Below are 43,470 nucleotides of genomic sequence, written 5' to 3'. Positions count from 1 at the left end.
GCGATCTTCAGTCTTGAGGAAGAGACATGTCCACTGTACAGCAACGCGTTGATGAGACCCGGCCTCTTTCAATTCAGCACCAGGTGTGGCGCTGGAAAATCCTGATCTCGACGTACTTCGGGTACGTCGGGTTTTATTTGGTGCGGAAAGTATTCACCATCTGCAAATCGACATTGGCGGAGGGCGAGTACGGGATGGGCTACGAGGCGGTCGCCAACATCTGGACGGCCTACTTGGTGGCCTATATGCTGGGGATGTTCGTCAACAGCTTTGTCGGGCGGAAATGGGGTCCGCGCATTCTGCTCTTGGGCGGGCTTGGCCTGTCGATGGTCTTCAATGTCATATTCGGTTTCACCAATTCCTATCGCACGTTCCTGGTGTTCATGTTCTTCAACGGAATTGTGCAGGCCGCGGGGTGGCCGGGGACCGTTGGCGCCGTGGCGGAATGGCTGCGCAAGAAAGAGCGCGGCACCATCATGGGCCTCTGGTCGACCAACTACCTGGTCGGAAACATTCTGGTGAAATCGGCCGGCGGGGCGTTGCTGGCTCATTTCAGCAAGACCTACAGCGGCGTGATGGGCGTGCGCTACTCGTTTCTGGGTTGCACGCTGCTGGCGTTCGGGATCTGGTGGCTGCTCTTCTTCTGGCAGCGCACCAAACCGCAGGACGTCGGGCTGGAACCGATCGTGGACGTCGAATATGCGGCGGACAGGACGGTGGACGCCAGCGCCACCGAGCATGTGACGTTCATGCAGTACATGAAACTGATCTTGAATCCGATCATCCCGATGATGGGGGCGTGCTATTTCTGCATCAAGTTTCTGCGGTACGCCCTCGATTCCTGGCTGCCGGCGTTCCTGAACCTTCAAGGCATGGATGTCGGGCGCGCGGCCTACTATTCCACCATATTCGACTTTGCCGGGTTCTTCGGGGTGCTTGTCGCCGGTTTCGCGCTGGACAGGGTGTTCAAGGGCCGCTGGGACCGCGTGTGCATGGTGATGAGCGTGGGCATGACCCTCGGCTACGCCGCCGTGGTGACGTTCGGCGCCAACCCCTATGCGCTCGCGTTTTCGTTCGGGCTGGTTGGGTTCATGCTGTACGGCCCCGACACGTTGTTTTGCGGCGCGGGCGCGGTGGTGGTTGCCGGCGAGCGCAACGCCGTGGCCGTGGCGGGTCTGGTCAATGGCATTGGCAGTATCGGCCCCGTGATACAGGAACAGGTCATAGGACGGCTCCTGGAAGGACGCGCGCCGGAAGTTGCCGTCCGCAACTCGAACCTGCTCGGGCTGTTCATGAGCATCCTGCTGGTTGTGTTCATGGTGATCATTCACTGGCGGGTGAGCGCGGTGAAGAGGAGACAATTGGTAGAGGCGGGTGCGGCGGCGCAGGCAGAGTGAGAGAGGCCGCAGGCCACTGCAACTGCGTGGAGCCAGGCAGGCCCGGCGCCAATCGTTCCCGTCTGAAGCCTTTCTCCTGCTAGAATGAAATGCGAATCGCACCCGTGACCGCATCAACACAGCGCAGGACCTCGTGGTGGGAACCATTCTCAACATAATCGCGGCAGTCCATGAAGCCGGAAACTGGCTTATTCGCATCATCATGTTGCTGGTCATCATCCGCCGCCACCGGCCGCAGTCCGCTCTGGTCTGGCTTCTCGTGGTGTTCATCACCCCGTGGCTCGGGCTCTTGCTCTACGCCCTGCTCGGTTCGAACCGGCTGCCCAACAAGCGCGTCGAACAACACAAGCGGCTCACAAAGCGGCTGGACGCCGCACGCACGCGGTTTAGCGGCAATCCCGGCATTACCCGGCCACAACTCGACCCGGCGTTCGCGTCAACGGTCCGCCTTGCCCAGCGCCTCGGCCATATGGCCGTTCTCGGCGGCAACAATGCCGAGATCATCTGCGGCAACGAGGACTTTCTCGACCGCATCATTGACGATATCGACAGTGCCCGCCACCACGTGCACGCGCTCTATTACATCTTCGGAGAAGACGCTACGGGCAGGCGCTTTGCCGACGCACTCATCCGGGCCGAACGGCGCGGTGTCCAGTGCCGGCTCCTCGTCGACGCCGTAGGCTCCTGGGGGATGCTCAAACGAACGGCCCCGGAACTCGCCCGCGGAGGCGTCGAGGTCTATGAGGCCCTCCCCGTCGGGCTGTTCCGGAAGGGTATGGCGCGCTGGGACCTTCGTAATCACCGAAAACTGCTCGTAGTGGACGGCCGTGTCGCCTACACAGGCTCCCACGACATGGTTGACGCTGATTACGGCACCAAGACCCTGCAATGGCACGACCTTTCCGTGAGGCTGACCGGCCCTGTCGTGTCGCAGCTCCAGGCCGTCTTCGTGTCGGATTGGTACTTCGAGACGGACGACCTGGTCGAAAACCCGGATTTCTTCCCGGAGCCCAGGCCGCAGGGCAACATCGCAGCCCAGGTCATCCCCAGCGGACCCAATTTTGCCACCGAAAACTATCAGCGGCTGGTCGTGGCGGCCCTCCACGGCGCTCAGGAACAGGTGACCATTACCACGCCGTACTTCATCCCGGACGATAGCCTTTTGAATGCCTTGGAAAGCGCATCGCTCCGGGGCGTCATGGTCAACCTGATCGTGCCCAGGGAAGCCGACCAGCGCCTCGTGGGCGCGGCCGCGCAGGCGCATTACGAAGAGCTGCTCGACTGGGGCATCAACCTCTATCTCTACGAACCGGCCCTCATCCACGCTAAAACAATGAGCATTGACAACGCTGTCGCTTTCGTGGGGACCAGTAATTTCGATATCCGCTCCTTTTCCCTCAATTTCGAAATCAATATGGCCTTCTATTCGCCCCCATTCGTGGAAGAACTCCGGCAGAAGCAAGAGCGCTATATCGAGGCATCCACGCGCCTCAGCACGGACAGTTGGGAAACCCGCTCCGCCCCACGGCGCATCTATCAGAACCTCGCCAAGCTTTTCAGCCCGCTGCTGTAACGAGCGCGCCCCCCGCCGCCCGCGGCCCGGTGATTTCCCCCCGGAAACTCAATACCGTACCCAGGCGGGATTCGAAATAACCAGCTCGGCGGACGCGTTGCGCTCCGAGTTGATGCCTACCATGACCGCCGTGATCCGCTCCGGCTCGAGGCGGCCGTCGGGATCGTGCTGCGAATACGCCGCCCATCCCGCATCATCAAACAGCGCGGCCATGCGTTGCGGCCCTTCGGTCCCGGGAAGGGTCTCGAGGATGGCAGTGTAAATCGCACCCGTGTCTTCGACGAACTGCACACGGAGCACGCCTTGCCCTTCCGCAAGATGCACGGTCAGGACAATCCCGTCATCCTCCGCAGCGGGCTGTTCGGCGGCCTCCAGGCGCAGGAGAGGATAAGACCACGGGTCTCCTTCGCCGAATTGCATAGAGAACGCGATTGCGCCGTTTTCCATGGCACGATGAGACATGCTCGCGCCTCCAACAATGTTGTCTTCCCACCGGGCGGGGTCCGCGGCCCCCGCGATGGGCGTCACGCTCTCCGGCGTGACACTGTCCCGCGCCGCGACCAGGCGAAGCGCCAGAACGGGCCGGCCCGCGGCTCCGAAGTCCCCTTCAACGCGCACCCAGCCACCCTGCAATACGTCTGAACCGCTCGGCGGCAGCACAACGCGCAGCATGATCTGACTGCGCTCGAAAGGCTCTACTTGAACGGCCCCGCCCGGGACTTCCGCCTGCCACTCTGCAGGCACATCGCCCGCTGCGAAACGGCCCTCGACCGGCTCGCCGCTGAAGTTGTACACCCACACGGGAATCTCAGCCAGGGCGCCGGCCGTAACTTCATATGCCTGCGGTTCCAGCCGCACCGCCTCAAGGGGAAGCTCGGCCTGCAACACCACCGGCGACGGGTTGCCCTCGCGAAAGCCCGCGACGCCCGGCGGCGATTCCAGAGCCAGGCCCTCGGACCCGCCTTCCGGAACCACCACGAACACCGTCCTGGGACCCAGCTCCAGGGGCGCCTCAAAGGGCCGGGGACGGCCCAGATAGTCGTAGACCGCGACGGGCTCGACTTTGAGACCAGGCTGCCACCGGACCGGCGTGTCCGCCCACGCGGCGAGCACCTCCGCCGGCTGCCCGCCCGGCCGCGCCCGGAAAACATACGCCCAGGCGCCCGCAGCCTCATCGATACTGATGCGTCCCAGGGGTTTCGCGCCCGCAAACATCCGCCCCGCCGCCGCCAACGCGACATACCCCGGCCGCGGGGTCAGATCGTGGCGCAGAAGGCCGAATTGAACCCCCCGCTCGATGTAGTTGCCGAGGATAAAGAAGAAATGGCGGTTCACGCCCGCATACATGCTGCTGGCGTAGGAGTGCGCAACAAATTCGGCCTGGCCCAGCTCGTCCTCGCGCGAAAGCTCTCCCCACGGATGGGCGTCCCTTGTGTGAAGCCCGATCCCGCATTCGGTGAGCCAGATGGGACGCCCGCAGGCGGCTTCGCGCGGCCCGCCGAACTGCTCGAGGTAGGACCCCGGCTGGTTGTAAGTGTGAATGTTGTACGTTTCGAAATAAGGCCACGTCTGGTTCAGCAACAGGCCGTCGGCATGATGCTGCGAACCGCTGCCCGCGTATACATTCCAGCAAACCGTCACATTCGGGTCGCCGGCTTTGAACGCCAGAAAGGCCGCCTTCTGCAACGAACACATCTCGTTGATAAGGTGGCCCCCGAAACCCATGATGTTCGCCTCGTTCCACGGTTCCCACGCCAACACGCGCCCCCGATACCGTTCCGCCATCGTCTTGCAGAAACCGTAGAGGTCGCGCAGGTCCCGCGGAAACCGCTCGCCCGGGTGTTCGCCATCAAGCTCCGCGCTCGCCGCCCACGACGGCGTGCTGTGAAACACCTGCAGGACTTTCAACCCCTGGGCCGCCGCTTCGGACGCCGCGGTGTCATACGATGTGCCCGGTTCGGCGAACGTGCCGGACGCGGTCTCGAGTTCGCCCCACGCCATGCGGTCACGGGCCCAGTTCACGCCCGCCAACGACGCCAGCGACGCAAACGCGCGCTGCTTCTCCGCGTTGTTGCGCGCGAACCACGCCATTGCCGTATCGATGCACACGGGCGAATCCTGCGGCGCCGGCCCGGCCAACGGCGAGAGCACCGCGGCCGTGGTCCACGCCTCGACACCGCCTCCCTCGCCCGCAAACTCGATGCGGTACCATCCAACCGGCAGCTTGCCCAGCGAAACGCTGTTCCCTTCCGCCGGCCGCGCGCCGCCCCCAACCGTCTCCCCGGCATCGTCCAGCACGCGGTAACGGGTCCACGTCCCCTCGGCTGCCACGGGAACAACCACGGATTCCTCCGCCAGAAAGACGTTCCCGGGATGGCCGGGCAACGGCTGCGGCAGGGCGCGTTCAATGTTCTGCAGAGGAGCCCACGGATCGCGTTCGGCGCCCCGGACAGCAAAACCGGGAATCAGCCCCGACGCCAGCAGCATGACCGCGCCAACGCGCCCCGGACTCCATCTTCTATGCATATCATGCATCCTCAGGCTCCCCCGGCGCTGACGCCGCTATTCCAATCCCAGGCCCAGGAGCCGGTTGGCGTTCTTCCAGGTAATCTTCTCGAACGCGTCCTCTGAAATGAGGCGCTCCGCTTTCAGCTTCCCGAAATACGCGACAATGGGCAGTTCCTGCGGCACATTGGCGATGTCGGTGCCCCAGAACAGACGGTCCTGGAATTCTTCCATGAACGCATACCCGAACTCGGGGTCGCGGCTCAACGCGCCATAACCGCTTCCAGCCGAAAGGTCCCCCAGAAGGTTCGGGTATTTCCGAAACAGTTCCACCACGCGGCCCGGCTGTACAGGACCTTTGGGGTAGGGAATGCGCTTGCCCTCTTCGACCACGTTCGTCCCGATTTCCGCCCAAAACGCCTGCGAATGCCCGAGGAAATTCAGCTTGGGAAACGCATTCAGAACCTTTTCCAGGCGCGGAAGACCGGGTTCGTCGAACAGCCCGTAGCAGCCGCCCATCGCCGGACCGATGTGAAACGTCAGCGGCAATCCCGACGCCTCGACCGCTTCAAACAGGTTCATGCACATGGGATCGTCAAATGGGAGGTTGCAGGTATATTCACCCAGGCCTTTGCACCCCATATCCTTATACGCTTCGAGCAGACTGGCGAAATCAGCCCCCGAATCGTTCGTCAGGAAACGAGGATCGAGATTGCCGAAGGGAATCAGACGGTCCGGGTACTTGGAACAGAGACCCACGACGTCATCGACCGTCACCACCGTGTACCGGCATTCGGGACTGATCCCCGCCATCACGCACGCCTTGCCGATCCCCGCCTCATCCATTATCTTGATGAGCGTCTCCCCATCGGGATAGTGCGACCCATTCATGCGCGTGACTTTCGGGTGCCGCGGCGGCGAGGCGTGAACGTGAATATCGACAAGCATTCTCTTTCCCCTAGAGACCCCGGGGAGCCGGAGCTTATTACGGTATCTTTCTACCAATCCGAGATCCTTATGCTATCATGTTTCCTGCAGGCGTATCACACAGGAGACGCCCGGGGGAGAGGATGCGGATTTCGCGGAAACAGCGCACGCGATTCCGCGGAAGGGGGAGAGAAACGCCCGCTGACCGGCCCTGCGTCCGGCCGCGTCGGAGGCCCAACGGGGTAAGGAGAAACCGCCCTGCGTAACAGACTTTCTTCTATGACAAGGCACGCCGCCCTGCTCGTGTTGCTCGCGGCCGCTGGCTGGGCGTGTGCGGGAGCGGACGACGCGCTTCCCGCGAGCGGCTCCCTGTCGCTGCCCGCCGCCCTCGCCGCAACATCCGCGGCGCTGCTGGCCGTGGCAATGGGCACGGGTATCGCCTTCTTGCGCATGCGCCGGCACGAACGGGAGGCCCGCGAGGCCGTGGCCGAACGCGATCACGCCATGCACGCCATGCGCGTCGGCGAGGAGCGCTATCAGGACCTGTTCAACAACATCAACAGCGGAGTCGCGGTCCTCGATGCCAAACAAAACGGCGAGGACTTTGTCCTCGAAGACATGAACGCGGCGGGCGAGCGCCTCGAAGGGCGGTTCCGTGAAGATCTTATCGGACGAAGTGTCGCCGAGATCGACCTCACGGGAATAGGCGAACCCTTGATGGCCGTATGCCGCGAGGTATGGCAGTCCGGCACGTCGGTCCGGCGGCAGTTTTCGTCGAGAAAATCCGGGCACGCCGGCCGTTGGTTCGACTGTTTCGTGTACAAGCTGTCGACAGGAGAGATTGTCTGCGTTTACGAGGATATTACGCCCCGCAAACGCGCTGAAGACGAGAACCGCCTCCTGGCTACCGCGGTCCAGCATGCCGGCGAAAGCATTCTCATCACCGCCCCGGACAGCACCATCGAATATGTGAATCCCGCGTTCGAAAAAATCTCGGGGCTGTCGCGCGAAGAGGCCCTCGGCAATACCCCCCGCATTCTCAAGAGCGGACGCCATGGCGCCCCGTTCTACCGGCAGATGTGGGAAACCCTCCTGCGCGGAGAGACGTGGCGCGGCCGCCTCACCAACAAGCGCAAGGACGGCTCCCTGTACGAGAAAGAAGTCACTATATCGCCCGTATTCAACGCCGCGGGCGAGGTCGAGCACTACGTTTCGATCTCGCGCGATCTCACCCAGGAAATGGAGTTGGCCGCCAAGCTCCGCCACGCCCAGAAGATGGAGGCCATCGGAACGCTGGCGGGCGGGATCGCGCACGATTTCAACAATATTCTGGGCGCCATCATCGGATTCGCCGAACTCGCCCTCGAGGATATGCCCGAACCCACCGTAACGCGAAACTGCATCGAAGAGATCCGCAAGGCCGGACGCCGCGCGGCCGAATTGGTGCACCAGATCCTCACGTTCAGCCGCCAGGCAGAGCAGGAGCGGCGGCCCGTGCTCGTCCAGCCCGTCTTGAAGGAAGCCTTGAAGCTCCTGCGCGGCTCGCTGCCGTCCACGATCGCCATCCAACAGCATATCGATCCCGAGTGCGGCCAAATCGTCGCCGATCCCACCCAGGTGCATCAGGTGCTCATAAACCTGTGCACAAACGCCTACCACGCGATGCGCGACCGGGGCGGAGTGCTTACCGTGACCTACCGCGGCGCCGATTTCGAGGACGGCAGCCCCGAGGCAGCCCCGGGAATGCCTGCCGGCCGCTATGCGCGCCTCTCCGTGGCCGATACCGGCAAAGGCATGAACAAGACGATGCTCGAGCGCATCTTCGAGCCCTATTTCACCACCAAACCGCCGGGCGAGGGAACGGGCATGGGCCTGGCCATCGTCCACGGGATCGTCCGCGCCCACAAAGGCTATCTCACCGTCAAGAGCACTCCCGGCGAAGGTTCCGTGTTCGAGGTTTTCTTCCCCCTGCTTCGCATGGACGAAACCGCGGGCGCGGCGCCAAGCGCCGAAATGGCCCGCTCCTCTCGCGGAGAACGCATTCTTTTCGTTGACGACGAGGAGTCTCTCGCGCTTCTCGCCCGCATATCGCTCGAACGCGTCGGCTACCACGTAACGTCGTGCACCAAAAGCGCCGAGGCCTTGCAGGAATTTGAGGCCGACCCCGCCGCGTTCGATGTGGTCATCACGGACCAGACCATGCCCGACATGACCGGCGAAGTCCTTGCCGCGCGCATGAGGACCGTCCGGCCCGACATTCCCATCATCCTCTGCACCGGATACAGCGAGCGAATGAACGCGAACCGGGCGCGCGCCGCCGGGTTCAACGGCTTCCTCGAGAAACCGTTCGTGGATACCGACCTCCGCGCCGCGATACAACAGGCACTGGCCCCGCCGCCGCCACAAGAGCAGTGGAAATGACGGGAATCCTTCCCGCGGATGACCGCCGCGCCCGCTTCTCGCCGCAGCCCGGGCGAGACGCCTGCGCTGCCATGCCCGGCGAGCACGCCGCGCTCACAAAGGAAGGCGGTTTTCCCAATCTTCCAGCGCCGGACAGGCCGCCCCACAGCCCGCTCGTGATTGTGGTTTGGCCCCGCTGCGGGGGCTATGGCACAATCACCTCCCGGCAAACAAACGCCGGGAACACGAGTTCCCATGAACCGAACCAGGAAACAACCGTTGCGATACGCCGCGCTGGCGCTTACCCTTGCAGCATGCTTCAACACGAGGGCTGCCGAATACGCGTCTCCGGTGTATCAGTTCGCCCAGCGCATCGAAACCACGTCCCGCTCCGGCGATTCTGACCGTACCCGGCACAACCAGGTGCTGATGCTCGAAGACGGCCTCGACGCCCTCCTTCTGCGGGTGCATCTGATACGCAATGCGCAGAGCACCATCGACATACAAACCTCCATCCTGGCCAATGACGAGTGCGGCCGTCTTCTCATGTGCGAACTCTTCGAAGCTGCCCGCCGCGGCGTAGTGGTGCGCCTCATGCTCGACCATTTCATGTCCGCACGCGACGCGCGCTGGATCGCCGCGCTCACGCAGGCCCACCCGAATCTCGAACTCCGGTATTACCGCCCCCCCGTCGCGCGCGCCGCGCCCCCCAAAGCGCTGGAGCTGGCCAACGCGTTCGTCCGCTTCAAAGGCACGAATCAGCGCATGCACAACAAACTCATGCTGTTCGATCAGCGGATTGGCATCGTGGGAGGGAGGAATATCGACAATCATTATTACAACTATTCGACCAGCTACAATTTCCTTGACCGGGACGCGGCCGTGATCGGTCCCGCGGTGGCCGCCATGGCGGACTCGTTCGAAGAGTACTGGTTCTACAAACGGGCACTCCCCAGCGATACGCTGCGCGACGTGCGCGCCGTCAGTGAGACGGGCGCCTACGACGTCCTCCGGCGCCCGGAAGACTTCAATATCGGGGAATTCCAGGCCGCCGTGTCCGCGCTGCTTCAAGACCGGGCGTATCTGCAAGATGCGTTCGTATCGCCGTTCCACGAGGCGCTTCGCCTCGAGTACCTCTCAGATGCTCCCGGAAAGAACCAGGGCAAATGGCTATGGGGCGGCGGACGGGCGGCGCGCCGCATCCGTGAGCTCATACGGACCGCCGATGAAGAGCTGGTGATGCAGAGCCCGTACCTGATTCTCAATTACCACGCGCGGCGGATGTTCAAAACACTGCAGGCACAACAGCCACCCCCAAAAGTCATCGTATCGACGAACAGTTTCGCCTCGACCGACAACACGGTGGCCTATTCCGCCAATTACAAGATGCGCTCGACGTACATCGAGCGGCTCCGTTTTCAGGTCTTCGAACTGAAAGCACACCCGGAGAACCTGTTGGAGTGGCTGCCGAATTTCGACGAGCTGCAGGCGCGCGCGCACCGGGCAGGGGAAACGCGCGACCCCTTTGTCTCCATCCACGGCAAGTCCATCGTTGTTGATTCGCGCGCCGCATACGTCGGCTCGTATAACCTCGACCCGCGTTCCGAAAACCTGAACACGGAGAACGGCATACTCATCGAGGATCCTTCGATTGCGCTCATGGTGCGGGCCTCTATTCTCGAGGTGACCGCCCCATCGTGCAGCTGGGTGATCGCCAAACGGCAAATCCCGCTCTCGGAAGTGAACTACTTGATCGAGGGCCTCTCCGGTCTGTCCCCGATCGACATCTGGCCTCTCCGCAATACTACCAGTTTCGAGTTGCGGCCCGGCATGACGCCCGTCGAACCCGGTCACGAGGGTTTTTACGAGCACTATACCGATGCGGGAAGCTTCCCGGGCGCGGAAGGCATCTCAACAAAACAGATCGTAACGCGCATCTACAAGATGCTGGGCTCTCTCGCCGTGCCTATCCTATAATCTATGATCGTTCCCCGATTGCCAGAATAGCGACAACCGCACCCGAAAGGACCACATGCAAGCCAACTACCATACCCATACCCGCCGGTGTAAACACGCCACAGGCGATATCGAGGACTATTGCCGCGCCGCACAACACGCCGGGTTGTCGGTGCTGGGCTTCTCGGACCATGCCGCCCTTCCTGACAACCGATGGCACTCGGTCCGCATGGAGTTTGACGAACGCGAGGAATACTGCGCCGCCATCGAGCATGCCCAGGAAGTGTTCCATGACATGACGATTCTCAAGAGTATGGAATGCGAATACGAGCCGCGCTATCGCGCCTATTTCGAAGACGAACTGCTCGGGCGGCTCGAGCTGGATTACCTCGTGGGGGCCGCGCACTTCATCCCCCACGAAGACCGCTGCATCGGCGCGTACGGAAACATTACCAGCGCCGCTGCCCTGCGCTCCTATACCCGCGCCTACGTCGGGCTTATCGAGTGGGGACTATTCGCGTTCATCGCACATCCGGACATGTTCGGCAACTGTTATCTCGAATGGGACGCAGAAGCCGACGCGTGTTCGCGCGAGATCCTCGCGGCGGCAGAGGCGCACGGCGTGCCTCTCGAGATCAACGGCTACGGATTCAGGAAAGCCTGGGTCGAAACCCCCCAGGGCAGCCGCCCGATGTACCCCTGGATGCGGTTCTGGGAAACGGCGGCCAAATTCGATATCGAGGTGGTCCTCAGTTCCGATGCGCACCGGCCCGAAGATGTGGCCGCCAACCTCCAGGATGCCGCCGGCATCGCGGCGCAATTCGGATTGCGAATAGCCGACTTGTCCTGTCTCGAACCCGACCGGCAACAGTGACCGCATTGCCCGGACCGGGCGCATGGCAATTCGCCCCCGCGAAAACCGGCCTTGCGCCATCTCGCCACCCCGCGACGACAGGCTGTCCGCGCCAGGCACGCATTGCCCTGCGCCCGTTGCGATTTCAGGCCAGCGGTGTCGACTTTAGTGCAGGCTGATATAGTGGAGAGACCCAGGAAAGGGGCAGGGCCATGAGCACGAACGATACCGCATTGCTGCAACGCTGGACCCGGCACAGGGATGCCGACGCGTTTGCGGAACTTGTCGCCCGCCACGGGGGAATGGTGTACGGCGCGTGCCGGCGTGTGCTGGGAGACGCACATGAAGCGCAGGACGCCGCGCAGGAGAGTTTCATGGACCTCATGCGCGCGCGGCGCGCCATCACCACGTCGCTGCCGGGATGGTTGCACACGGTAGCCGTCCGGCGCAGCCTCGACCGGATTAAAAAGTCCCAGCGCCGCCGGCTGCGCGAGGAATCCTTCGCCGCAAACGCCGAAGCAGCCGTTGAAATCGCGCCGGACGACCTCCTGACTGTTGTTGACGAAGCCATTGCCGCACAACCCGAAACGTACCGCGCGCCCATCGTCCTGCGGTTCCTCGAAGGCCAGACGCACGCCGAAATCGGCGCCCAACTCGGGATTGCCGAGTCGACCGTGCGCCATCGCATCGAGAAAGGCGTCGAACAGGTCCGCGAAACCCTGCGTAAGCGCGGCGTCCTCGTCGGGGCGGGCATCCTGACGGCTGCGCTCGAGCGGCAATCCGCCCAGGCAGCGCCCTCCACCCTCGTAGCGGCTCTGGGCCGGACCGCCGTCTCCGGAGCGGTCCCCGCCGCGGTTGCGGGGGTGTTCGGGGCGGGTTTCTGGGGAGTGTTGACCAAAGTGATGGCCGTAATCCTCGTGGCAGGGGCCGTGGGGGTCGCGATATGGACCGCACAAGGCCCGGGCAACGAGTACGCAAAACAGGCGGCAAGCACGAACGCAGGCAGCGCACAAACCGGCGCCGCGCCGCAAACGCCGCGCGTCTCCCCACCAGCCGAAGACACAGGCGGGTCCGCCGACGGGCCATCCACGGCTTCCGCAAGCGCCAGCAGCGCGTCCGTTCCCGCTGTGGCCGCCGCGGGAGAAGAACAATCGCCCCCGGCCGTGAGCGGACGCGTATATGACATGGACTCCGGAGCGGGCATCCCCGGGGTGCGGGTAATGATATGGAACCCGGCGTCGGGAACGAGTGACAGAGAAAGCGAAACATCCGATGCTGACGGGCATTACACGATTCGTGACCTCACTCCGGGCAGGTACCGGTTCACCCCGCGAGCGGGCAAGCTCTATCCCGGTACCCAATACGGGCTGGGTACCGAGGTAACCATCGAGGCGGGCAAGCCGGTCACCAATCTCGATTTCGCGCTCAAACGCGGCATCCGTGTGGCGGGGCGGGTCGTGGATGCCGCCGGAGAAACCGTCGAAAAGGCCACCGTACTCGCCCGAACCAAGGAGTACCCAAATCCCGGGAGTTCCGAGACCGATGCCAATGGGGCTTTTGACGTGTATCTCGAGGCACCCTCGAATGACTTATACGTGCGCGCCTATACGGACGGCATGCTGGGCGAAACCCTGGAAGGGCTGTCCCTGCCGGCCGCCGGCGTAGACGGCATTACGATCACGCTCAACATACCCCGCACGGCGTCCGTCTCAGGGACAGCTATCGATGCCCAGGGACGGCCCGCGAGGGACCTCGTACTGCATTTGCGCGCGCCGGAATCGCCCTTCTTCCCTCCGGTAAGCGCCGAATACAAGACGGCGGCGAATGGGACGTTCACGGTCGCGGGCCTGGTTCCGGGTTCCTACGAGCTGGGGCTGACGCCGCCCGGGGTTACCGGCTGGTCCACGGGCGATGTTGCGGCAACGTTTGAACTGAGCACGGGCCAGCAACTCCGCGGGTTGCGGCTCGTTTATGGCGAAAAGGGCGGGTTGGCGATCTCGGGCATTGTCGTCGATACGTCGGGAAAACCGATATCCGGCGTGCGGGTATCGGCGTACGGCCCGAAGAATGAGACCGCGCATACCGATAAGAACGGGCGGTTTCTCATAACGGGACTCGAAGAAGGCGCCTATCATCTCAACACGGACCACATGGAATACACCTTCGGCGGAAAGGCAGGCGTGGCGGCCGGAACCGCGGACGTCGAGATCGTGTTGCAGGGCAAAGGCGCCATTCGCGGACGCGTCACCGACGCGAAAAGCGGCAAGCCCATTCCCGCGTTCGAAGTCTGCTTCATCAACGGCGCGCACGACGCGTTCAAGCCCGAACTCCTCCAAAATGCGCGGGCCTTTCAGGACACGTCCGGCGCATTCGAAATCACCGGCGTGTACGCGGGTCCCGTCACTGTGACCGCACGGGCAGACGGGTATGCCGCGTCGTTCCAGGCCGTCACGGTCGTGGAGCACGATGCCGTCGAGGTCGATCTCGCCCTCGAGCAGGCCGTGCCGGTCATCGGCAAAGTTGTGGACCCCGGCGGCAACCCCGTGCGGGACGCGTTTGTCTTTCTTCCCGGCATCGGCGTCTCGATGCTCTTTGTGAAGCAACAGGCGTTATCGCAAACGGATGCGAACGGCGCATTCCGCATCGATTTCCTGCCTTTCGGAATCAATGCCATCGCGGCATACGCTCCCCCCTTCGGGCCCGCCATCGCTCCCCTGACGGACTACTCGCAGCCGGTCATGTTAACGCTTCCCGAGCCGGGGGTCCTCGAAGGACGAATCGTCGCGCCGGGCCAAGACCTTTCCAGGGCCGGAGTTCACGCGCGGTACAAAGACCGGCCCGACTTCGTGTACTTCCATACAAACCTGGACGAAACCGGCGGATTCCGTCTCACGGGCCTGGCCCCCGGCGAGATGGACGTGCAGGCAAGCCTCGGCACGACCGGCAGGTCGGCGCGAAGCACGGCCATCGTCGTATCCGGGCAGACGACCTCGCTCGACCTGGTTTTCGAAGACGGCACGGCCGCCGTGTCAGGACGCGTAACGGTGGGAGAAAACCCGCCCGACGCGTCGAGCGCCTGCCTTGAGGTGGCCGCCGCATCAGGCACTCAAGGGTACCAGGCGCACGCCGATGCCGATGGCTGCTACCGGTTCGAGGGGATCGCCGCAGGCGCGGCCACGCTCAAAGTGTATATCGCACCGAAAGAAAACCCCGTCGCGGCGGAGACCCGCGAGATAGCCTTCGATATCGCCCCCGGAGACGTTATCGCGCAGGATATCTCGTTTTGAGCGACACAGGAACCCGCAAAACCGAGGTTTCGGATGCCGGTCAACCCACGTTCCATTCGTCCTTTTGCACGGGACTGAACAGGCGGCGCCGGTCGGCCTCGGTCATCGAAGGGCGTTTCTGCAGCACGCCTTCCATCTTCGGGAACCGGTCAAACTTGAGCCGGCGCGACGCATGCGCGTGAATGAGGTGAAGGTACAGGAGCAATCGTGCCGTGCGGTACTGCCGCAAGCTCGCGTACATCACCACCATGCCCTTTTCAATAGCGTGGCGATAGGGATCGGCCACCGTGGTGGGTTTCGCGGCGTCTATTTCCGACCAGGCAAACAGGTCGATATCGCTGCCCGCGTGTTCGTGCAGGGCCTTGTTTTCGTATTCACGGCCCAGCCGCTCGTAAAGGGCAACAAGACGGTCCATCCACCAGAATATCGCGCGGTACCCCTCGTCCTCGATATCCACCTTGATTTGGGCTTCCTCGATGCTGGCGCTGGTCTGTTTGTGAAGATAGGCCAAGCGGTCCTCATCTTCCTCGGGCACCATGCGCACCCGCGCTTTCTCGGCAGCCTCGCCGTAATTGAACTTCTCCAGGATCACGGGGATGGTGAACTTGGACCGCGCCAGCAGACGCAGCTCCTGAAGTAACGGCCGCGTGATCGTTTCCCCTTCCAAGGCGCGTTCCAGGGAAGGTTCAGGAGCGAAGATCTCGGCCCCCAGCTCAACCCAAAGATCGCGGAACAACCGCACCAATTCGCGCCCACAGCCTGCAGCGCCCCTCGTGCACGCCAAGGCAACGATCTCGTTGAGCCGGCCCCGCATCATGCTCCCAGGACGACGAAGCACGTTGTGGCCCGTAAGAAAACGAAGCACCAGAATGCGGTCAAGGGCCTGCCCAGCCGTCTCTTCCCGGACATGCCCCTCGGAAACCAGAACGTTCTCCCATCGCCGGCACCACTCGCGCAGTTGCCGCGCAACGTTGCTGCGAGGCGGACGCCGCAGTTCTTCGAGGGAGCCGCGGACGACCTCGGAACAGCTCAGCGTTTCTTCGAACTCGCCCGCGAACTCGGCCGGTGTATCGCTGCAAAGAAGCAGTTCTTCAGTCTGGGTGTCGTAAAGAAAAAACCGGAATAGATCCGATATGAATGCGTACCGGGCTCGGAGGCTCTTGGTCAGCGTGACCAGGTGGCGGGTCGGATCGCAGAAGTCGAGGCCGCGCTCCGCCAGTATGCTGGGCGGCTGCAACGAGCCCGGCTTCTGAAAATGCGCAACCAGGTTCGGCCGCCCTGCCGCGCCCAACAGGTACGAGGCCGAGGTCGAGACGCAGGTTCCCGGCGGATGAATCCGCTCAAAATCGTGCCACCCCAGCAACCGCAGAAAACCCTCCGCATACCGTGGCTGTTCGTCCGGCGCCGATGCAGCGAAATGCTCCCACCACGATTCACAAAGTTGCCGGATTTCGTGTCTGTGTTCCATGCTATGCGACACCTCTCCCCTTGCTTACGTTGTATCCAGCCGATTCAATCCGCCGCCAGATGAGGTCATCCCGCCGGCCAAGAAGATCCACGCCGCCCACAAGATACGGCGCGAGTTTCTCCGGCGAACCGGCCAGCAGGTCCAGAAACTGCTCCGAGGGCATAACGTCAACGCTGTAAGGACCCGGGACGCTGCGGCTCAAGCGCGTCGCACTCTCCGTCACCAACAGCGCGTTCGATTCGGACTCGTCAAGAAACGCCAAAACCACCCCGCGCTCCATCGCCGCAAAAGCCCGGAGACGGTCAAAATCATCACAGACTTTCAGGATCATTCCGTGCAGTTCGGGAAACAACGGGAAATGCACGTCGACCTGGTAATAGGTGCGGTTGCCTTCTACGCGCTTGTACAGCAGACCCATCTCCGAAAGACGCTCCAGTTCCCGCTGCACGCCGCGAATCGCCAGACCCGTCGCCTTTTCAATCTGCCGCTGGTAGTACGCCCGGGAGGGGTCAAGAAGGAATAACCGCAAAACCGTCGTGCGCGCCGACGATGCAAATAACATCGTAAGCGTTTTAGAGGTGATGCTTTGACTAATACTTGAAGTCATCAAATGGCCGATCTTCTAGCTCTCATAAACCATTCTGTGACCATCATGCCCCCAAGCCGTCCCATCAGATTCAGCGATAGTATACGTATCGTAGTCAATAATGTCAACAGGTGAATTTTTTAGGCCGAAATACGCCTATGTCGATTTAATCTCCGGGGCAATATCCCGACCCGGAAGCAATTTGTAGTTCCAGGCACCGGCCCCTTGCCTGGACTTCCTGCCCTCACATCGCTCGAGCTTGCAATTCATACATATTGGTAGTTCGTCGCCACCATAGCATACGCAGCGGAAGGCCGTCCGTACACGAAGGCTCATGCTCGCTCCTCTCTAGGACTCCCACAAAAGCCTTTCATCAGAGCACTTAACGACGATCGCGCTCTTAGTGTGACGAATTGGCACGAGCCTTGCCTGACGCCCACAACAAGGGAGAGGTTCGCTGATACCACTCCTGCCGGGCCCGGCTTCCCCACGCGTACGCGGGCAATGCCCGCCCGGTTTTCGTTCTAAAGAGAAGGTCCCGCCGAGGCAAGGGCAAGCGCTCGGCGCAGCAGAGGCTCGACATAGAACGCCTCGGGAAAGGCATCACGGTGAAAAAGGTAGAAGCGATCGTCAAACCCTTCAAACTGGAGGAAGTCAAGGAGGCTTTGTCAGCCGTGGGCATCCAAGGCATTACGGTCACCGAAGTAAAAGGGTTCGGGCGCCAAAAGGGACACAAAGAGCTGTATCGCGGCGCCGAATACGTGGTCGAGTTCCTCCCCAAGATCAAACTCGAGCTCGTCATTCCCGACGATAAGCTCCAAGGCGTCTTGGACGCCATCGTAAAAGCCGCATCGACCGGGCGTATAGGGGACGGCAAGATCTTTGTGAGCGCAGTTGATGACGCGATCCGCATACGCACCGCGGAATCCGGCGATGTCGCCATCCTCTGATTGCCGCTGCGCAACGGCCGCCGCAAACGAATTCGGAATCTCACATCGCCTCGAAAGGAGTTGCCCTCATGCAAAGAAGTGAATTCGAACAAGTCCGCAGGAGCCTCGCAATCGTTATATGCCCGCTGGCTGCCCTGCTGCTGGCCGCACCGGCCATGGCCGTCGAAAGCGGCGCCGCACTCCAGGCAGACCAGACAAAGGTCCTGCTGGACATACTGTGGGTACTGATCACGGGATTCCTGGTCTTCTTCATGAACGCCGGGTTCGCTCTCGTGGAATCGGGGTTCTGCCGCTCCAAGAATGCCGTGAACATCCTCACCAAAAACTTCATCGTGGTAGCCATAGCCTCGCTCATGTTCTGGGCGACCGGCTTCGCGCTTATGTTTGGCGACGGCTCGGCGCTGCTCGGCTTGAAGGGCTTCTTCCTGGCCGGCCCCGACAACAGCCCCCTCACGGACGCCACAGGCTATCAGGGCATCTTTTCATCCCTCGCATGGACCGGCGTGCCCCTCGAAGCCAAGTTCTTGTTCCAGCTGATGTTCTCCGCGACGGCTGCAACCATCGTGTCCGGCGCCGTCGCCGAACGTATCAAGTTCCAGGCGTACATCGTGTTCGCGGCCCTGCTCGTCGCCTTCATGTATCCCGTAACCGGACATTGGATCTGGGGCGGCGGGTGGCTGGCCGGCATTGGTTTCCACGATTTCGCGGGTTCGGCGGTCGTGCATAGCGTTGGCGGCTGTGCCGCCCTCACTGGCATCCTTTTCCTTGGACCACGGATCGGCAAATACGGCAAAGACGGCAGCATCAACGCCATCCCTGGACACAGCATGGCCCTCGCAACCTTGGGCGCTCTGATACTCTGGCTCGGCTGGTTCGGATTCAACCCCGGAAGCGCCATGGCCGCCAATATGGACGCCGCCCGGATCGCAGCCACCACCGCGATGGCCGCCGCGGCCGCTGTAACGGCCGCGACCGCCTACGCCTGGGTCCGCATCGGCGCCCCTGACCTTAGCATGATCGTCAACGGTTCGCTGGCGGGCCTCGTCGCCGTCACCGCCCCCTGCGCCGTCGTCAGCATCACCGATAGCGTCTTCATCGGGCTAATCGCCGGTGTCCTCGTCGTCGAGTCGGTCATCGCTTTCGACAAACTCCATATCGACGACCCGGTCGGCGCGACCTCGGTCCATCTCGTGAATGGCGCCTGGGGCGTCCTTGCAGTCGGCCTGTTCGCGAATCCCTCGGTCCAGGATAACATGGCAGGCCTCTTCCACGGCGGCGGCCCTAAACAACTGGGTATTCAGGCTGTGGGCATCGTGGCGGTAGCCGTCTTCACAATAGCCGTCTCGGCCGGCTTCTGGATCATTACCAAGGCCCTCGTCGGCCTGCGCGTATCCCTCGACGAAGAGTACCTCGGCCTCGACAAGAGCGAGATGGGACTCGAAGCCTACCCGGCCGATGTCACCACCGGCGAGTATAGGAGAGCGCGAGAAGCATAGAGTCCCCCCTGTGCAACCCCGGCGGCGTCGCGCCTGACGCTGCCGGGGTCTCCGTTTCGCACGGCCGCGCACCAGCCACCCAATCTCCTGCCTCCCTCTTCGGGCAGAGTCCCGGCCCCCCGCCGCGAGCCGCGCCAAGGCCGGTTCTTTGCTCCCGGCCAAGGGCCCCGCCATGTATGCGCGGTCCACATTGGACTTAGTGCCCGCTTCCGCTAAAATGGCACCGATTCGGCCACAAGAGGAGGAGAACCGGTTCATGGTTGACCAGGAATTGCTGGACATATTGGTGTGCCCCGAGAACAAGACCAAGGTGACGCTGGCGGACCAAAGCCTTATCGACAAGGCCAATGCGGCCATCGAGGCGGGCTCGCTCAAGAATCGCGCGGGAGAGAAGGTCGAGGAGAAGATCGACGGCGGGTTGGTGCGCGAGGACAAAGCGTACATGTACCCCATTCGAGACGATATCCCCATCATGCTCATCGATGAAGCGATCCCCATGGTTCAACTGGCCTGAAACCAGGGGCAAAAAGAGAAACGGAAACGGCCCGCGCGGCCGCCAACGGGGGAGCTGAGTCATGAAGGCGTTCGAGCCCTACCTGGACGGGTGCTGTAACGTCCAGCTGCAGCTTTATGAGCATTTGCGTGACCGCAACCTCAACGCGGTCTGGGCTCATATCCGCGCGAAAGAGGCCATCACCACGGCCGACGAGGTCCGCGACCGGGCTCGCAGGGTCCGCCAGACGTTTCTGGATTCTCTGGGCGGCATTCCCCAGACCGAGGAACCCCTGAATCCGAAATCGAGCGGGGTGGTGCGGCGTGACGGCTACGCCATCGAGAAAATCATCTACGAAAGCCAGCCAAAGGTCTATGTGACCTCGCTGCTTTACGTGCCCGGCAAACTGGCCAAAGAAGCCCCCGCCGTGCTGTTCTTGTGTGGACACGCCCGCGAGGCCAAGGCCTATCCTGAATACCAGCGGGTATGCCACGACCTCGCCATCAACGGGTTCGTGGTACTGGCCATCGACCCCACGGGCCAAGGCGAGCGCGTCACCCATTACGACCCCAGCACGGGCGCCATGCCCATACCCTGGGGCACCACCGAACACTCGTATCAGGGCCTGCAATGCGTACTGACAGGCACCAACATCGCCCGCTACTTCCTTTTCGACGCCATGCGCGGCCTCGACTACCTCGCCTCGCGTACCGAAGTGGACCCGTCGCGGCTCGGCGCCACGGGCAATTCGGGAGGAGGCACCCAGACTACCCTCCTGTGCATGGCAGGCGACGAACGAGTCAAGGCGGCGGTCCCCTGCACGTACGTCACTTCGCGCGAGCATTATTACGTCACGGGCCAAGCCCAGGACGCCGAGCAGCTCCAGTTCGCCATGACCCGCGACGGCATCAATTTTGACGACATGTTCTTGCCGTTCGCGCCCCGCCCGCTGCTGATTGGCGCGGTGGCGTCAGACTTTTTCACGCCCGAGGGCACGGTCATCACACACGAACGGCTCCGCGCGTTCTACCGTATCCTGGGCCGCGAAGACCATGTCGACTGCGTATTCGCGCCGGGTACCCACAGCTACTGCCGGGAATTGCGCGAAGCCGCTGTAAACTGGTTTCGCAGCCATCTCATGGGCGCTGAACCCGATTTCAAGACGGCGCCGGACGACAGCATCCCGACGTCGCCCGATTCCGAGCTCTGGTGCACGAGCAAAGGGCATGTGTTGACAGAACTGCCCGGCGCGCTCACCCCCTTCCATCTGAATCTCGCCATCATTCCCGAGCGGCAGGCGCCGCCGGACGCCGCCACCCTGCGCAATTCGGTCATCGATACGCTGGCCATACGCGAACGGATCGAGTCCCCCGAGCGGCTCTATCCGCGAACGATCAAGACACAGACCGTCAGCGGCGTGCTTGCACACTCGGTGTTCTTCATCAGCGAACGCAACGTGATGGTCGCGGGATGCCTGCTGCACCGGCCGGACGTTTCGCCCTCGGAGGCGATCATTTATCTTGCCCCGGGCGGGACCAATGCGCTCGGCCTCCACATCGAATCGGCCCAGGAACTGCTCGATGCCGGCAAGGCGCTGTTCGTGTTTGATGTCCGCGGCACGGGCGCCGTTGCGTCGGTAACCATCAACCCCCATGAACAAGGCCTTCCGGGGCTGCACTACCATACCGAGAACCGGCTGGCCTATGACGCCTACTGCATCGGCGAATCGTTGTTGGGCATGCGGGTGTACGACGTGCTCCGCGCCGCCCAGTACCTGCGCGAAACCCCGCCATTCAAGCGTCTGGGCATACGCGCCTGCGGTCTCCAACCCGCCCTTTGGGCCTACCTGGCCGCCGCGCTGGATACCTCGCTCGAAACCGTTGATATCGAGAATCTGATCCCCTCGTTCGAGGCAATTGCGCGCACGGAGTTGTACAACATGTCGTTCACGCCGGCATCCATGCTCCACGGCGTGCTCGAACGCTTCGACCTCCCTGACCTCATGCTGCTGTTCGCGGGCAGAGAGGTCCACGTCCGCGAAGAACCCGTCGCATGGCGCCCGTAACGGCGCGCACATGGTCAGCCGCCACGTTCCCCCTGCCTTTGGGAAACAATCTCGCGCTCGTTATCGAGAAGCCACAGGACAAGCGGCGCCGACGCGCTCCCCATGGGCATGCTGCCGAGGTTGATGAGCGCCGCAGCCTGGGATAAGGCTTTCAATATGTAAAGACCGCTCCGGGAACCGTTTTGGCTCCGGCCGTTTTCGCTGTTTTCGTTTTTCATTGAACTTCCCTCGAAACGCAGTGCCGGCACGGCAAATGACGCGAGACGCACTGCGGGCGTGGTTGTTGAAACAGGAGGCCCATTGGCCTCAACGATGTGGAGGGGTAGGGGCGTTGCTCAGCCCGAACGCGGGGCCTTCTCGAGCACTCCGGCGTACAACGGGCCGTTATCGTGGACGGTCCCGGCCAGCCGCCATCCCGCGCTCTCGGCCAGCATCGCCATTTCATCGGGCGACACCATCAGGTAGTCAAACCACGGCGTGGCGTACGTGCGGTATCGGATTCGGAGCCGGATCTGGCCCGACATGCGGCCGCGCGCCCGGTTGTGTCTCTGGTACGCCAGGTGCGCCGGGTCATCGGTCTGGTAGATGTCGTTGCTGGCTGCCAGAATCTTCGCATCGTCCGTCGTCATCGTATGAAAACGGCGAAGCAGCCACCGCGCCCGCCGGGCACTGGCGCACAACCCGAAGTTGTTGCCATACATGACAATCGTCCTAAACCGGCCCAATCGCGGCGAGACATCCGTAGCACTCATGACCTTGGCCCGTCTGACGCCCCGCTTACGGCACGTCGCAATGGCCAGCGGCGACACATCAATGCCAATGACCTCGCAACCCCGCTGCTGCAGGTACAAGGCGACGCGTCCCGCGCCGCATCCCACGTCGAGCACCCGGCCCTTGGCGTGCTGAATGGCCCTGCGCTCGAAAGGCGGCCAGTCCTTGTATTCGGCAAAGTACACGCCCGGCGTCGAGCCAACCGCAATGTAGCCGTCGCCCCGTTCGTCAATCTCGAGTCCGCGGCAGCCGTTATAGTAGTCGTGGATCAGGCGCCCGTACGCATCTTGATTGTTCGTGATCCTCGCCATGACCGTCATTCCCCTCTCCGCGACCCGTTCCGCCCCTGAGTTTTGCCAAATGCGCGCCTCCACGGCGTGACTCCATATCGTACTCGCACGTATGCGCACATGTGAACGCCGGTGTTCACGCAAAGAACCGGCCTGAAATCTCACGCGTGCGCGCGGCCTGCGGGAATCAAGTGGCCGGTTGGAAAACCGGCCTTCCATTGCGAGTACAACACAGACGCCTCCGCTGTGGCGCGGTCAACGCTGTGGCGCGGTCTCCTGACCACGCCACTCCTACGACCGAAGGTCTCCACTCCGGAGATCCGTGACTTCTCCAACGATTTGTTCGCGCGGCGTCGGCCTGCGATAATTGGCCGCGATACGGTGGCGCAACACCAATAGGAGCACTATCGATGCGGAACAGCACCCTTTTACTCGTTGGTTCAATGGCTCTGGTGGGCGCGGTGCCCGGGGCCTTCGCGGCAGACCCGCCTGCCCCCTGCCCGCCGTTGCCCACGCCGGAACAGCTCGCGTGGCAGCGCGACGAATTGTCCATGTTCGTTCATTTCACGGTGAACGCGTTCACGGACCGCGAGTGGGGCGAAGGCACTGAAGATCCCAAGATCTTCAATCCCGCCCAATTGGATTGCGAACAATGGGCGCGTGTGGCCAAGGAAGCCGGTTTCAAGCTGGTGATCCTGACCACGAAGCACCACGACGGGTTCTGTCTGTTTCCGAGCGACTACACGGACCACGACATCTCGAACGCCGCATGGAAAGACGGCAAGGGGGACCTCGTGCGCGAGTTTGTCGATGCGTGCCGCAAACACGGCCTCAAGGTCGGTTTCTATTTATCGCCTTGGGACCGCCACGAGCCGAAGTACGCCGACAACGCCGCGTATGACGAACATTTTCGCAATCAGCTCACCGAATTGCTCACCCGCTACGGCGCCATCGCCGAGGTGTGGTTTGACGGCGCGGGCGGGAAAGGCCACGTCTACGACTGGCAGAGTTACTACGGCCTGATCCGCGAACTTCAGCCCAAAGCCCTCATCGCCATATGCGGTCCCGACATCCGCTGGGTAGGCAACGAGGACGGGTTCGCCCGCGAAGACGAATCCAGCGTACAGACCCGCAACGGCAGCGAGGTCTGGTATCCCGCCGAGTGCGACGTCTCGATCCGGCCGGGATGGTTCTGGCACAAGCAACAGGACGACAAGGTCAAGAGCCTCGACCACCTCCTCGACATCTACTACCGTTCGGTGGGCCGCAACAGCGGACTTCTCCTCAACGTCCCGCCCAACGACAAAGGCCTGTTCGGCGACCTGGACATCCAGCGCCTCAAGGAATGGCGGGCCGTGCTCGATGAGACCTTCGCCACCGATTTCGCCGCTGGTAAGACGGCCGCCGCCAGCAACGTCCGCAACGGCGGGCACGCCTTCGCGGCCGCCAATGCTCTCGACGGTGATATCGAAACGTATTGGGCGACTGATGACGGCACGCTCACGGCCTCGCTCGAGGTCGACCTGGGCGCGCCCGCAACATTCAACGTCACGCGCGTCCAGGAATACATCCCTCTCGGCGAACGCGTCCGCGGCTACACCATCGAGGCGTGGCAGGACGGCGCCTGGAAGGAAATCGTGAAAGGCACCACTATCGGCCACAAGAAACTCGAGCGGTTTCCCGAGGTCACCACCCCAAAAGTGCGCCTGACGATTACCGACGCCCGCGCCTGTCCCATGATCGCTGGCTTCGGCCTGCACTACGCCCCACGGCACGGGCTCGGCCAAGGCGAAGAATAGCCGCGCGCGTCAAAACCCGGTCCCGGCGGATGACGAGGTGTTGAAGACCACGGCATTCCCTGTCAAGAATGTGAGAAAACCGACAAGATGGCGTTGCATTAGCGTTTCGTGACACATCCCCTTGCCCTTGCCAGCATCCACCCCCCTACCCGTGGCGTGTGCGCCCCGCTTCTCCCCCCGAAATCACGAAATCCAAGGAGGGAAACATAGTGATGCCCATCAGAATTGAATGTTGTGGCGCGCCATGCGTCCATTTAATCGGCTCGCCGGCACGGGAGCTGCGGTTCTCGCAAGACGGCGGAAAGTGAACGGCCGAAACAGCGCGGGGGTTTTCGCCCCCGGGAATCCGGGACTTCGGAGAAGTGTTATCGCCGAAACAAGGCGAGAGGAGGCAAAGTTGGCGTGAAGCGCATAGCAGAGAGCCGCGGCTGGGGCTCTCCGAAATGATATCCGGGATTCATGGTATACTTGGTGTGCGGAATTGGCGGGCGCGCAGCGAATCCCCGCTTAGAACGGACTTGCAATGATAGATAGATTTCCCGGCGCCGGATTCTCCAAAACGATGAAGGTCGAGGTCCATGCCCACTCGGAGAAGTATTCCGTGTGTTCGCGAATTCCCCCCCGTGAACTGGTCGCGATGGCGGACGCCAGCGGTTATGACGCCCTCTTCATCACCGAGCACGACCGTGTCTGGCCCAAGACGGAATTGGCCGGTCTCCAGGAATTGGCCGAGCGGGTGAAGATATTCCCCGGAATTGAGATCTCGCTCACCGACGAAATCCACATCCTTGTGCTGGGAGCCAACGAGCCCGTGTACGAGCGATTGCAGACTCCCAGCGACGTATTCGGACAGGCGTGCGCGGACGGTCTTCTCACGGTTGTCGCCCACCCTTTTCGCTGGTCACGCACGCTTCCGGACTATTGCCGGCTGGCCGATGCGGTCGAGGTGCTGACCTGCAACCATGGCAGTGAAGAACACGCGGCCGCTGCCCGGGCCTATGCCCAGCAACAGAACATGGCGGAGATTTACGCTTCCGATGCGCACGGCTTGAACTTCATGAACAAATTCTGGCTCGAGACCTGCGAGCCGTTTCAGACCGCCCAGGAGTTCCGGCATCTTGTGCTGGCGGGACGGTATGCCAACCATACCCGCGAGTTCGAGATGCCCCTCCCGCCACCCGAGAAAGTGTCCGCCATGGCAAATCTCGCGGAAGAGGACCAGATGGCCCTGTGGGTTCAGCCGACCTTGTGAGGGCCGGCTTGCTCCTGTCCCGGCGCCTCTGGTGAAGGCGATTCCTCGCGAGCGCCCCGCGAGCGAGACGGGCGCTGCTGCTGCGAAAAAGCAACGGCGGTCTTGTCGGGTTCGCCGCCTTGCCGCAATCCCAGGACCTCGTCAATAATGCGGAACGCGCGAAGTGTCCCGCGCCGGCATGTTTGCAGCGCTTTTCGTTGGTCATTGTTCAGGTCGCCGAGTTCTTCCTGAAGCAGCATCTCGATAAAACCAAGAACGGCCGACAGCGGTGACCTCAGCTTCTGGGAGACGGCCCCCATGAAACCCGTGCGCAACTCATCGACGTGGCGCAATTCCCGGTTGAGCCGCTCAAGGCGCGCGTTGGCCTGACGGGTGGCTTCCTGCAGTTCCTTCTGGGGCGTAATGTCGTGAATCAGGGCAACGTAAAACTCCTTGTTGTCCTGGGCAAACGAGCGCATGATGATATCAACAGCGCGTTCCTCTCCGTCCTTGCTGACCATCAACTGTTCCCCGTGAAAGAGCCCTCTTCTGCGCACTAAAGCGAGTTTCTGGGGAATGGTGCCATCATCAAACAGAAAAGCGCGCATCCGCTGCCCTACGATTTCTTCCCGAGTCGCGTTGAAATAGTCGCAGGCGCCGTCGTTGGCATCGACAACCAACTCGTTGTCATCAAACACAAGGATCGGGTCCGCCGCATGATCGAAGATGGTGCGCAAGGTCGCCTCCGAGGCGGCCAGACGCTGGGACTGGCTGAACGATTGTTCCTCGACCCGCAGGAGACGATGGCTGAGGTTGCCGACAAGCCACCCGGCAACCAGAATCGACAACTGCTTGAAAACCAGTTCACCAAGGGTGTTGGACAGTCCAACAAGGCGCAGTTCAACGAGCAATACAATGGTGAACGCCACGCAACACGCAACCGCCGCCAGCATGATGGCGCGCAGATCCCGCCGGTACGCGCTGAAACCAATCAGAAAAATGATGTAAAGAACAAAGCCCGGGCTCTCATCGGCGCCCGAAAAGGACACAATCACGGAAAACTCAATCAAGTAAACCAAGAAATTAGCGCGCGAGACGAAGAGTTCGCAGCGGCCTTTCCAGAGCGCCCAATGCGCGAAAACACTGTGGAGCAGGGCGACCGAGACTATGATACTGCCGTCAAAGTAATTTCCTTTGACGTACCCCAGGAGAAACAGCACGGCCATGACGCCCACAATGAGATACCTGCCGACGAGGGCGACATGCTCAACGCCGCGGATTAACGCAACATAGGAGTTTCTTTCGTCCGTCATATGGCACGCGAATTCATCCAGGCCCAGTCTCTCCCGTACACACCTTTCCCCCCTCCCCGGCCGGAAGCTCTCTTTTCCCTCTTCATACAGGATTGTTTCACGCGCAGCTTCCTGTTTCAAGCGGCAGCAACGCTGGACGTGTTCACCGCTCTCCCTGCTGTTCCGTCTGAGCGTATTTCAAGCGATGAGGACTGCCCCGTTTCGGACAATTGGACGCCACGCTCCGGGGCTGACGGCGACAAACCTGGGCGATTACGGGATGACGATGTTTGATTCGCCTTCAGCCATCCCCGCTTTCGCCGGCGCGTACCCGGCAAGCGCGGTTCTTTGCTCTGCTACAGGCGGGCTTGTTACCATAACCCGGAGCCGGGGACTGGCGGCTGCGAAATGGTGTGACGCGCGCCGGCATCTCCGTTCTGCATATTCGGGGAAAGGGTGTTCCATGAAGGTCGGAATTATCGGGTTTGCCCGCTCGGGCAAGACCACCGTGTTCAATTCGCTTACGGGCGCGCATGCCGAGGTGGGGGCGTTCGGAAGCCGCGAAGCCAACCTCGCCGTGTTGAAGGTGCCGGATGAGCGGGTCGACAAGCTGGCGGCGCTCCATAAACCCAAGAAGGTCACCTACGCGGAGTTTCAGTTTGTGGACATCGCGCCCGACGAGGCGGCGGGCGAAGAGAAGGCTCTGAGCGCCGCGTCGCTGACGGCGTTGCGGCAGGTGGAAGCCCTCGTGCATGTCGTGCGCGCGTTTGCCAATGAAAACGTGATGCATCCGCTGGGTAGCGTGGACCCCGTGAGGGATTGCCGGACCCTCGAGGAGGAGATGCAGTTCGATGATCTCATCATCCTCGAGCGGCGCTTGGAGCGGATGGAAAAGGAGAACAAGAAAGACCGGCAATACGAGTTGCTGGCCCGGTGCAGGGCCCATATCGAAGCGGGGAAACCCCTCCGCACGCTCGGCCTGAACCCGCAAGAAGAAAAGGAAATCGCTGGGTTCGGTTTCCTGTCGCGGAAACCTCTCATGTTGCTCGGGAACTACGGAGACGAAACGATCGGCTCAGACGACCCTTCGGGCCTCCGCGCCTATGCGCAGGAGGCGGGCCAGACACTTGTCGAGCTGTGCGGCGCCATGGAGATGGAAGTGAGCCAGTTGCCCGAGGACGAGCGGGCCCCGTTCCGGGCCGGGCTGGGGCTGGGCGAGGAGTCGCGGCTCCGGTTTCTCAAGAGCGCCTATGCGATGCTCGGGCTCATCAGCTTCCTGACCGCGGCTGAGCCGGAAGTGCGCGCGTGGACCATTCGGAAGGGTACCCGCGCGCAGGACGCGGCAGGGGTCATCCACAGCGATTTGGCCCGGGGCTTCATTCGCGCCGAGGTGACGCACTACGACGATTTCGTCGCGGCCGGTTCCATGGCGAAGGCGAAGGAAGCGGGACACCTGCGGCTCGAGGGCAAGGATTACATCGTTCAAGACGGCGACATCATGTTGATCCGGTTCAACGTATAGCGGAGGTGCATTTCACGCAATGATAATCGACTGCCATAACCATCCCGACTGGCACGGACACAATCTCGACAAGTTCCTCGCGAACATGGACCGGTACGGCATCACGAAGACGTGGCTGCTGACGTGGGAGGCGCCGGAGAACGAGTACGACCCCAGCTACAACCATGCCTCGGTGCGGACCGGGCCGGACGGTCCCATGCCGTTTACCCGCGTGTTGAGTTATATCGAGCGGGCCCCGGACCGCTTCGTGCCCGGCTATGCGCCCGACCCGCGGCGTCCCGACGCCATCGACCGATTGCACGCCGCCATCGAGATTTACGGGGTGCGGCTATACGGCGAGCTGAAGGTGCGGATGATGTACGACGACCTCGACGCGCTCCGGCTATACCGGTTCTGCGGCGAGAAGAGCCTGCCGGTGACGGTGCATATCGACTATCCTTTTGCCCACGGCCGGAAGTATCCGCGGCCCGACTGGTGGTACGGCGGCGGTTTCGACGCGTTCGAACGGGCGGTCCGGGCATGTCCGGAAACGGTGTTCCTGGGCCATGCCCCGGGATTCTGGGCACACATTTCGGGCGACGACCAATTCGACAAGGTCGCGTACCCTGACGGGAAGGTCGCGCCGGGCGGAAAGCTGCTCGATGCGTTGCGCGCGAATCCAAATCTGTATTGCGACCTGTCGGCGGGTTCCGGCATACGGGCCATGTCGCGCGACCCCGAATTCGCCAGGGAATTCCTCATCGAGTTCCAGGACCGCGTCCTGTATGGCCGCGACTATTTCGATAACCAGCACCAGGAGTTTCTGAACGGGCTGGGGCTGGACCGCGCCGTGCTGGACAAGATCTATTTCAAGAACGCCCTCGCGCTTGTGCCAGAGTGATACGGGCGGCGGCGCGCCCGCCAACGCGCGTGACGGCTCCCGGGCCCCCCTCTCCGTTCAGCCTCGTTCTTGAACGGCCATTGGCGCATCCAGTAGCCTTACGCGGCAGGAATCGGGTCGGCATCTGCTACACCAACAGCATGCCATCAGCGGTTTTTAGGGGGAACGTTCATGCAGTCCTCAAGCGAAGCCGGAGGGGCAGAAGCAAGTGGCGGGGCGGGTGCAACCCCGCGCCTCGTTTATATTGACAATATCCGGATCATCCTGTCGTCGCTGGTAGTGCTGTTTCACCTGTCCGTAACCTACGGGGCAGTGGGGTCTTGGGCCTATATCGAGACGAAAGCGGAGTTTCCTGCGAGTTATTTCCTGACGCTTTTCACAGCCACATGCCAGTCCTTCTTTATGGGCATGTTCTTCCTGATATCGGGCTATTTCACGTATGGCACCCTCGAGCGAAAGGGAACGGGGCGCTTTCTTGAGGAGCGCCTAGTCCGGCTGGGCATTCCGCTGGTCCTGTATATCTTTTTTCTCGAACCGTTGACGTGGTACTTCGCGCAATCCTGGAAACCGGCGCATCTCTCGTTTCTCGATATCTTGCGCAACGGTTATGGGCGCGGCGTCGGCGCGATGTGGTTCTTGGTTGCGTTGGGCTGTTTCAGCGTGCTGTATGCGGCCGCCCGTCAGGCGTTCGACGGGCTGCGAGCAGGCATTGACGAGAGACCGTTTGCGTTGAAAGATGCCCACATCGCGACGTTCATCCTGTGCCTGAGCTTTGTCACGTTTCTGGTGCGCCTCGAGTTCCCTGTCGGCCGCGCCCTGCCCGTAGTGGGATTCAACGTGGCGCATTTCTCCCAGTACATTGCGCTGTTCACGCTCGGGATACTAGCCGCGCGCAACGGGCTGCGTGAGCCCATCGCATTCCAGCAGGCCAAACGCTGGCTTCTGTTCGCCGGGGCAATGGTGCTGGCTGGTTTTCCAGCGCTGTTCCTGGCCGGAGGCGCGGTGTCGGGCGAGGTAGCGCCCTTCTTGGGCGGGCCGCATTGGCAGTCCTTTGCCTATGCCTTCTGGGAACAGGCCACCGGCATCGCCATCATTGCAGCGTTGTTGGGCATCATGCGAGTAAAATGGAACACAGCCGGCAGAATCGAGCGGGAACTGGCCGGCGCCGCCTATGCCTTGTATGTTTTCCATCCGCCTATCGTGGTTGCGGTGAGCATTGTGTTTCGTGACTGGGCGCTGCCGCCCCTCGCGAAATTCGTCGTCTTGTCGCCCATAGCATTGGCCGCGAGTTTTGCCGTCGCCCTTTCCGTTCGGAAAATCCCATACGCCCGCCGGGTGTTCTAGCGCGTTACTTCCCAGGGGACCATAGCAATATCCCCGGAGCCGCCAAAACGGCTCTTTCAACGATACCGGTCTGGCGAGGCCAACGGGCGCGCGAGGTCCTGTCGGTCTCTCTTGTGCTCCCCGCGGCCGGTTGCGCGACAGGCAGTAGACGGCTTCGATCCCGCTGGCCATAGTGCTATGATCGTGTGCGTCTCCGCCATGAGCGTGCATTCAGAAGAAATGAGGACCCGGATGGACAAACACGTTTCTGTCGTTGCCATTGTAGGGTTGGCGGCTTTATCCGGCCTGGTGATATTGTGCGCTGCCGCCGAGGAACACGCATCCGTCCCCGAACGTGTCCAGGAGCCGGCGCCCTTCGAAAAAAGAGTCTTCACGCTTCCGGACGGGAAGCACATGAACTGCCGCCAACGGAAGGGCGACGGACCCGTGCTGGTGCTGATACCCGGGACTTGGGGGACCTTTGACGGGTTTGCGGCACTTATCGCCGAGCTGCCGGGAGACCTTCCCCTCGTGGTGATTGAGCTCTGCTGGCAGGGCGGCAATGTTCCGCCCACGCTGGATCTTTCCATCGAGCAACTCGCCGGCGATGTGTTGTGGGTTGTGGAGGCTTTGGGTCTCGAGCACTTCTACATAGGCGGCCACAGTATCGGCGGCATGATCGCCGTCGAGATTGCGGGGCGCGAGATTCCCGGGCTCGCCGGCGTCATCGCAATGGAGGGGTGGACCCACCATACCGTGGCCAAAACAGCCTTTGCGAATGAGGTCACCGGAGAACTTACTCCATCGCAGAGAAGCGAGTATGAAGCGTACCGTGCCCGGGGGCGCGCGCATCTCTCGGATGCGCAAATGGCTGCTATCGCGGCTATCTGGCGCCGCTGGAACGGCTATGACTGTCTGATGCGCTCGAAAGTCCCAATCCTGGAGGTTTGGGGCGATCGCGGGAAGCCGCGGCCGCCCCGCGAGACGTTGCAGATTCCCGAGCGGCCGAATATCCAGCTCGCGTGGGTCACGGGCGCGTCTCACCTCATGCTGATACAGGCGCCAAAGGCCGTAGCGGAATTCGTGTGTGCTTTCATCGAGCGGAATGCATCCGGCTCTCCGCCGGAATGACCATTCACGTTCCGGCCATTCAACGGCGAACATGAAACGGGCTGCCACACGGCCGCGACTCCCGTTTTGCGCCAGTTCGGCCAGGGGGCTACAATAGGTTGTCTATGGGGATGTAGCCGCCGGAACGATGGAGGGATCCTGCCGCGATCGCTCCAGAAACGGGGGCTGCGGCCGGTGGCGTGTGGCCGGGGGCCTTGTTCCGGACGCGCCGGCGCAGGACTACCCCCATTGTGATGTGTCCCTGCCCAGGAGGCGGCAGGGTAAGAAAAGCGGGCGCGGCGCGAAACCGTGCCAGGGAGTACAAAGACGATGAACACACTCGGAGCAGCGATCATTGGGAGCGGCTGGGTTGCCGGAGAGTACATTCGAGCATTCATGACAAATCCGAAAACCGAACTGCGCGCCCTGTGCTCGCGGACGAAAGAGGGCGCCGCCGCCAAGGCACAGGAATTCGGCGTTTCGTGCGACATCTATACGGACTACGAAAAGATGGCCGGTCGTGATGATATCGACATCGTGGTGGTCGCCTCGCCTCCCCACGTGCACAAGGACCACGCCGTCGCGGCGGTCCAGGCCGGCAAGCATCTCGTCCTCGAAAAGCCAATGGCGATCTCCCTCGAGAACTGCCGTGCGATCCGCGACGCGGTGGCAAAGGCGGGCGTGAAATCGGTGGTCAGCTTCGTGCTACGCTGGAATCCACTCTACGAAATCATCAAAGCCCTTATCGCCGATAATGCCATCGGAAACGTGTTCTTGGGGGAAGTGGACTATTTTCACGGCGTCGGGCCCTGGTACAAACTCTATTCCTGGAACGTCAAGAAGGAGATCGGGGGCAGTTCGCTTCTGGCGGCGGGGTGCCATGCCATGGACGGGTTGCGATGGTTCATGGGCGGCGAGATCGCCGAAGTCTATCAATATTCGACCTTCGGCAAAGGGTCGGACTTCAAAGAATACGAGTACGACCCCACGACGTGCACGATGTGCAAGTTCGCCGACGGCCGCGTCGGCAAAGTGGCCTCGTGCATCGAGTGCACTCAACCCTACGTGTTCAATATCAACCTCGTGGGCACGCTCGGCACGATCAAAAACAACCTGCTCTTCTCGAAGAAGAAGTTCCCCGGGCAGACGGGTTGGGCGCAGATCCCCACGGTGCTGCCTGACAGCGGCGACGTGACTCATCACCCGTTTTCCCATGAGGTAGCCCATCTGCTCGCGTGTATCGAGACGAACAAGGAGTCCCACTGCAACGTGGCCGATGCGTACCGTACCCACGAAGTCTGTTTTGCGGCGGATCTGTCCGCCAAGGAAGGAAAGCCCGTTACGCTGCCGTTGAAATAAGAAGCCATATGAAACGATTCCTGGCCAAACATTCGCCGCTAGTGATTCTTGCGGCCCTGTGCATCGTCATTGCGGCGGTCTTCCCGAATTTCCGCAAACCCGGCAACATCAAGAAGGTTGCCTACCGCACGCCCGTGTTCGGGATCATGGCTTCGGGCGAGACGCTGGTGATACTCACCGGCGGCATCGATCTCTCGGTCGGCAGCGTGGCCGCTCTCAGCGGCGTGGTCTGCGGCAAGACCATGAACGCCCTCGAAGAACGCGGGCTTCCTGGCGCCGTTACCACGGGCATCGTTGCCGGTCTTGCCGCGGCCACCTTATGCGGGGTCATCAGCGGATTCCTGACGGCCTATGGGCGTATTCCTTCGTTCATCTCGACTCTCGGCATGATGATGATGGCGCGGGGCGCGGCATTGGTGCTCACGAAGGGCGCGCCCGTGGGCGGGTTTCCCGCCCGGTTCGCCTACCTGGGCGGCACACGCGGCTGGTACATCCCCGTGTCGTTCATGCTGGCCATTGTGGCTTTGCTGACTATCATGCTCGTGACGTCGCGGTCAGGACGCGCCATTTACGCCATCGGCGGCAACAGCCAGAGCGCCCGCCTCTCGGGCATACCCGTAAACCGCGACCGGATGAGCGTCTTCGTGATTTGCGCCCTTCTGGCCGGGTTCGCGGGCATCGTCGAGAGTTCGCGGCCCATGATTGCCGCGCCCACCGGCGCCGAGGGATACGAGCTCGAAGCCGTCGCGGCATGCGTCATCGGCGGCGCCAGCCTGATGGGCGGCGAAGGCACGGTCATCGGCGCGCTCGCAGGCACGCTGATCATGCAGATACTCGTGAACCTCTGTAACCTCTTGCACATCGAGACAGATTGGCAGAAGATACTCGTGGGCGGGCTCGTCGTCGCCCTGGTATCGTACGACACCTACCGCAAAAGAAGATCGGGGCTATTGAAAGAATAGGAGCGCGGATGTCATGAGACGCATCACACTCGGATTGCTGGCGGTTGCCTTGGTGCTGGGGTGCGGAGGCCAATCCGCGCAACCCGCCGCATCGGGAGGCGGCGGCGCCGAAGGCGCGAAATACACCATTGCGGTGATTCCAAAGGGCACCACCCACGATTTCTGGCTCACCGTAAAGGCCGGGGCCGAAGATGCCGCAAAAGAGTTCAACGCAAAGACCTATTGGAAAGGTCCCGACAAGGAAACCGAGGTCGTCAAACAGCTCAATATCATCGAGGATTTCATCACGATGGAGGTCGACGCCATCGTGATGGCGGCCTGCGATGAGAACGCCATGATCGACGTCGTCAAACGCGCCAAGGATGCCGGTATCCCCGTTGTCACGATCGACTCGGGCGTAAAATCCGGCGACCCTGTCACCTTCGTGGCCACGGACAACGTGGCGGGCGCGAAAGCCGCGGGCAACGAACTCGCACGGCTCATCGGCGGCAAAGGCGAAGTCGGTCTCATCCCCTTTGTGAAAGGCGCCGCCACCTCCGAGATGCGCGAGCAGGGATTCAAGGAAGCCCTCGCGGAATTCCCCGAAATCAAGCTGGTATCGACTCTCTACAGCGAAAGCGACGCCGCCAAAGGCATGAACGTCACGCAGGACATGATCACCGCCAACCCCAACCTGGCAGGTATCTTTGCGGCCAACGAAGGCGGCGCCATCGGCGCCGCTCAGGCCATCCGCGCCGACGGCAAAGTCGGCGCGATCAAGCTCGTGGCGTTCGATGCGTCAGACGAGGAAATCGCCGCGCTCAAGGAAGGCGTCATCCAGGCCCTTGTGGTGCAGAATCCGTATAAAATGGGATACGAAGGCGTGAAAGCCGCGGTTGACCATCTCGAAGGGCGCCCCGTCGAGAAACGCATCGACACGGGGGTAACCGTGGTCACCATGGAGAATTTCGGCCAGCCCGACGTGCACAAGGTATTGTATCCCCTCGGCCAGAAATGAGCCCCCGGGCACACGGAGAAACGCTGCGGATACGTCTGGCGCATCCCGCCCGCGAGGGCGCCATACCAACACGGCAGCTCAATTGAGCCGGATATTCTGCTTCTCGAACCAGCTCTTAAGGTCGTCCATCTGGGAGCCCGTCAGCTCTTTGTCGTAAGCCTGCTCCATTTTGCGGATCAAAGCGGCCAGTTCGGGCTTGCCACCCACAATTTCAGCCAGGCGCCGCTCGAATTCCACGGTTTCCTCGTGGAGTTCGTCCAGGGAGAGGGCCAATCCCAGCATATCGGCGACCTTGCGCGTGACCGCTTCGATGCATCTGACATTGCGCTCCTGCACGTACGCCGGGATCTCCTCAACAACGGTTGTCATCTGAAGGTCCCGTTCACCCGCGAGAGCGGACAGATATGTCGTCAGACTGGCGGGACCTTCGTAGTCGGTGGGTTCGAGCCCCAGATCATCCAACAGCGGCCGAAACTTCTCGTCCGATACAGAGCCGTACAGGCGAGGTTCCCGCGTATGCGGCACGATCCCCGCCACGCTTCCGATGAATACGATGCGGCTCACCCCGCATTTCGCGGCCAGCGCGAACATGCAGTCGGCGAAATCCGGCCAACGCAAATTGGGCTCTTTTCCCTCGAAGAGCACGAGGTTGTGCTCTTCGGCCACGTAAAAACGGTTCCGGGGCTCATGGTACGCCACGACAAGCCCGGCCTCGATCACCGCATGCGGCCGGAACAGCGACGAAACCTCCATGCTGCCCGGGAAGTTGTAGATATAAAAGCCCGACGGGTCGATCTCGGCGAACAACCGGGCATCGAGCAGGTCTATCAGGTATTCCACCGTGCCCGTCGACACCTCGCCGCCGTCCATCCAGCCGGTCAGCCCGATCACCATGCTGGCGCCGGCAAGTGTGGGCACGCGGTCCATTTTGAGTGCTTCGTGTGTCATCACAGTTCTTCGCGCGTTGCCGCTCCCGGATCTGGCCGCAAACTCCGGCCGCCACACGCGTTTCGCACCTATGCTATCGCACCCCGCGCGTCGTGCGCAATGTCGCCTGCCAACAAGCTCAGGAATAACCCCGGCGCGGCGACCGGCCCCTAGGGTCACTGGCGCGGAGGTTGCCGGCGTGCCTTCGTGCGACACTCTGAGAAATGGGAGACGCCCGCAAGAGAATACGCCACATCAAGGGCAATTTGCACGGTGAAAATCCAATTGACGCTGTGTTGCCAGCGTGCGACTATATAGAAGATATCTGGTCCTTCAACATGCCCGGAGAAGTGCGATGAAAACAGTGATAGCCGGAGTGATTGCCTTGCTGGCGGGGTTAGGCATTGGCCTGTGGTTTGGCATGGCCAAGGCAAACGCCGCCAAGAGCGCCCTTGCCGAGGCAGAGAGCGCTGCGGCGAAAACACGAGGGCGCGTTGTAGAGATAGAACACGCGTTGTCCGTGCGCGAGGCGGAACTCAAGAAACTCCGGGGCGACATCGTTCAGGCCCGTTCGGCCCCCCTGCCCGAGCAGGAGACGCCCGCCGCCGAACCCATGCTGCCCTCTGCCCAAGCCCCGAATTTCCTCTCGGAGTTGGCCCAGGCGTTGGTGGCAGATGAAGGGCCTCGCCCCGGCCGGAGGGGCAGCCGGTTCCGCGAAGAAGGGCCGCCTGAAGGCGAAACCGAGGGACAGCGCGACGAGCGCCGCCGCAGCTTTGTTGAAGACTATCGACAGCGCATGAGCGATTTCCTCACCGAAAAGATCGCCTCAAGCAAGGACCCCGCCGAAAAGGAACGCATTGCTTCGATCGGCGAATACATGCAGAGCCTCATGGAACAGCGCCAGCAACTTCGCGACGCCCAGACGGACGAGGAACGCCAGGCCGTCTTCGATACCATGCGGCAAAACTCCGATGTGCTGCGTTCAATGGTCGAGGAACAGCAGAACAAGGTGATGCGCGATTCCCTCGCAAGCAAGGGAATCACCAACCGGTCAGAGCAGGACACCATCATTCAGGCGTACAAGGAATCACAGGACAACCCCTTCTTCAGCGGGCCCTTCACGATGTTTGGGGGCGGACGCGGCGGCGGATTTGGCATGCGCGGTCCCGGCGGCCCTCCCGGAGACCGCCCCGGCACACCGTGACACCTGTCAACCCGCCGCAGCCGGCCCTCGGGCTGGCGAGCGCGGAGGGAAAACTACCGTGACATGTCTTTGGCCGGCGGGCTGACCCGGAGTTTCTGGTCCAGCAGGATCTTCTCGCCTTCAAGCTTGTTCCATGCCTTAAGGTCGGCGATCGAGCACCCGTATTGTACCGCGAGCCGGGTCAGGGTATCGCCCTTCTTTACAACATGATAGGTGGGCTTGCCGGTCTCGGCCTCAGGCTTTGGGGTTTCAGGCTGCGCCTGGGCAGCCGCCCCGGCCGGCTTTGGCGGTGCGGTTGTCTCCGCCGCCGGTCTAGCCTCCGAGGGAGTCTCCGGGGGCGGGGGTGTTTCAATCTTGGCCTCGACCGGTGCAGCGGATTCCGCCTCGAGTTTGGGCACGCCGCCTGGCAGTCCTACAGGGTTTTTCAGCCACGTCTGGAGACCGTCGAGGCGGCGTTTGCTGTCGTTGAGGCTTTCGCGAGAGAGAACGCCCTCGGTTACGGCCGTGTCGACGGCCGCGCAGATGCTGCGAATCCGCTCGTACGAGGGGTCTTCGAGAATCAGGGCGTCACACCCGGCCCCCAGGGCCTGTACGGCGGCGCTCCCGATGTCCCCACCCGTAGCCGAGGCCGCCACGGCAATGTCATCGCTCACGATAACCCCCTGGAATCCCCAACGGTTACGCAAATACTCATGTACGAGCACCGGCGACAGCGAAGCCGGACGCTGCGGCTGCTCTTCGTCCAGGCGGGGCACTGCGATGTGGCCAACTATCAGACCCGGGATGCCCGAGACTACCGCCTGGGCAAAGGGAAACAGAACCTTGGCCAGATCCTCGCCCCGTTCCAGTTCGATCACGGGCACGGAAGATTGCGCCTCCTGTCTCGCCGCTCCGTGGCCCGGATAATGTTTCCCTATGGGCACCACGCCGCCCTCCATCACGCCCGCGGCAAACGCGAGCCCCAGCGCCTGGACCACGTCCCTATCCTTGCCAAAACTTCGCGCCTTAATGACCTCGGGGGCGCCCGGCAAGACCACATCGAGTACGGGGGCCAGCAGAATGCCGATGCCGCGGTCTTTGCATGACAGCGCGAACTGCTGGCCAACCGCGCGCGCCGCCTCCGCGTCGCGCTTTGCACCCAGTTCAGGCGCGCCCGGCGCGGACTCGAGGTTAAGCGGGTTGGCTATTCCACCCTCCTGGTCGACAGCGATGAGGGGCAGATCATAAATCTCCTTGCCCAGCCCGACCGCCTCTTTGATGCTCGCAACGAGCTTGATCGTCTGTTCGCGGTTTTGGATGTTGTTTTTCAACAACACGACGCCGCCCGGCTTGACCTCCGAAAGAAACGATTTGGCCTCGGCGTTCAGGGCCGAACCGTTGACGGCAATGATCAGATGACGCGCAGGCCATACGTCCTCAAGCACATCGAGCGCACCAGCAGCCTCTTCGGCGGGCACGGCCCCGGCTTCGGCCGGTCCTTCCGGCGCTGGCGGCCCTTCCGGCGCCGGCGGTTCGGCCGGCGCCGCAACCTCTGCCGGCGCCGGGGATTGCCCGGGCGCCGCTTCTTCCCCGGCAGGCAGGGGCAGAGCAGGCGCCTCCGTTTCCACGGGCTTCCCGGCGGGCGCGCCCACGGTCTCAACGGAAGAAATCCGGTCTTCCTTCACGCCAGGGCCGCCCCGAAGTACCCAGCCGAGGGCTACGCCCATCAGGAAAATCAGCAGCATAGTCACAACCTGATGGGTAGCGCGGTACTTCTGGATTTTGGTTTCTGGTCCCACCGTTTCCTCCAGCAATTCTGTGTCTGGTTGCCGCCACTGCGGCGCCAGCTTTCCCAATCATCGGCGCGGCCCCGGCAACCCGTGCAGACTCCCCGTGTGGTTACGCGCCTTATAATACAAGGAATCCTATGCCGCGTCTATGGGTGAGGCGGCGGTGTGCGCGGGAGCTGCCTCCGGTTCGTCTCTCAAGGAGCGGACTCATGTCCCGCGGGCCTCTTTCCCAAAGCCTTGGAATTCGTGAAACCGTTCGCCGCAGGAAAAGCGGCTCAACGCGTCAGGGCGTTCCGGCCGGTTCCTCGTCGATCCGGAGCCGGCGCGACACCACGGTCACGTTTCCCGCTCCGTCGACAGCCCGGATCACGATCTCGTTCTCGCCGAGCGGAAGGTCTTCATCCCGCAGCCACGTAATGGTAGCCGCCGGGGAGTCAAAGGGGTCATATTCCGCCAAGAGCCACTTGCCGTTTGCAGTAATCTGGACGTCGGCGATCCCGCTGGCGTTGTCCGTAACCCGCGCCCGGATTTCAGGGCGCGCGCTCGTGGTGACGGTGTTTTCGGCAGTCGGGTGAACGGCCGTGATCGCCGGCGCCATCGTATCGGCCATGGGCGCAAACACCCCGAGGCTGGAAGCCGCCACTGTCAGGCGCCCGCCGCTACGCCCGGTTTCCTGACGCACCCATCCCGACCCCGATTTACTATAGATGTGTACCTGTGAAAGCTCGTAAGCGCCCGCGGGCTGTGGAAAAGAAATCTCGAGAGGGACATCCAGCGGCGCGTCGGCCGGCCACAGGCGATACCCTTCCCCCATGACAACGAGGCCCGGCGATGCCGTAACCGTTTCCTTCGAGACGCGCAGGTAAAGCGTTCCGTAGGGGCTGCGGGCGTCCGAACGGATAACCAAATCATCGACCTCGGCAACCCGTCCAGCGCCGCGTTCAAACACCTCGAACGATTCCAGGTACGGCGTCAACCGCGGATGCTCGACCGACAGCGAGAAGTCATCGCTCCCTGACCCGGCCTCGACCACGGCGCGAAACAGGCCGGGGCCCACACGCCGGAAAACGGCTTCCGTGCCGGATGCCATCCCTATGCAGCGCGCCACCGGCGTCTCGGGTTCTGCGTCGGGAAACTGGGCCGTCACCAGCAATCCTTCGCCGAAGCAGTCGACCTTGACCGTGCCCGGCGCGCCGCTTCCCCGCGCAACCGGCTCCTCGGGAACGGGCATGCCCGCTTCGACGCGCAGAGGCAACACAGCCGAATGGCCGAAGAAGTCGCGCGCCTCGATGCGCACATCGCGGGGCTTATCACCCACCTCGATCCAGCCGCTGGATTCGGATAGCGCAAAATTGTCGGAGTCATTGCCGGGCCATCGCCACTGCAGCAAGAAACGCCCTTCAGAAAGGTAGTACGGATGCCAGGACACACGTCCGTGGCTCATGGTCTCGTAGGAGAGGCGGTCGTTCTGCACCCTGAAGACTTCCCGGCTGTCCGCGGATGTCGTGACTGTGTGCACGCCGAGAACGGTGCTCCCGCCGTTCGCGGGATCGATCACGTCCACGGCGATGCCGATCTCTCCCCGGGCCGTGACGGAGGCGCAGGCAAAGCTTCCGGCGGCGCTGTCGGCCCGCGCTTCCAAGACCACGGGCACGACATCGCCATTGACAGCCGATGCCGTCCCTTTGGGCACAATGAGCACTTTTCGAATGATGGGGCGCGTATCGTCGGGCCATGAGATATCCAGGAGACGCGGATTCAGGGGGCGGCTCTGCTCGTCGCGCACCTCCCAGTGCAAATGGGGAACGCGCGTGCCCGAACGGCCGGCCAGGGCGATTAACTCGCCCCGCTTCACCCGGAATTCGCCCGGCTCGGGCATCAGGTCAACCGTGTAGCTCTCGCGGGCATGCTGGGCGCGCCGCACATAGTCGCGCAGGCTGCTCGAGAACTCGGCGAGATGGCCGTAAACAAAGGTCCTGCCGCCGCCGTCCCGCAGATACACCGCTTTTCCATAACCCCACGGGCCACAGCGAATCCGCGACACGTAGCCGTCCGCCGCGGCGTATACTTCCGGACCCGTTCCCCCCGTTCGCAGGTCGATGCCGGCATGAAATCGTCCCGACCGGTACTCGGCAAAGCTCGAGGTAACCGCGGGAGGCAGCTCGAGGGGCCATTGGTAAGGCTCCTCCGATGCAAGACAGGTGAAGAGCAGGAACAGTGTCGTCACGGTTGCAGGCTCGCCGGCGCCTCTGCGGGCATTTTCCCCACATCAAGCATGTCAAGCAATTCGGGATGGGTAATGAGTTTCTTATCCAGATCGAGGGCAGTCTGAATCGCATCCTCGTTTTCCGTGGCTTTGCGGCAGAACTCCTCGACGGCCGCATTGGTCTTGCGCAGCATCAGGGTGCTCTTGATAAACGGCGCCGCCTTCTCGTAGGTCACCTCTTCGCCCGGAAGCAGCTCGACCAGTTGGATGATATGGTAGCCGAACTCGCTTTCGATCACGTCGGAAATCTCGCCCGGGCTGAGTGTGCGCGCGGCTTCCGCCATGAAATCCGGCATGGTCTCGATAAGGGCGGGTCCCAGGTCTCCGCCTTTGCTCCGAAACGGCTCATCGGAAACTTCTTTGGCAACCGCCTCGAAATTCCTGCCGGCCCGGATGCGGCTCAGGGCTTCCTGGGCCTTATTTCGTGCGGTTTCGCGGGCCGATGAGGCGGCACCGCCAGCGCCGGCCGGCGCGCGCAGGAAGATCTGGCGCATATGGGCACGGTCGGAGGGCCGCGCCCCGTCTTTATTCATTTCCTCGAACTGCTTCTTGACTTCGTCGTCCGTGACGGTGACGCCCTGGTCCTTGGCGATGATTTCGCGCATCTTCTCGATCAGGAGGGCTTCCCGCAACTCCGCGATGGCGTTCTCACGCTTCGCGCCGGCCTCCTTGAGAACCTCTTCTTCGGTAAGGGGCTTGTCTTTGTTCTGCGAGAGTTGCTTTCCGATGTTCTCAATTTCCTTTGCCCACCGCTGTTCGACCACCTCGTCGGAGATCGTTACGTCCCGCTTTTCGGCTTCCTGCAGCAGCAACTCCTTTTCGATCAGCGTCCGCATGCAGCGAAGCGCCAGACCAATGCGAAACGCATCTGAAATGGTGTCCTGAGGCCGCATCTGCTGGTAACGGGTCAGTTCCCCCTTATACAATTCAACGAATTCCTCGGAAGGAATAGGCTGGTTGTTCACCAGCGCCACGGGCCCTGCCGGCACCGCATCCAGAACGATATCCAGTCCTTCGAGCTTAGGCGCCTGGGCCCATGCGCCCAGGCATACGCCGGCGAGCACGGCGGCGGTCATGGCGGTTCGTGCCAATTTCATTTGCTTCTCCTGAGGTCTCGTCCGGCGCGTTCTATTCGCCGGCTTCACTTTCCATTTCCTCTTCTTCTTCGGCCTCTTGCCGGGCTCTTCTTCTGGCGGCCATTTCGGCGTGCATCTCCATGACCGTCGTCGAGACCATGTAATGCACCACAGTGGCCGTGGCAACCCAGCAGACCGAAAAGGTCAACGCTACCCGGAAGGCGACCTCGACAGCGCGCACGGAAAGAAAGAAAACGTTGATGGCCAGAACTAACGTGGCAAAAAAAGACGCCACAACAAACCCCAGCTTGTCGCCGTCGGGCAGGATGACCCTCGTATTCCTTCTTCTCTTGAGGACCGCCTTGGACATGCCCTAATGCTACCACAGCCTGTAGACCGCGCCAAAACGGCTGGCGAGGCCGTTCAACCCTCAGGGAATCCGGAGCCGATCTCCCCCCAAATCCGGATCGCGCGACGATTGGGGAAGCTCACACAGAGGCACAAAGGACGCGGAGGAAATGGCGCCCACGCCGAAGCGAAATCTACTCAACATCCCCGTTTATGATGCGGGGAATGCTGTCCCTCATCAAAGCCTCGCCGAAGTTGAGTAGATAGCCGAGCCTGATACCCGTCAACCGCGGAACTGATGCCTCCTCTCTCATTCTGTTCCGGGGGATTCAATTCTCGTGTTCCCTGTGTCTCCGTGTGCGTTTGTTCTTGTCTTCATGGAGACAAT

The 43,470-nt window shown here is 62.1% G+C and carries 32 protein-coding genes; 20 read left to right on the top strand and 12 right to left on the bottom strand.

Annotated features, from left to right (window positions below; genetic code table 11):
• Window positions 1-26 precede the first annotated feature (26 nt).
• Both PLJ71_07670 and cls read left to right on the top strand, forming a co-directional pair.
• Window positions 27-1,397 (top strand): MFS transporter, encoded by a 1,371-nt coding sequence (locus tag PLJ71_07670; GenBank protein HQM48553.1) that lies wholly within the window; start codon window positions 27-29, stop codon window positions 1,395-1,397.
• A 136-nt stretch (window positions 1,398-1,533) separates the two neighbouring features.
• On the top strand, window positions 1,534-2,970 hold the full coding sequence (gene cls, locus PLJ71_07665) for a cardiolipin synthase (GenBank protein HQM48552.1): 1,437 nt from the start codon (window positions 1,534-1,536) through the stop codon (window positions 2,968-2,970).
• 48 nt (window positions 2,971-3,018) lie between these two features.
• Here cls and PLJ71_07660 read toward each other — a convergent pair whose 3' ends face one another.
• Together PLJ71_07660 and PLJ71_07655 are read right to left on the bottom strand one after the other, a co-directional pair.
• Window positions 3,019-5,496: a hypothetical protein gene (locus PLJ71_07660; GenBank protein HQM48551.1), complete on the bottom strand. Its 2,478-nt coding sequence runs from the start codon at window positions 5,494-5,496 to the stop codon at window positions 3,019-3,021.
• Between the two features lie 36 nt (window positions 5,497-5,532).
• Window positions 5,533-6,423, bottom strand: coding sequence for an amidohydrolase family protein (locus PLJ71_07655; protein ID HQM48550.1), 891 nt, complete (start codon window positions 6,421-6,423; stop codon window positions 5,533-5,535).
• Window positions 6,424-6,681: 258 nt separating this feature from the next.
• Between PLJ71_07655 and PLJ71_07650 the strand changes: the two genes are divergently transcribed.
• The 4 genes from PLJ71_07650 to PLJ71_07635 all read left to right on the top strand — a co-directional run bounded on the left by PLJ71_07650 (window position 6,682) and on the right by PLJ71_07635 (window position 14,898).
• Complete coding sequence (locus PLJ71_07650) at window positions 6,682-8,823, top strand: PAS domain S-box protein (GenBank protein ID HQM48549.1); 2,142 nt, start codon at window positions 6,682-6,684, stop codon at window positions 8,821-8,823.
• 234 nt (window positions 8,824-9,057) lie between these two features.
• Window positions 9,058-10,779 (top strand): phospholipase D family protein, encoded by a 1,722-nt coding sequence (locus PLJ71_07645; protein HQM48548.1) that lies wholly within the window; start codon window positions 9,058-9,060, stop codon window positions 10,777-10,779.
• A gap of 55 nt (window positions 10,780-10,834) precedes the next feature.
• Window positions 10,835-11,632 (top strand): histidinol-phosphatase, encoded by a 798-nt coding sequence (locus PLJ71_07640; GenBank protein HQM48547.1) that lies wholly within the window; start codon window positions 10,835-10,837, stop codon window positions 11,630-11,632.
• A gap of 191 nt (window positions 11,633-11,823) precedes the next feature.
• Complete coding sequence (locus tag PLJ71_07635; GenBank protein ID HQM48546.1) at window positions 11,824-14,898, top strand: sigma-70 family RNA polymerase sigma factor; 3,075 nt, start codon at window positions 11,824-11,826, stop codon at window positions 14,896-14,898.
• Between the two features lie 40 nt (window positions 14,899-14,938).
• Here PLJ71_07635 and PLJ71_07630 read toward each other — a convergent pair whose 3' ends face one another.
• Window positions 14,939-16,366 (bottom strand): hypothetical protein, encoded by a 1,428-nt coding sequence (locus PLJ71_07630; protein ID HQM48545.1) that lies wholly within the window; start codon window positions 16,364-16,366, stop codon window positions 14,939-14,941.
• Between the two features lies 1 nt (window position 16,367).
• Window positions 16,368-16,973, bottom strand: a complete 606-nt coding sequence (locus PLJ71_07625) for a helix-turn-helix transcriptional regulator (protein HQM48544.1) — start codon at window positions 16,971-16,973, stop codon at window positions 16,368-16,370.
• A 587-nt stretch (window positions 16,974-17,560) separates the two neighbouring features.
• On the opposite strand from PLJ71_07625, the gene PLJ71_07620 reads away from it, so the two are divergent.
• The 4 genes from PLJ71_07620 to PLJ71_07605 all read left to right on the top strand — a co-directional run bounded on the left by PLJ71_07620 (window position 17,561) and on the right by PLJ71_07605 (window position 21,956).
• The gene (locus PLJ71_07620) at window positions 17,561-17,902 is read left to right on the top strand and encodes a P-II family nitrogen regulator (GenBank protein HQM48543.1); all 342 of its coding nucleotides are present in this window, start codon (window positions 17,561-17,563) and stop codon (window positions 17,900-17,902) included.
• 68 nt (window positions 17,903-17,970) lie between these two features.
• Window positions 17,971-19,398 (top strand): ammonium transporter, encoded by a 1,428-nt coding sequence (locus PLJ71_07615; protein HQM48542.1) that lies wholly within the window; start codon window positions 17,971-17,973, stop codon window positions 19,396-19,398.
• Window positions 19,399-19,654: 256 nt separating this feature from the next.
• Window positions 19,655-19,912 (top strand): Trm112 family protein, encoded by a 258-nt coding sequence (locus tag PLJ71_07610; GenBank protein ID HQM48541.1) that lies wholly within the window; start codon window positions 19,655-19,657, stop codon window positions 19,910-19,912.
• 61 nt (window positions 19,913-19,973) lie between these two features.
• Window positions 19,974-21,956: an acetylxylan esterase gene (locus tag PLJ71_07605; protein HQM48540.1), complete on the top strand. Its 1,983-nt coding sequence runs from the start codon at window positions 19,974-19,976 to the stop codon at window positions 21,954-21,956.
• A gap of 14 nt (window positions 21,957-21,970) precedes the next feature.
• On the opposite strand, the gene PLJ71_07600 is transcribed toward PLJ71_07605, so the two are convergent.
• Window positions 21,971-22,174, bottom strand: a complete 204-nt coding sequence (locus PLJ71_07600) for a hypothetical protein (GenBank protein HQM48539.1) — start codon at window positions 22,172-22,174, stop codon at window positions 21,971-21,973.
• 117 nt (window positions 22,175-22,291) lie between these two features.
• Window positions 22,292-23,038, bottom strand: a complete 747-nt coding sequence (locus tag PLJ71_07595; protein ID HQM48538.1) for a class I SAM-dependent methyltransferase — start codon at window positions 23,036-23,038, stop codon at window positions 22,292-22,294.
• 389 nt (window positions 23,039-23,427) lie between these two features.
• Between PLJ71_07595 and PLJ71_07590 the strand changes: the two genes are divergently transcribed.
• Window positions 23,428-24,816, top strand: coding sequence for an alpha-L-fucosidase (locus PLJ71_07590; GenBank protein ID HQM48537.1), 1,389 nt, complete (start codon window positions 23,428-23,430; stop codon window positions 24,814-24,816).
• A 523-nt stretch (window positions 24,817-25,339) separates the two neighbouring features.
• Entirely contained in the window at window positions 25,340-26,068 is a 729-nt protein-coding gene (locus PLJ71_07585) for a PHP domain-containing protein (GenBank protein HQM48536.1), read from the top strand.
• On the opposite strand, the gene PLJ71_07580 is transcribed toward PLJ71_07585, so the two are convergent.
• The gene (locus PLJ71_07580; GenBank protein ID HQM48535.1) at window positions 26,053-27,360 is read right to left on the bottom strand and encodes a PAS domain S-box protein; all 1,308 of its coding nucleotides are present in this window, start codon (window positions 27,358-27,360) and stop codon (window positions 26,053-26,055) included. The genes PLJ71_07585 and PLJ71_07580 overlap by 16 nt on opposite strands.
• 442 nt (window positions 27,361-27,802) lie before the next feature.
• On the opposite strand from PLJ71_07580, the gene ychF reads away from it, so the two are divergent.
• The 7 genes from ychF (at window position 27,803) to PLJ71_07545 (ending at window position 35,492) form a co-directional block, all read left to right on the top strand.
• A complete protein-coding gene (ychF, locus tag PLJ71_07575) occupies window positions 27,803-28,861 on the top strand; it encodes a redox-regulated ATPase YchF (GenBank protein HQM48534.1) in 1,059 nt (352 codons plus the stop codon).
• A 19-nt stretch (window positions 28,862-28,880) separates the two neighbouring features.
• Window positions 28,881-29,741: an amidohydrolase family protein gene (locus PLJ71_07570; GenBank protein ID HQM48533.1), complete on the top strand. Its 861-nt coding sequence runs from the start codon at window positions 28,881-28,883 to the stop codon at window positions 29,739-29,741.
• A gap of 171 nt (window positions 29,742-29,912) precedes the next feature.
• The gene (locus tag PLJ71_07565; protein ID HQM48532.1) at window positions 29,913-31,085 is read left to right on the top strand and encodes an acyltransferase family protein; all 1,173 of its coding nucleotides are present in this window, start codon (window positions 29,913-29,915) and stop codon (window positions 31,083-31,085) included.
• A gap of 231 nt (window positions 31,086-31,316) precedes the next feature.
• Window positions 31,317-32,195, top strand: coding sequence for an alpha/beta hydrolase (locus PLJ71_07560; GenBank protein ID HQM48531.1), 879 nt, complete (start codon window positions 31,317-31,319; stop codon window positions 32,193-32,195).
• A 309-nt stretch (window positions 32,196-32,504) separates the two neighbouring features.
• The gene (locus PLJ71_07555; GenBank protein HQM48530.1) at window positions 32,505-33,533 is read left to right on the top strand and encodes a Gfo/Idh/MocA family oxidoreductase; all 1,029 of its coding nucleotides are present in this window, start codon (window positions 32,505-32,507) and stop codon (window positions 33,531-33,533) included.
• Between the two features lie 8 nt (window positions 33,534-33,541).
• A complete protein-coding gene (locus PLJ71_07550) occupies window positions 33,542-34,495 on the top strand; it encodes an ABC transporter permease (protein ID HQM48529.1) in 954 nt (317 codons plus the stop codon).
• Between the two features lie 13 nt (window positions 34,496-34,508).
• Window positions 34,509-35,492: an ABC transporter substrate-binding protein gene (locus tag PLJ71_07545; GenBank protein HQM48528.1), complete on the top strand. Its 984-nt coding sequence runs from the start codon at window positions 34,509-34,511 to the stop codon at window positions 35,490-35,492.
• Between the two features lie 78 nt (window positions 35,493-35,570).
• Here PLJ71_07545 and PLJ71_07540 read toward each other — a convergent pair whose 3' ends face one another.
• Complete coding sequence (locus PLJ71_07540; GenBank protein HQM48527.1) at window positions 35,571-36,440, bottom strand: PAC2 family protein; 870 nt, start codon at window positions 36,438-36,440, stop codon at window positions 35,571-35,573.
• A gap of 334 nt (window positions 36,441-36,774) precedes the next feature.
• On the opposite strand from PLJ71_07540, the gene PLJ71_07535 reads away from it, so the two are divergent.
• The gene (locus tag PLJ71_07535) at window positions 36,775-37,623 is read left to right on the top strand and encodes a hypothetical protein (protein HQM48526.1); all 849 of its coding nucleotides are present in this window, start codon (window positions 36,775-36,777) and stop codon (window positions 37,621-37,623) included.
• A gap of 53 nt (window positions 37,624-37,676) precedes the next feature.
• Here the strand turns inward: PLJ71_07535 and PLJ71_07530 are convergent, their stop codons facing one another.
• The 4 genes from PLJ71_07530 to PLJ71_07515 all read right to left on the bottom strand — a co-directional run bounded on the left by PLJ71_07530 (window position 37,677) and on the right by PLJ71_07515 (window position 43,104).
• Window positions 37,677-39,401, bottom strand: a complete 1,725-nt coding sequence (locus PLJ71_07530; protein ID HQM48525.1) for a glycoside hydrolase family 3 N-terminal domain-containing protein — start codon at window positions 39,399-39,401, stop codon at window positions 37,677-37,679.
• 274 nt (window positions 39,402-39,675) lie between these two features.
• Window positions 39,676-41,619 (bottom strand): M23 family metallopeptidase, encoded by a 1,944-nt coding sequence (locus PLJ71_07525; GenBank protein HQM48524.1) that lies wholly within the window; start codon window positions 41,617-41,619, stop codon window positions 39,676-39,678.
• Window positions 41,616-42,755, bottom strand: coding sequence for a peptidylprolyl isomerase (locus PLJ71_07520; GenBank protein HQM48523.1), 1,140 nt, complete (start codon window positions 42,753-42,755; stop codon window positions 41,616-41,618). The genes PLJ71_07525 and PLJ71_07520 overlap by 4 nt, the downstream gene beginning before the upstream one ends.
• Before the next feature lie 31 nt (window positions 42,756-42,786).
• Window positions 42,787-43,104, bottom strand: a complete 318-nt coding sequence (locus PLJ71_07515) for a hypothetical protein (protein HQM48522.1) — start codon at window positions 43,102-43,104, stop codon at window positions 42,787-42,789.
• Window positions 43,105-43,470: the final 366 nt, after the last annotated feature.

The sequence above is a fragment of the Candidatus Hydrogenedentota bacterium genome, assembly GCA_035416745.1.
Lineage (GTDB): Bacteria > Hydrogenedentota > Hydrogenedentia > Hydrogenedentales > SLHB01 > UBA2224.
This window is presented reverse-complemented; position numbering and strand designations above follow the sequence as displayed.

Coding starts and splice junctions, on each gene's coding strand:
- PLJ71_07670 (HQM48553.1), top strand. CDS start 27: ATGTCCACTGTACAGCAACGCGTTGATGAGACCCGGCCTCTTTCAATT.
- PLJ71_07660 (HQM48551.1), bottom strand. CDS start 5,496: ATGCATAGAAGATGGAGTCCGGGGCGCGTTGGCGCGGTCATGCTGCTG.
- PLJ71_07655 (HQM48550.1), bottom strand. CDS start 6,423: ATGCTTGTCGATATTCACGTTCACGCCTCGCCGCCGCGGCACCCGAAA.
- PLJ71_07650 (HQM48549.1), top strand. CDS start 6,682: ATGACAAGGCACGCCGCCCTGCTCGTGTTGCTCGCGGCCGCTGGCTGG.
- PLJ71_07645 (HQM48548.1), top strand. CDS start 9,058: ATGAACCGAACCAGGAAACAACCGTTGCGATACGCCGCGCTGGCGCTT.
- PLJ71_07640 (HQM48547.1), top strand. CDS start 10,835: ATGCAAGCCAACTACCATACCCATACCCGCCGGTGTAAACACGCCACA.
- PLJ71_07635 (HQM48546.1), top strand. CDS start 11,824: ATGAGCACGAACGATACCGCATTGCTGCAACGCTGGACCCGGCACAGG.
- PLJ71_07630 (HQM48545.1), bottom strand. CDS start 16,366: ATGGAACACAGACACGAAATCCGGCAACTTTGTGAATCGTGGTGGGAG.
- PLJ71_07625 (HQM48544.1), bottom strand. CDS start 16,973: ATGACTTCAAGTATTAGTCAAAGCATCACCTCTAAAACGCTTACGATG.
- PLJ71_07615 (HQM48542.1), top strand. CDS start 17,971: ATGCAAAGAAGTGAATTCGAACAAGTCCGCAGGAGCCTCGCAATCGTT.
- PLJ71_07610 (HQM48541.1), top strand. CDS start 19,655: ATGGTTGACCAGGAATTGCTGGACATATTGGTGTGCCCCGAGAACAAG.
- PLJ71_07605 (HQM48540.1), top strand. CDS start 19,974: ATGAAGGCGTTCGAGCCCTACCTGGACGGGTGCTGTAACGTCCAGCTG.
- PLJ71_07600 (HQM48539.1), bottom strand. CDS start 22,174: ATGAAAAACGAAAACAGCGAAAACGGCCGGAGCCAAAACGGTTCCCGG.
- PLJ71_07595 (HQM48538.1), bottom strand. CDS start 23,038: ATGGCGAGGATCACGAACAATCAAGATGCGTACGGGCGCCTGATCCAC.
- PLJ71_07590 (HQM48537.1), top strand. CDS start 23,428: ATGCGGAACAGCACCCTTTTACTCGTTGGTTCAATGGCTCTGGTGGGC.
- PLJ71_07585 (HQM48536.1), top strand. CDS start 25,340: ATGATAGATAGATTTCCCGGCGCCGGATTCTCCAAAACGATGAAGGTC.
- PLJ71_07580 (HQM48535.1), bottom strand. CDS start 27,360: ATGACGGACGAAAGAAACTCCTATGTTGCGTTAATCCGCGGCGTTGAG.
- ychF (HQM48534.1), top strand. CDS start 27,803: ATGAAGGTCGGAATTATCGGGTTTGCCCGCTCGGGCAAGACCACCGTG.
- PLJ71_07570 (HQM48533.1), top strand. CDS start 28,881: ATGATAATCGACTGCCATAACCATCCCGACTGGCACGGACACAATCTC.
- PLJ71_07565 (HQM48532.1), top strand. CDS start 29,913: ATGCAGTCCTCAAGCGAAGCCGGAGGGGCAGAAGCAAGTGGCGGGGCG.
- PLJ71_07560 (HQM48531.1), top strand. CDS start 31,317: ATGGACAAACACGTTTCTGTCGTTGCCATTGTAGGGTTGGCGGCTTTA.
- PLJ71_07555 (HQM48530.1), top strand. CDS start 32,505: ATGAACACACTCGGAGCAGCGATCATTGGGAGCGGCTGGGTTGCCGGA.
- PLJ71_07550 (HQM48529.1), top strand. CDS start 33,542: ATGAAACGATTCCTGGCCAAACATTCGCCGCTAGTGATTCTTGCGGCC.
- PLJ71_07545 (HQM48528.1), top strand. CDS start 34,509: ATGAGACGCATCACACTCGGATTGCTGGCGGTTGCCTTGGTGCTGGGG.
- PLJ71_07540 (HQM48527.1), bottom strand. CDS start 36,440: ATGACACACGAAGCACTCAAAATGGACCGCGTGCCCACACTTGCCGGC.
- PLJ71_07535 (HQM48526.1), top strand. CDS start 36,775: ATGAAAACAGTGATAGCCGGAGTGATTGCCTTGCTGGCGGGGTTAGGC.
- PLJ71_07520 (HQM48523.1), bottom strand. CDS start 42,755: ATGAAATTGGCACGAACCGCCATGACCGCCGCCGTGCTCGCCGGCGTA.
- PLJ71_07515 (HQM48522.1), bottom strand. CDS start 43,104: ATGTCCAAGGCGGTCCTCAAGAGAAGAAGGAATACGAGGGTCATCCTG.